Below are 57,143 nucleotides of genomic sequence, written 5' to 3'. Positions count from 1 at the left end.
CCACGGACTCGGCTCTGGCGCGACCGGTAACCCGAGAAGAGGCGATGCGGGCCGCTATTCATCCGGTTGCGAGCGTTGCCGATATGAACGCCTGGCTGGCGCGCGTGCCGGTGACCCGCGACTTTCCGCCCGATTTTGCCGCCGCCCTGCGCGGTCAGGCCCCTGCCTTCCTCATCGAGATCAGCACGGCGCCGGGATGCGTCCCTTGCGCGGATATGTGGAACAAGCTCGGCGCACTGAGTCGCCAATATGGCTGGAAGGTGCGAACCATCGGCAGCGAGGAGGCGATGATCCGCTCGGGTCGGCTCGCCCTGCCATGGGTCGGGCATCCAGTCGCCTGGGTTCGACCGGTGGGCGATCCGAACCGAATTATACCGATCGCGATCGGTACCGATCATGCGCCCAACCTCGCGCGCAATGCCTATTTGGCAAGCAAAATGCTGACCGGCGTGCGCGCGGCCGTTGGCGTGCGCGCTCTGTCCAAATTTACCGGGATCGTCGGCATCGCGCCGCGTCCGGCAACTACCCCCCGAAGGAACTGATCATGGCGGGCCAGTTCCTCCCCCAACCCCAACACATGCAAGGAAGCCCGCCATGGCCAAGTCAGCCACACGCCTGAGCATCTCCGCCCTCGCCCTTCTCGCTGCCTGCGGGACGACCGTTCCAGCCCATGCGCAGAGCTGGGCGGAGAGCTGGTTCGACAATGTCACCTACACCTCGCCCGGCAGCTTCGAGGATCAGACCCGCGGCTATGTGACAGCCGGCGGCATGTCGGGCCGGGTCGATGTCCATAACGATTACCTCATGTCGCTCAGTCTCCCCAAGGTGAAGGCGGGCTGCGGCGGCATCGACATGTTCCTGGGCGGAATGTCGTTCCTCGACCCCGACTATCTCGTCCAGAAACTCGAAAGCATCCTCCAGGCCGCGCCCGCCGTCGCCTTCCAGTATCTCCTCGAAACCCTCGACGAGAAGATGGGCAACATCATCTCGAAGATGGAAGCCGCCACCAATTTCCTGAATTCGATCCAGGTCAATGACTGCCGCCTCGCCAACCGCATGGTCCAGATCGCCAAGGGCGATGACAACATGTCGGGCATCATCGAGGAGATGACCGGCTACAAGTCGGTCAAGGAAGGTTTCGCCAAGAGCTACCAGCAATCCCGCGAGAAGATCCAGGCCAACCAGAACAACCCGACCGAGGATCTGAAGGACGCGCTGGCCAATTGTCCGGCGGAAGTCACCGACATCTTCCGCACCGGCTCGCTGCTCGCCCATGCCGCGACCCGCGTCGGCGCGGGTGACTGGGCGAGCGTCATGCGAGCCCGGGTCGGCGACGTCTACATGCGCTGGGACGCGACCGACAAGGTGCCGCTCTTCTCGGCGATCCCCGCCTGCCCGCGCCAGGATACCGAAAGCCCGGACGATTTCCTGACCGGCAAGGTCCAGCGCCGCGCGCTCAATATCCCGGCAACCGGCGCCGACTGTTCGACCGACACTGGCAAGGGCGCGCTCGAACTGGCACGTATCCGCATGCAGGCGATCACGACCAAGATCCGCACCCGCACGGCGCTGTCCACCGACGAGCGCCAGTTCGTCGCCAACGTCCGCACACTACCCGTTTACCGGATGCTCGAATGGGGCGTGCGTCAGGGCGTGCCCGATTCGGTCATCGCCGATACCGACGAACTGGTCGCACTGACACTAGCCTACCAGATGCTTAACGACCTGACGCGCTCGATCGACTTTGCCATCGGCAATGCCGAGCGCGGCGCGAGCGCGGCGGGGGCAGCGGATGCGGCCAACACCAATGTCTGCCAGACCCGCATCCTGACCAAGGGCATCGAGCAGCTGCGAGAGCTGCGCGAGGAGGTGCTCCGCCAGCGCGCGCAGATGCGCCAAAGCTACATGGCGGCCCTCAATGCCGCCAATCTCTCGGCCAACTATGCCGGGCTCATCCGCCAGCGCGACCGCGACGCGCGCGATGCCAGCGGCACCGCTGCCGCCCCCAACCGCTGACATCGCCGAACTCGGGAAATCATACCATGCGTCTCGCACTTCGCGCCTTCGCCGCCCTGTTGTTCGGCCTCGCCGCCTCGCCGGCGCTGGCGGTCGATACCAGCTTCTATACCTATGACGGTTTCGCCGAGACGGTCGATGCCTTTCGCCTCGTCTCGATGATCTTCGCCGATCCGCGCTACGAGACGCTGGTGATGATCATCGCGGTGGTCGGCATTGCGCTCGGCTCGGTGATCGCCAGCGTGCGCGGACAGGGCATGGGGCTGGTCGCGTTCGGTTTGCAGATCCTGGTCGGCGTTGGCCTGTTCGTCGGGCTTGTCGCCACGACCGGAACGGTCCACGTCTATGACCGCGTACGTAACGCCTATCAGCCGGTCGGTGACGTGCCGAACCTGCTGGTGCTTGTCGCCGGCATCACGAACTTGATGGAACGCTCGCTCGCCGAAGTCATCGACGACAACACGCTCGATCCCAATGCCAAGCTGGAATTTGGCGCAGGCGGCCACAGCTTCGATCTGTTCCTCAATGCTGTCTCTCCGCGCGGACCAATGACCGACAGCTTCCTCGACACCACGATCAAGGACTATGTCCGGCAATGCTATCCGGTCGCGCGCGTATCGCCTGCTTACGGCGTCGATGACGACCAGCTGTTCCGCACCGCGACCGACCTGCCCGCGTCATTCGCCGCGATGGCGGGCCCCGCGACCTTCAGTACCGTCTATACCGCCGCCGACAAAGGCGGCACGACGGTGAGCTGCACCGAGGCCTGGGATCACATCCAGTCACGGCTCTCCGATCCTACACTGTTCGACGCTTACGCGACCCAGGTCTGCCAGCGCACCGGCTACGATGTCGCCAACGCGTCCCAGCTCGCGCGCTGCCGATCGCGGCTTGGCGACATGGGGCAGATGATGATGGGAACGCCATTGTCGCTGCAGGCGTTCATGACCGATATTTTGCTCGGCAATACGGTGGGCGACGTCCTGTTCGAGGACAGCCCCGCCACGGCTGCGCGGGTCATGGCCAACCGCGCCATCGTCTCGAACGGGCTTGCGACCATGTCGGTCGCCAATGAATGGATGCCGACAATCCGTGCGACCGTGTTCGGTATCATGCTGTTCATGATACCGATCGCGCTGCTGTTCATTCTCACCCCGATCAATCTGCGCGTAGCCAGTTTTGCGCTCGGCCTCTTCGTCTTCGTGGCGATGTGGGGCGTGATCGATGCGGGCATCTATCAGCTGACATTGGGCCGCGCGATGGAAGTCCTTGCTGAGATGCGCTCGAACGCGGTTGCCGCCAATGCCTGGATGCTCGCACCTTCCTCGGCGATGAAGGCGCTCGCCATTTTCGGCAGCTTCCGCACGGCGGCGGCCGGCCTTGCCGGCGCATTCGTCTTCACCGTGTTCCGCTTCTCGGGCAATGTGTTCTCGAGCTTCACCGGCGGCGCGCTGCAGGCGCAAGGTCTGGGTAGCGCCGCCGCCGCGCCGCTCACCACACGCGAAGGCTATGCCTCGGCGCTCGAAACCCAGGCTTCGGCTGCGGGCACAATGGCACGGCGGGGCGCGACCTCGAACTTCGGAGATTTTGGCGAGAGGTCATCATTCGGCGCCAATCGCACCTTTGGTGGGGCATCGGGTGTTCTGGGCGAGCATGGCGGCGGGGTGCCCGGCACCCCCGCCTTCGGCATGGGCGGCCTCGATGCGCAACGCGAACTCGGCGGACTGTCCCCTGCCCTCACAGGCCGCAATCTCAATGATCCTGCGACGGCAAGGGCGGTGCGGGCTAATGCGACGACTTCGGCGATCCATAATTTTGCCGAGAAGGATGCACTGCGCAGCCTTGGCACCAGCTATTTTGGCGGAGGCCAAGCTGGAGAGAAGGCCTTCGCATCGTTTGCGCAGAACATGGTGCAGTGGAAGGCGTTCGGGGATGAGCGCGCATACTCGATGATGCTCCAGGGCGCGGCACGACATTTTGAGCGGAGTGGTTATTCTCCCAAGGATGCCGAGCTGAAAGCTTCGGGCGTAATCGGCGAAGCGGGCGCCGACCCGACGTTCGCCAAGCTCATCGCCAACAGCTACGATCAGGAGGCAATGCTGCGCAATGATCTGACCGGCGCGCAGGTTCAGGTCGGCGCGATGGAGGGTCGCCGCGAATATTCGGGCGACCGTGTTGCCGAGACCGAACGCCGCAATGTCGCGACCGAGCAGGCCTGGCGCACCGGCAGCAATCAGGGGCAGCGCAACGCGGCCGGAATGCTTGGGCTATCACTCGACGAAACCAGTCGCCGGGTCTCCTTCATCAACGCACTGTCGGGTGAGGCGCGATCTTCCGCCATCAGCCAGCTCTCCCGTGCAACCGGCCGTAATGAGGCACAGGTCATGCACGCCCTCGAAACCTACAACGCGGCAACCCAGCTCGGCACCGCCGATGGCGCAACCGCCGAAGCCGGGCGCGAAGGCACCAGTGTCTATGGACGGACGCGCGAGGCTGCAGGCTATGACTTCGCCGAACGCTCGGGCAAGCTCGATGCCCAGCGCGAAGTGGGCACGAGCGGCACGCGCAGTGCAGCCCGCATCGGCGAGCAACGCCGCCAGAGTGAGAACTTCGGTTTTGCCGAGGGTGCAGCCGCGGCTGGGGTCTCGACCCGCGAGGCCGCGCGGCTCGACAGCTTCATCCAGGCGCTCAGCCGCACCACCGGCAACCAGGTCGATATGGCCGAGGGCGGTGCCGGCGGGATCGCCGACCGCGCCCGCAATGAGCGCCTGACGCGGATCGTCGAGAATGAACGCCTGACGCGCATGCAAAAGCTGCTCGGCGACCATGGCATCAATCTCAGCAAGCGTCAGATTGCGATGGACCAGAACGGCGACTTTAACCTCAACCTTACCCCCGAAACCGCCGCGCAGATGTGGCGTGGGGGCCTCATCAACGAAAGCCAGCTCGGCGCTGTCGCCAATGGCGGCTCTGCGCGGCTAAGCTTCGCACACAATGATATGCTGGTATCGAGCAGCACCAGTTCGCAGCGTTCTGCGCGAAACGATACCAGTACGCGGTTCGAGGCTGGTAAACAGGCTGGGCCTGACACGGTCGAGCACTTCCTGGGCGGCGGCGCGGAAGGTCAGGCCGCCATGGCCAACTGGCTCCAGGGTGGGTTCGAGATGGATCGGCAGGGCCAATGGCGGCTCAAGCCACAGGTGGCCGACACGCTGCAACGCGATGTCCAGGCGATAATGGCGCAGACCGGATGGACGCGGAATATCGAAAGATCGGCCCAGGATCAAACGTCGATGGGAACTGATGTAGGTCTTTCGGTATCCGCATCCGCCAGTCGCACCGGTTCCGCCAAGACCGGAAACGATAGCCACAAGCCTTCAGGTAGCTCTGTTGCTGGTGGCGCTTCCGGAAACCTCGGCTTCCAGAGCACAGACCGTGGGATCACCACGGAATCTGCCAGTGCCAGCGTTGATATCGTGAACTATGACGTGCGTGGGGCTATTGCTGCAGCCGAGCGCGCGGCCGCTCGGTCGGACACTCCGGCGAGCGCCTTTTCGCAAGAGCTGAGCAAGCAGGTGCTTGGTCCGAATGGACTGCGCAACCGCTACCTCGAGCAGGCAGATTCGGGCCGCGGGACCGCCGACGTCACTGGGCCACTCACCTCGATCGAACAGTCGTCCGTCCTGCGGAGCGGGACTTTTTCAACCGACCTCGAACATGGCCCTCAGGATGGTGATCCGAGCTTCAAGGAACGCCGCGACAAGTGATCGCCGTTAGCGGTGCCGATGAAAATGCTGCCAATGCAAGCCTGAACGGGGATCGAGCGGATCGGAGGCAGGATCGCGCATGCCGCCTACCGAGCGCTTCGGAAACATTTGCTCGTGCGTCGGCTCGACGAACTCCCAGTCGCTCCACTCGAACCATGCGCGCGCAAAGCCGAGGCCGAGCACCATCAATGCCAGCGGCGGAAAGAATGCGACGTTGAGGAAACCAGCCAAGGCACTGGTGTAGAATTCTGCGAGCACCGGAATTTTGAGCGATGCCGCCATGCCCATCCAGTAGACCGGGATCGCGATCCACCAGAGCTTCGCGAACATCGGGCGCCACAACCAATCGGATGCGCGCGGACGTTCATTCGCATGCGCAGCCGCTTCAGACATGGCATCTACTGGGTCGACTGTGGGTTCCACGATCAGCTCCTTTCCGATCGCGAAAGTAGCATATCCAAGGGGCCCGGGGAATCGGCGATTCGACATTTGGGCTGGGATTTGATGGTCCATGTCCAACCTCCATCTGTTTTCATCTCATCGCCTTTGATCCCCTGCCCTCCTTCTCCATTAGTGCGGGAAGTCGGACACTGACCTCCCCCACAGCGTCCAACGCATGGTCTCTATTTCGCTGCTTTCGTGATCTTCGTCACCGTCCCGGCCTTGCCGTCCCAGTCGATCTCGAACGCGACCTTGTCGCCAACGTTGATTCCCGTGAGCAGGTCCGGCTTGATGGCGAAACCCATCTTCATGGCGGGCCATTGAAGCTCGGCGATTGCACCGTGATCGAGCGTCACCACGCCCTTGGCCGCATCGATCTGGGTCACAGTCCCGACACCCCTGCCGTGCTTCATTTCCGTCGCCATCGGCATCTCGGACATGCTGCCAGTATTGGTGGCAACAATCTCAGCGGGTTTCGGTGCTTCGGCTTCCTTCTTGCAGGCGGCGAGCGAGGCCACCAGCACGAGGCTGGACACGATAATCAGGGATTTCTTCACTTCACTTCTCCTTCGGGTTGAACTTGGCGTTGGGATTTGCGGCGCATCAGCAGATAGGCGGCGGGAATGATTAGCATCGACAAGAGCGGTGCGGTGAGCATTCCGCCGACCATCGGCGCGGCAATCCGGCTCATGACTTCCGACCCGGTGCCGCCACCCACCAGGACCGGGAACAGGCCAGCGAGAATCACCGCGACGGTCATCGCCTTGGGCCGCACGCGCAGTAGCGCGCCCTCGCGCACAGCGGCGGCAACATCGCAATCCTCCCGTGCTTCCAGAGCCTGCTTCAGATAGATCAGCATCACCACGCCGAACTCGGCAGCGACGCCGGCAAGCGCGATGAACCCAACCGCACTCGCCACCGACTGATTGTAGCCGAGCAAGTAGAGCAGCCACAGTCCGCCGGTCAGCGCGAAAGGCAAGGTGCCCATGATCAACAGCGCTTCGTCCCAGCGGCGGAAGGTCAAGTACAGCAGTACGAAGATGATCGCGAGCGTCACCGGGATAACGAGCTTCATCCGCTCCTTGGCGCGGACGAAAAACTCGTACTGACCGGTGTACGAAACGCTGACGCCCGGCGGGAGTTTGACATCGCGCACGATAGCCTGCTGGATGTCGCTGACCAGCGTCTGCATATCGCGGTCGCGCCCATCGACATAGATCCAGGTGACCGGTCTGCCGTTTTCGCTTCGCAGCATCGGCGGACCGTCGCTTACCCGGATCGAGGCTACGGTTCCGAGCGTGATCTGCTGACCCGCGGGCGTTAGCACCGGCAGCGCTGCAAGTTTGTCCGGGCTATCGCGGATTTCGCGGGGGTAACGGACTTGGATCGGGTAGCGCGCTAGGCCTTCGACGGTCTGGCCGATGCTCTCGCCGCCGATCGCGCCCGAGACCACCGCTTGGACGTCCGCTACATTGAGGCCGTAGCGGCCTGCCGTGGCGCGGTTGACATCGACATCGATGTAACGTCCGCCAGTCAACCGCTCGGCCAGCGCCGAGGCAACACCGGGCACAGCTTTCACCACCTGCTCGATCTGCTTTGCGGTGCGGTCGATCTCAGAGAGGTTGGAGCCGGCTACCTTGATACCGACCGGGCTCTTGATGCCGGTTGCGAGCATGTCGATACGGTTGCGGATCGGCGGGATCCAGAAATTGGCGAGGCCGGGCACCTTGACCCGCGCGTCCAGCTCATCGACCAGCTTTTCGGGCGTCATGCCGGGGCGCCACTGTTCGCGGGGTTTGAACCGGATCGTCGTCTCGAACATCTCGAGCGGCGCCGGATCGGTCGCGCTATCGGCGCGGCCGGCCTTGCCGAATACACTTTCGACCTCGGGCACGGTCTTGATCATTCGGTCGGTCTGCTGGAGCAGCCGGCCGGCTTCCGCCGGCGAAAGGCCTGGCAGCGCCGAGGGCATGTAGAGCAGGTCGCCCTCGTTCATCTGTGGCAGGAACTCGCCACCGATCCTGGTCATCGGCCAAAGAGTGGTGGCGAAGATCAGCACGGCGATCAGCAGTGTCTGCTTCGGGCGCTTCAGCACCCAGTCGATCGCCGGACGATAGATACGCGCCAACCAGCGGTTGATCGGATTCGCTTCCTCGCTCGGGATGCGTCCCCGGATCAACAGCCCCATCAGCACTGGAATCAGCGTGATCGAGAGGAATGCTGCCGCGGCCATCGCATAAGTCTTGGTGAAGGCGAGGGGCGCGAATAGGCGACCTTCCTGCCCCTGCAGCGTGAAGATTGGCAGGAACGAGAAGGTGATGATCAGCAGACTGAGGAATAGCGCCGGGCCGACTTCCTCGGCGGCGAGGGTGACGATCAACCAGCGCGTCGACTTGTCCGGCTCGCTGGCGGGGTTGGCCTGATGCCAGCGTTCGAGATGCTTGTGGGCATTCTCGATCATCACAACCGCCGCATCGACCATCGCGCCGATGGCAATGGCGATGCCACCCAATGACAGGATGTTCGCGTTGAGCCCCTGCAGGCGCATGACAATGAAGGCGATCAAAATTCCCAGCGGCAGTGTCAGGATCGCCACCAACGCCGAGCGCGCGTGCCATAGGAACAGCGCGCAGACCAGGGCAACGATGATGAATTCCTCGAACAGCTTGCCGGTGAGGTTCTCGATCGCGCGGTCGATCAGGCCAGAGCGGTCATAGGTGGTGACGATCTCGACACCCGGTGGCAGGCTCTTCTTGAGTTCCTCGAGCTTAGCTCTGACGCCGTCGATCACCGCCCGCGCGTTCTGACCCTGACGCATGACGATGACGCCGCCCGCGACTTCGCCCTCGCCATTGAGTTCGGCGATGCCGCGGCGCATCTCCGGGCCGACCTGCACCGTCGCGACGTCGCCCAGCGTCACGGGAATGCCGCCCGCCGCGGTACGCAGCGGCACGGCGCGGAAGTCGTCGAGGGTCTTGAGATAGCCGTTGGCGCGCACAGTATAATCGGCGCCGGCCATCTCGACGCTCGCACCACCGACCTCCTGATTGGCGCGCTTCAGGGCTTCGCCGACTTCACTGGCAGTGACGCCATAGGCCGCGAGCTTCTGCGGATCGACGACCACCTGATACTGCTTGACCATGCCGCCGATGCTGGCGACCTCGGCGACACCTGGAACGGTCTTGAGCTCGAAGCGCAGGAACCAGTCCTGGATCGAGCGCAATTGGGCGAGATCGTGCCCTCCCGTTTTGTCCACCAGCGCATATTCGTAGATCCAGCCAACGCCAGTTGCATCGGGGCCGAGCGATGCCTTGGCTCCTTCGGGCAAACGGCTCTGTACCTGGCTGAGGTATTCGAGCACCCGGCTGCGCGCCCAGTAGAGATCGGTGCCGTCGTCGAACAGGACATAGACGAAGCTGTCGCCGGCGAAAGAATAGCCGCGCACCACCCGCGCGCCCGGCACCGAGAGCATGGTCGAGGTGATCGGATAGGTGACCTGGTTCTCGACGATCTGCGGCGCCTGTCCCGGCCAGGTCGTGCGGATGATGACCTGAACGTCCGAGAGATCGGGCAGCGCATCGACCGGCGTAGTGCGCACCGCCGCCACACCGATCGCGGTGAGCACCAGCGCGGCGGCGAGGACGAGATTGCGCCCCCTGACCGAAGCGCGGATGATCGCGGCGATCACTTACCGCCTCCGATTGGGCGAGCGGTCATTCCGGTGAGGCTAGCTTCGGAATCGAGCAGAAACTGGCCCGACGCCACGATCTTCTCGCCCGCGGCCAGCCCGTCGAGAATTTCGGTCCTGCCGCCACCCTCGCGGCCAGTGCGGATCTCGGCCGGGCGGTAGCGGCCTCCTTCAAGCGCGAGCATGACGAGGGTTCGCGCACCGGTGCGGATCACCGCTTCGCTCGGCACCAGCAGCGCCTGCTTTTGATCGCCGCCCAGTGCGACGCTGGCGAACATACCGGGCCTGAGGCGTCCGCCACGATTGGTAAGTTCAATCCGCACGGTCAGCGTGCGGCTTTCCGCCCGTGTCGTTGGCAGGATCGCAATAACTCTGCCCGTGAAAGGCTCGCCAGGAAAGGCCGCTAGCGTCGCATTGGTGCTCTGCCCGATGCGAACGGTACCAGCCTGCGCCTCGGGCACGGCGGCGTTGAGCCAGACCGTACCGATACCCGTCACCTGCGCAAGCGTCTGGCCCTGCGCCAGTGTTACGCCCGCGCGGGCGTCGAGCGTCTGGATCGCGCCTGCGATCGGTGAGGTGATCGTCACCGCGCCGTTGGTCCGGCCCGTCCGTTCGACCTCAGCGATCAGCCTTTCCGACATACCCATTAGCCGCAACCGCTGACGCGCCGCTGCTGTCAGTTCGGGCTTGCCGAGCCGTCTGACCGCGAGGAATTCACCTTGCGCGCCGCCCCATTCGGGCAGTTGCACGTCGGCAATCGGCGCGCCTGCGCCGATCACATCGCCCGGCGCGCGATCATAGACACGTGTTACGAACCCTCCCGAGCGCGCCTGAACGATTGCCACGTTGCGCTGGTTGAAGTCGATCGTGCCGGTGACAGCGAGCGAGGAAGGCAAGCTTCCCATCTCCGCTGCGGCGATGCGCAGCCCCAGATTCTGCCGCGCGGCGGGATCGATGCTGACCCCCGGCACAGCGTTCGCGGCAGGCGCTCCATCGGCATATTTGGGGATGGTCTTCATTCCCATCGACGAAAGCGAATTGGGATTGTCGTAACGCTCCTGCGGCACCATCGGGTCGTACCAGTAAAGGACCCTGCGCTCTGCTTGAGCCGATCCGGCTTCGTCGGCAGGTCCACCACGCTGGCCGAGCCAATAGCCGCTGCCACCTGCAACCAATGCGACAGCCAATACTCCGGCGCCCCAGCGCGCCGCGTTCTTCGCGTCCATGCTCATGGCCGCATCTCCCCGTAAGTAAAATTGATCCGAATCGCGTCGCGCATGACATCCGACTCGCGCGCCAGCGCATCGACCTCGGCTTCGGCGAGCGCGAGCGTCGAGAGCAGCGCGCTACCGAGGTCGAGCTTGCCGGCAGCATAGCTCGCCATGTCCAGCTCGGCTCGGCGCTTGGCGAGCGGCACCAGCGTATTGCGTGCGTTCATAAGCCGCTGATGATGCATGTCATGGTCGGCAAGATCGCCATCGAGCGCGGCCGAGAGTTCGCGTTCCCCGGCGGTGCGCATCAGCCGCGCCCGTTCAGCTTCGCTCGCTCGCGCGGCGATTTTCGGATCCTGGCGGCGTTTGGCAAAGAGCGGCAGATCGATGCTGACACCGACCGACACCAGATCGCCAAACGCGGGGTCCCGGCGACCATAGGACGTGCTGACCCGCCAGTCGGGATGCTTGTCGGCGCGTGCAAGTTCGGTGTCCGCCTCAGCCGCCTTCGTCTCGGCATCGAGGGCCTGCAAACGCGGCAGCGATGCCAGCCCCGCCGCCAGCCCGGCACGATCCACTTCAAGCACGGGCGGATCGCCCAAGGCGTCGGCTTGGAGATCCCCGGTAAAACGCGCCAGTCTTGCCTGCGCCTTCGTGACTTCGGCGGAAAGTTCGCTGCGACGATCGCCCACTGCCGCGCGCAGCTGATCGGGTTCGAGCGCAGCACTGGGCCGCGCCGAGCCCGACGCCAGCCTCGCGGAAACCGTTTCCTGCAGGTCGCCAAGGCTTGCGTCGAGTAGCTGTAACTGTGCGAGCCGGCGTCTGGCATAGAAGAGATCGACCCAAGCGAGCGCGGTCTCGAGACGGACATTCTGTGTCTCGACCGCAACCCCTGCCTCGGCAATGCCGATCTCCGCCTGCGCGCGGGACCGCTGGGCGCGGCGCTTGGCAGGATTGGGAAACTGCTGGCTGAGACCGACGGTCGTCATGGTGAAATCGTCGCGGTTGAAGCTCCCGGCGTTGGGGCCGGAAACCGGAAATCCCTGAACACCGAGATCAAGCGTGGGATCGGGCAGGCGGCCGGCGGCAATCGCGGCCGAACGCGTGGCCTCGACCCCGGTCGCGCTTGCTTGCAGCGACGGTGCCTCGCGGGCGGCTCGCTGGAGCGCGACATCGAAGGTCAGCGGTTCGGCCAACGCAGCGCCCGGGATCACCGCGAGAAGCGGCGCCAGAACAATTATTCGCATGGGGATCTCCTGATCGGCAGAGCCAAGACCGATGCGCGAGGAAGCCCGGACAAACGGGGCGCCGGCGAAGAGGGGCAAACTCCGCCGGCGCCACGCGCCTGGCTCGCTTCTGTTTATCGGTATCGGCCAGGCAATCGCCTTAGCCGGCCGATGGCTTTGCGGTCTTGCCGCGCATGTCCATCATGCAGCCGGCAGCATCCGCCTTCATCATGGCGCAATCGCAATTGGCCATGCTCGTCTCTCTGTCCTTGACCCAGACGCGGATGCGCGAGGGCCCAGTCGACTTCGGTCCGAACGAAGGCTGGGACTTCCATTCCCAATGGCCGCCCGCGTTATCATGGGCGGAGGCAACGGATGCGGTAGCGAGGGCTGCCGCAAATGCGGCGAGCGCGATAATCGTCTTCATGTGAAATTCCTTGGTTGAACTGGTGTGGAGGCACGCTGCGAACACGAAGGTTCGCGGGCGCGCCGCTAGAGTTCAGCCAAGGCGTGCGGGTGGCTCGGGTTCCGGGCCGACATTGCGGCCGATCAGAGGCGCTGCAAGGGTGAGTCGCGGGATCTCGGCACGGTATTCCCGTGCAGCATCGGATGCGATGGGCGGTAAAAGCGCGAGTGGAACCGCGCAGCCCATCTTGGCGATACAGTCGGGCGTCATGCCCTCGCAAGGCTTTCCGGACTGCGGTTTCTGTTTCGCGAGACCCATCATTTCCGCGCATTCCGGGCTCATCTGCGCGGCAGCAACCAATTGCACAGCCCCATCGACTGGCATGACGTGCGCAAACGCTACTTCCTGTCCCAAGAGGCCAAGCAGTGCACCCAGAAGCATCAACAGGGAAAAGCGACGTTTCACAATATTTCTTTCGGCTTGTGCCTGGCCCTTGTCAATTCCCGCGCGGGACGTTGCCGCGTTTCGGCAAGGCCCGCAAGGATCGGGCAATCCGGCCTTGAATCCCCGTTACACCCTTCGGCCAGTTCCAGCAGTGTGAGCCGCATCGCTTCTAGCGCCTCCGCCTTGCGCGCGAGATCCTCGGCGTGCCCGAGCGCGATCGCCTTGACTTCGCCGCTAGCTCTTTCGCGGTCATCCCACAGGCCTAGTAGCGCTGCTATTTCATTTACCGAAAATCCGAGATCGCGGGCATTGGCAATAAAGCGCAGGCGCTCGACCGAACGCGGGGAATAATCCCGATAGCCGTTGTCGCGCCGGTTTGGCGGCGGCATCAGGCCAATAGCCTCGTAGTGGCGGATCATCCGCTGCGACACGCCCGTCACTTTCGAGAGCTGCCCGCTGTTCATGGACGTTGCTCGCCGGGGGGTGCGTGATGGCCATGATGATGCCCGCCATGGAAGAAGTGCAGCAACGGACAGGCGAACAGGAAAGCGTAGGGGAGCAGGCCGAACAGGTGTTGCCTGTGTTCCGGGTAGAACAGATAGGCTGCGATGAGAGCGGCCGAGACTGCCGCCAGTAACCAGGCCCGCTTGTTGGTCAGATTCACAGCTCGATCCTCCTCAGGCGCAGGGCATTGCCGATTACGCTGACCGAGGACAGCGCCATCGCCGCCGCCGCGAAAATGGGCGAAAGCATGAGCCCGAACAGAGGGTAGAGCGCACCCGCCGCGAGCGGGATGCCAGCGACATTATAGGCAAAGGCGAAAAACAAGTTCTGCCGGATGTTGGCCATGGTCGCGTGGCTCAGGTTGCGGGCGCGGGCGATACCGGTCAGATCGCCCTTGAGCAGCGTGACGCCCGCACTCTCGATCGCGACATCGGTGCCCGAACCCATGGCGATGCCGACATCGGCGGCGGCGAGCGCGGGGGCATCGTTCACGCCGTCGCCGGCCATGGCGACGATACGGCCCTGTTGCCTCAGGTGCTTGACGATCTCGCTCTTCTGGTCGGGCAGAACGTCGGCCTCGATGTCGGTAATGCCCAACCGCCGTGCGATAGCTTCCGCCGTGACGCGATTGTCGCCGGTCAGCATGATGACGTGGATGCCCGCTTCTCCAAGCGTCATGAGCGCGGCGGGCGTGGTCGCCTTCACCGGATCGGCGATGCCGATGGCGCCGGCCACCCTGCCATCGACACCGAGGAATATCGCGGTCGCGCCCTCTGCGCGCAGCCGATCCGCCCGCTCCGCCAATGCCGCGACCTCGATGCCCTGTTCGTCGAGGAAGCGGGCGTTGCCCGCGACAAGCCTGTGTCCGTCCACCAGCCCGGTGATCCCCTTGCCAACCGGCTGGTCGACTTCGCCGGGTTCGCTGATCGTGAGGCCCCTTGTCTCGGCAGCCTTGACCACAGCCACGGCTAGGGGGTGTTCGCTGCTGCGTTCAAGGCTGGCGGCGAGGCGCAGGACCTCGTTCACGTCGAACCCTTCGGCGGTCTCCACAGCTACCACGGCGGGTTTGCCTTCGGTGAGTGTCCCGGTCTTGTCGACGACGAGTGTGTCGACTTTTTCCATACGCTCCAGGCTTTCGGCGTTCTTGATGAGGATACCGGCTTGCGCGCCGCGCCCGACCCCGACCATGATCGACATTGGCGTGGCGAGGCCCAGCGCACAGGGGCAGGCGATGATCAGCACCGCGACCGCCGCGATCAGGCCATAACCCATCGCCGGGGACGGGCCGACCAGCGACCAGGCAACAAAGGCGATCGCCGCGACCGCGATCACCGTCGGCACGAACCATCCCGAAACCGTGTCGGCAAGGCGCTGGATCGGCGCGCGGCTGCGCTGCGCATCGGCGACCATCTGGACGATGCGCGCCAGCATGGTGTCGCGCCCGATCTTCTCGGCGCGCATCACAAGCCCGCCGGTCTGGTTGATGGTTCCGCCGATCAGCTTCGCGCCCGCCTCTTTGGTCACCGGCATGGACTCGCCGGTCACCATCGATTCATCGACCGTGCCGCGCCCATCGAGAACTTGGCCATCGACCGGCACCTTCTCGCCGGGACGGACGCGCAGGGTATCGCCAACCAGCACCTGGTCGAGAGCGATTTCCTCGTCGGATCCGTCGGAACGAACGCGGCGGGCGAGCTTGGGCGAGAGGTCGAGCAGAACGCGGATCGCGCCGCTGGTGGTTTCGCGTGCGCGCAGTTCGAGCAATTGGCCGAGCAGCACCAGCACGGTAATCACCGCTGCAGCCTCGAAATAGGTTGGGACAGCGCCATGTGCGGTCTGAAACGCCTTCGGGAAGACGCCGGGCGATAGTGCGGCCACCATGCTGTAGGCCCAGGCAACGCCGGTCCCCATGGCGATGAGAGTGAACATATTGAGATGACGGCTTTTTAACGAGGCCCAGCCACGCTCGAAGAATGGCCAGCCGGCCCAGAGAACCACAGGCGTCGCCAGCGCCATTTGCAGCCAGTTCGACAACCGAGGGTCGATAAATCGGTCGAGCCCCAACAGATGACCGCCCATTTCAAGCACCACAACGGGCAGCGTCAAAATGAGGCCGATGACGAAGCGCTGCTTCATGTCGGCAAATTCGGCAGACGGACCTTCGCCGAGCGTGGGGGTCATCGGCTCCAGCGCCATGCCGCAGATCGGACAACTGCCCGGACCCGGCCGCTGGATCTCGGGATGCATCGGGCAGGTCCAGATCGCGCCTTCAGGTGCAAGCTTGGCTCGGCGAGGCGCATCGCTCAAATATCGAGCCGGATCGGCATTGAACATGGCCAGGCAACCGGCGCTGCAGAAGTAGTGATGCGTGCCGTCGTGGACCGTGACATGCTCGGTAATCGCCGGATCGACGCTCATCCCGCAGACAGGATCGATTGCCATTCCCGGTGTCGCAGGCCCGGAATGGGCGCAGCAGCTGTGATTATGATGCGACTCGGCCATAGATTGTGCTCCTTCAGTCGCGAGCTTAATCGACCCTGACATCATGTCAGGGTCAAGACCCTTTCAACTTGCCGCTTCGAGCGGGTCGAGAGTGCCAAGCCATGCGACCAATGCGAGGATCGTCACTACTGCCGTGCCCTCTGCCAGCAGACTTCGTTTGAGACCGCTGAGCGTCGGCGCAGGATCACCATTGCCGATCGTGGCACCGAGCGCAGGGGTCAACCGCCAGCGATTGAGCGCGGCCAGCGCCAGCATTGCGGTAAACAGCAGCAGTTTGATGATCAGCAGCTTGCCATAAGGGGTAAGGGGCAACCCCGTGAAATGCGGGAAGCCCACAACTGCGAGGCAATTGATGATCCCGGTGGCCAAGATCAGGCCGACGACGAGCGCGCCAACCCGCGAAAATCGATCGAGCGCGCGGTGCACTACGGTCAGATGCATATTCGATCGGGCCGTTTCGGGCCGAAACAGCATCCACGCGAAGGCAGCGATTCCGCCAATCCAGGCCGAAGCCGCGAGCATATGGACGATGTCACTGAGGCGATGGACCGTCCCGATCCAGCCTTCGGTTGCACCGGCATGCCCGGTCCAGACGAGAGTGGCGATGGCAACCGCAGTTGTAGCCAGCAAGACAAAGTGTGCGGCCGTTGGCCAGCGGCGAAGCGCAATTGCTGCGGCCACGGCAGCCATCATCGCTGTCATCCGGACGATCCATGCCGTGCCGATTGCGGTCCCGCTGACGATCTCACGCATCGTTTCGCGATCGACGGACAGGAGGCTCGAACCCGTCATTGATGCGACAAGTGCAAGCATTCCAAGTCCGGTCAGAACAAGACCTGCAAGAGTTAGAGCGAGTGCGGGACGTGCCAAGGGCAGCAAGCCGAGGCTGCGCCCTTTGCGGTTCAAGGCGTAGAGCGTGAAGGCAGTCAGGCCCGCCAGCACCATCAGGACGGCATAAAGCGCGAACCGGATGACGATGACGGGCAGGTTTTCCATGATGGCTAGCGCACGGTGAAGGTGAAGTTGCCACTCATGCGGTGCGTGTCCGCGCCCGCTGCCGCCCACGTCACGCGGTAGGTGCCGACTGTGAGCCCGCGTCGTAGCTGCAGTGTCATCGACTTGCGGTCCTTGCCCATTTGCGCGGTGAAGCCGGTGATTGGCATCGGCGCGTGGCTGGCCATGCCTGGCATGCCGGTCATCGCGATCTCGGCGCGTGCTGTGGCGCCGATGACGGCTTCGTTGAAGCGAAGTTCGATCCTGGTCGGAGCGGCGACTGTGGCATTGGCGGCGGGGCTCGATGAAACGAGTTGGGTATGAGCGGCAGCGATCTGCGGGGCAGCAAGCCCCAGTGCCGCGGCGGCGAGGGCAAGACTTGGCAGGCGCATCTACAATCTCCTTGGGCTGCGTGTCGTAAGGCAATACGCAGCGCAAATCCTGGCCCCTCGAAATTTGTTGCAGGAATTTCTTTGAGGGATGAGGCGCCCGTCCGCGTATAGGAAGTGAAGACATGAGGAGATTGTCCGTGCCCGACCTTGATCAGGCGCTTCACCGCCTTGGCGCATTGCCGGTTCCGTCCAAGCTGGCCGCGATCGACGATGCCGTGTTCGTCGGCCTTGCGCAGAGCCGCCGGGAAGCAGTAGCTGCCCCTCGCCTGCTAGGGTTTGCCGCTGCGCTTGCATTGGTCCTCGGGGTGGCCGGTGGCGGGCTAGTCGGCGGAGAGCCTGCCGTCGCGCAGCCGATGTCGCCCTTCGTGCCCAACAACCCGCTGGCACCATCGACCCTGCTGGCGGTTCATCCGTGAGCTGGGGCAAGCGTCTGGCGCTGATCGCACTTGTCGCCTTTCTGGCGGCTTTGGGCGGCACTTATGCGGGTCGGGCCATCTTTGCGCCGCAACGGCAGAGCGAGACCGAACTTCATGCGCTCCTGCACAAGGAGTTGAGCCTTGATGCCACCCAGGCAGCGAAGATCGAGGCCATCGAGCAGCGGTTCGCGGTTCGCCGCAGGGCGCTTGAACTCGAGATGCGGGCGGCAAACGCCCATCTCGCCGCCGCGATGCAGGCCGAGCATGGCTATGGACCGGAAGTCACCGCGGCGATCGATCACACCCATCAAGTCATGGGCGAGATGCAGAAGGAGACGCTTCAGCATCTCTTTGCCATGCGTGCCGTCCTCAAACCCGCTCAGGCGGCGAAGTTCGACAGTACCGTGGTCAAGGCCCTTTCGCCTGAAGTTCCGGCTCCCGAAGCGCAGTGAGTCTGCCGCTGTCCGATGGCAGCGATGCGGAACTCGCGGTGCTGGCGCTTGGCGGCAGGCAGGATGCCTATCGCGAGCTGCTGGCGCGACACCGGGAATCAGTATTTCGTCTGGTCCGTGCGACAACCGGCGATCCGCACGAGGCGCTCGACATTACGCAGGACACCTTCATCGCGGCCTTTGCAGCTCTGGGGCGCTACGATCGGGAGCGGCCCTTCGCAGTCTGGCTCAAGAGAATTGCGCTCAACAAATGCCGCGACTGGGTTCGGCGGCGCAGGGTGCGGTCCTTCTTTACACGCGCTGCGCCACTGGATGACTCGTTCAATATCTCCGACGATGCTGTTCCCGCCGATGTTCAAGCTGCGGACAAGGCAGAACTGGCTCGGGTGACCGCCGCCATTTCTCGGCTGCCCGCGCGTTTGCGCGAGGCGCTCGTGTTGCGAACTGTGGATGGGCTGAGCCAGACCGAGACCGCACAAGTGCTCTCCGTCAGCGAGAAGACGGTCGAGACCAGGCTCTATCGAGCCCGCACGAAATTAAAGGCGTTGCTCGGCGAATAATGTCGTCAGGAAAATTTTGAGGGGCCGGACGCGGTGCTGCGTATGGGCTTGTGACAGTTTCACAATCTCATCCGGATTACCCATGCCTGCAATCCCGTTCGATCGTCGCACCCTGATCCGTTCCGCCGCATGGGGTTGTGGTGGTTTCGCCCTCTCGTCGGCTCTGCCCGCATGGGCGCGCAGCGGAACACCCGGTCTCGCCGGACCAATGGCGACAATTTCGGGAGAGGACATCGCCCTTTCGATCGGCCACGCGATGATCGGCATCGGCGGCCGTGAAGGCCATGCCGTCGGGATCAACGGCGCTACCCCCGGCCCCGTCATCCGGCTGAAGGAAGGCCAGAGGGTTCGCCTTGCGGTGACCAATACGCTGGCTGAGGAAAGCTCGATCCACTGGCACGGCCTGCTGGTTCCGTTCCAGATGGACGGCGTTGCGGGGGTGAGCTTCCCGGGAATCAAGGCGGGACAGGCCTTCACTTACGAGTTCCCGGTGCGCCAGTCCGGCACCTACTGGTATCACAGCCATTCGGGCATGCAGGAAGCCATGGGCATGTATGGCGCCATCGTCATCGATCCGGCCGGCCCCGATCCCGCCCGCTATGATCGTGAGCATGTGATCCTGCTCGCTGACTGGAGCTTCACCCATCCACATGAGTTGCTGCGCAAGCTGAAGGCGCAGGGCGGTTATTTCAACATGCAGAAGCAGACCCTGTCCGACCTGCTGGCAGGCAAGGAGCAATCCGCTTCCGAACGGCGCATGTGGGCGAAGATGCGGATGGACCCGACCGACATCTCGGATGTCACGGGCTCGACCTATCACTACCTGGTCAATGGCCACGACTGCACGGCCAACTGGACCGGTCTGTTCACGCCGGGTGAACGCGTGCGCCTGCGGATCATCAATGCTTCGGCGATGACCAACTTCAACGTGCGGATACCGGGCCTGCCGATGACGGTGGTCGCCGCCGACGGGCAGAACGTGCAGCCCGTCGAGACCGACGAGTTCCAGATCGGCATCGCCGAGACCTACGACGTGATCGTCCAGCCTTCGGCGGACATGGCCTATGGCTTCATTGCCGAGGCGATCGACCGTTCAGGCCAGGTCCGCGCGACTCTGGCACCGCGCCTCGGCATGGTCGCGCCGATCCCTGTCATTCGCGAACGCCCGCTGCTCACCATGAAGGACATGGGCATGGGCGAGGTGGACATGTCCGGCGGTGGCCATTCAGGACACGGCGCGGCAGCACCCGCCGCTGACCCGATGCCGGGCATGGATATGTCGGGCAGTGGCGACATGTCCGGAATGGACATGAGTGGCGGTTCCATGAACATGCGAGATCCTTCGGTCGCGCCGCAGGTCAAGCTCGGTCCGGGGGTCGCGACCCTGTCGCCGATGCCGATGGACCGGACCGGCGAGCGCCCTACAGGCCTCGAAAAAGTCGATCACCGCGTCCTGACCTACCACGACCTTAGGTCGCTGGCCCCCAATGCCGACACCCGCACGCCATCGCGCGAGATCGACCTGCATCTTACCGCCAACATGGAGCGCTACATGTGGTCCTTCGACGGCGAAAAGTTCAGCGAGAATACTGAACCGATCCCCTTCCGGCATATGGAACGGGTGCGCGTCAACCTCATCAACGACACGATGATGCCGCACCCGATCCACCTCCACGGGCATTTCTTCGAGCTTGTGACTGGCAATCCAGGCCATCACCCGATGAAGCACACGGTCAACGTGCTGCCCGGTGGCAAGGTCTCGTTCGACTTGACTGCGGACGGGCTCGGCGACTGGGCGTTCCATTGCCACATGCTGCTCCATATGATGTCCGGCATGTTTCGCGTCGTGACCGTGCGCCATGAGGAGGACGCGGCATGAGAACGATCCTGCTCAGCACTGCCGCTGCGCTGCTGACTGTGCCCGGTATCGCCGCGGCACAGTCTTCCATGCCGGGCATGGACATGAAGGGCGTTCCGCAACCGTCAGACTCCGCTCCGCCCAAGGCGCCAGCTGATGCGCACGCCGGACATTCAACGCCTGAGGCGCCTGCACCAGCGCCTAACAAGGCCGATCCGGACGCGGCGCATGATACGACCTCCAAACCCTCCAGTGTAGAGGCGATGGATCATTCGGGTCATGACATGGCCGGAATGGCAGACATGCCCGCTCATGGAACGGAAATCGGCACCGCTCCGGCCCCGGCCCCGCCAGCCGATCATGCTGCCGACGCGGTGTTCGATCCGGCCGAGATGGCCCGATCGCGCGAAGCGTTGCGCCGAGAGAATGGCGCATTCACAGGCTCGATGGTGCTGTTCGACCTTGCCGAATATCAGGCGCGCAAGGGCGGCGATGGCTATCGCTGGGAGGGCGAGGCGTGGTTCGGCGGCGACATCGATCGCCTGCTGATCAAGACCGAAGGCGAAGGCACCTTTGGCAAGCCGATCGAAGACTTCGAGGTCCAGGCGCTCTATTCGCGGGCAATCTCGCCGTTCTGGAATGCGCAGGTCGGCGTGCGCCATGACATTGTCCCCAATCCCTCGCGGACTTATGCCGTCATCGGCGTTGAAGGCATCGCGCCCTATTGGTTCCATGTGACAGGACAGGTGTTCCTGTCCAACAAGGGTGATGTCCGGGCGCGATTGGAAGGCAGCTACGATGAGCGCATTACCCAGCGGCTCATTCTCCAGCCCCGGGTCGAGTTCAATTTCTCCGCACAGGATATTCCCGCAATCGGCATGGGCTCGGGGCTTTCGGACTTAGAGCTGGGTGCCCGGTTGCGCTATGAAATCCGTAAGGAATTCGCGCCCTATGTTGGTGTCGAATGGGTGAAAAAGACCGGCAATAGCGCCCGGTTTGCGAGGGCAGTCGGCGAAGATCCCGATGTCGTCAATTTAGTGGCGGGCATCCGGTTCTGGTTCTGAGAGGCCGTAACCAGCGCCTCTACCTGCTCGCGAGCAGGACACACTGTGGCTGGCTCTCGTGATCGGCGTGCGGACGCGCGCCTGCAAGTCGCCGCGGTTCAGCGCTTTGGAGTTCTTTTTCCAAGCAAGAGCATGGAAAGCGCTGCTGCCGCGAACGCCGCACCGGTAGCAAAAGTCACGCTCATCCCGAATTGATTCCATAGCAACCCGGCCAGGACACTTGCGACGAGCATGGCAATACCCGTTGCCAGATTGAACAGGCCGAACGCCGAGCCTCTCAATTCCGGAGGCGCACGCTCGGCCACGAGCTTTGCCATCAAGCCTTGGGTCAGCGCCATATGCAGACCCCAGAGCGCGATGCCGATGAAAGCGCCCAGCAATCCCGGTACAAGGGCAAGGAGCAGATCGGCGAGGATCAGGCAAGCAAGCCCCCATCCCAGCAAAGTGCGAGCCGAAAGCCGGTCCGAAGCAATGCCGGCCGGATAGGCACCAGCAGCGTAAACGATGTTCATGACGACGAGGACTGCTGGTGCAAATGTCAGGGGAAGTCCTTCAGCTGACGCCTTGAGTATTAGGAATGCTTCGCTGAACCGGGCAAGTGTGAACACAGATCCAAGCGCAGTCACTCGCCAGAACGGGCTCTCGAGTAGCCTCAAGTCGACGAGCGTGATTGGTGGCCGGTTCGGCATAGCCTGTTCATGACCGCACCGGTCCTCAACTCCGAAAATCACAAGCAGGACGGCAAGTATGGCGGGTACCACCGCGATCCAGAAGACAAGCCGAATATCATCGCTCAATGCTGCCATCAGCCCGATGGCGAGAAGCGGACCAGCGAAGGCTCCGACAGTGTCGAGCGACTGGCGCAGGCCGAAGGCCCGCCCGTGAATGGCTTCAGGCGTGACGTCGGCAACCAGCGCATCACGCGGGGCGCCCCGCAGACCCTTGCCGATCCTGTCCGCGAAACGTGAGGCGAGAACCACTGCAGCCGACCCGGCAAGGGCAAAAAGCGGTTTGGAGAGCGCGCCCAGCCCATAGCCCAAAAGGATCAGCGGCTTTCGTCGGCCCATCCGATCCGAGATATAGCCCGAGAACACCTTGCTAATGGAGGCGGTCGCTTCGGCAATTCCATCTATCAGTCCGACCATGACGACGCTCACACCGAGTGTGGTCGTGAGGAACAGCGGCAACAATGCGTGAATGATCTCGGACGACAGGTCCATGAACAGGCTGACAAGGCCGAGCGCCCAGACTGTGCGGGGAACCTTATCCACGTGGGCGCGGCGCCAGGGTTTCGATGATCTTGCAGTCGGCTACCGTCCCGTGGCTGCATGAACCGATTACGCGCGCAAGTTCAGCGCGCAGGGCCGTCAGGTCAGCGATCTTTCGGTCGATCTCAGCCAGGTGGACACGGGCGATACGGTCGACTGCTTCGCAGGATTGATCGACGTCGTCGGCAAGCGTGAGCAACTCGCGTACTGCATCCAGCGGAAAGCCAAGAGTCCGGCTGCGACGAATGAATGCCAACCGCTGTGTATCTGCATCGCGATAGATACGCCGCCCCGAAGCGCTGCGTTCGGCCTGGGGCAACAACCCGCTCTCTTCATAGAAGCGGATCGTATTTACCTTGGTTCCCGTCAGCCGGGCCAGGTCGCCGATTGCTAGATGTGGCGCCTCTGTCACCCTCGATCTCCATGTTGCGATTGATTCGCAAAAATCGCTTGCTCCTACAGTTACTGGAGGTTGTATCGGAAGTCCATGAACCTCGCCGAATCAAGTAAATCCGGGCTAAATCGCGTGATTGCCGCGCGAGGCTTACTGCCGATCCTCTTGGCTTTCCTGACGATAGCGCTTGGCCTGACGCAACCTGCCTACGCCAAGGCAAGCGATGACGATGTGCAAACCGCGTGGCGGTTGCTCGACTATGTGGCGGTCGATTACCGGGGTGCGGTTGCCGCTGGTCAGGTCAAGAGCGCATCCGAATATGCGGAGATGACCGAGTTTTCGGTGACGGTTGAAGCCAAGATTGCGGCCCTTCCGGTTACAACCAATCGCGCCAGCCTGATCGCCGAGGTCAGGGCGTTCCGGGCAATGGTTGCCCGGAAAGCAGCGCCCGATGATGTAGCGAAAGCCGCGCGGGCGCTTGGCAGCCATTTGCTGACTGCATATCCCGTGCCGCTCGCACCGACCAAAACGCCCGATCTTGAGCGTGGCGCGGCGCTCTACGCCGACAATTGCGCGAGTTGCCACGGCCTGAATGGCGATGGCCATGGCCCCGATGCTGCCAAACTGAACCCAGCACCCGTTGCTTTCCGCAATGCAGACCGCGCCCGCGAGCGCAGCCCATTTGCCCTCTATCAGGTGATTGGTCAGGGCCTCGACGGGACAGCGATGCGCAGCTTTTCCGAACTTCCGTCGCAAGATCGCTGGGCGCTCGCCTTCTATGCTGGCCGTTTTGCTTTCGGAGAGAGCGAAAAAGGCGAGCAGCTTTGGAAATCTGATCCTGCCTTGCGTAGCCGCGTTCCAAGCCTTGCGGCTCTCGCCGGATTGACCCCTGCAACGCTTGGGCAGCAAATCGGGCAGGACAAAGCTGACGCGGTATTGGCCTACTTGCGTGCGCATCCAGAAGCGGTGACAGCGGTGAGGGCCGGATCATTGACGGTCGCGCATGAGAAATTACAGGCGAGCGTTAGGGCCTATGAGGCGGGCGACCGGGAAGCGGCCAAGAAACTGGCACTTTCGGCCTATCTCGATGGATTTGAACCTGTGGAACCCGCCCTTGCGGCCCGCGATGCGACACTGATGGGCCGGATCGAAGCCGAGATGGGCAATCTGCGCGCGATGATCGGTCGCGGCGAGCCTGTTGCCGCAGTCAAGGATCAGGTCGCTGTTCTCGATACACTGTTCAGTGATGCCGAAGAGGTGCTGTCGCCTGACGCCGCCAGCACAGCATCCACATTTATCGGTGCCTTCACCATCCTGCTGCGCGAAGGACTGGAGGCATTGCTGATCGTCGTTGCGATGATCGCTTTCTTGCGAAAGGCGGATCGCGGGGAAATGGTCCGCCATGTCCATAGCGGCTGGGTAGCGGCCCTCATTGCCGGCGGCGTCACCTGGGCGATCGCTACCTTCTTCATCGGCATCAGCGGCGCGAGCCGCGAGCTGACCGAGGGCTTCGGCTCCTTGTTCGCGGCCATCGTCCTGGTATCGGTGGGTATCTGGATGCACGGCAAATCTCAGGCAGGCGAATGGCAGCGTTATATCGATGAGACGCTGGGCAAGGCCTTGTCGCGCAGCTCGGCATGGTTTCTGTTCGGCCTCGCCTTCATTGTCGTTTACCGCGAGGTATTCGAGACGATCCTGTTTTATGCGGCCCTCACTGCGCGAGGGAGCGGTGCAGTCATTCTTACTGGTGCAGTCACCGCCATTTCCTTGCTCGGGATCATAGCGTGGGTGATGCTGCGGTTCAGCGCCAAGCTGCCGGTAAGCGAGTTCTTCAAATATAGCTCCGCCCTCATTGCCGTCCTCGCGATCGTGCTGGCGGGCAAGGGTGTGGCCGCGTTGCAGGAGGCCGGGATGATCGACATCGCGCCGCTTGCCCAAATCCCGCGCATACCGGTGCTGGGCTTGTTCCCGACGTGGGAATCCGTGGGCGCGCAGCTTTTGACGGTTGCGATCGTCGTGTTGGGTGGCTGGTACAACGAGCGGCTTGCCAGACGGTCGGGTGCTGCATGACTTGGAGAGCAAATCATGGCTGACGATTGCTGCGCCAGCGCATGCGGAAGCAAGACCACGCTCAACGATCCGCGCTGGCGCAAGATTTTGTGGATCGCGCTGGTCCTGAATGCGGCGATGTTCGCGCTTGAGATCGTGGTGGGCCTGCTCGCCCATTCGCGCTCGCTCCAAGCCGACGCCCTCGATTTTCTCGGCGATGCCGCCAACTATGCAATCAGCCTCGGCGTTGCGGGCCTGGCGCTGCAATGGCGGGCGCGAACGGCCCTGATCAAAGGGGGCACCATCCTGATCTTCGGAATTGGTGTGCTCGGCTCAGCTCTTTGGGGTCTGGTCCACGGAGCAACGCCAGATCCAATTGCGATGGGCGCGGTCGGCTCTCTTGCCCTGCTGGTCAACGCTTCGGTTGCGCTGATGCTCTACCGCTACAGGACAGGCGATGCGAATATGCGCTCGGTATGGATCTGTTCGCGAAACGACGCGATCAATAACCTGCTGGTTATCGGCGCCGGACTTGCGGTGCTTTGGTCAGGCAGCGGGCTACCCGATCTGATCGTCGCTTTCATCATGGCGACGCTCGGGATCAGTGGGGGCTGGCAGATCGTTCGGCAATCGCTGCAAGAGTTGAAAGATCGAAATGTGCCCGAAGCCGTGCGCGGCTGAAGGTGCGTCGGGAATCGTGCTGTCTGAGGCTACATTGCAGGGAGGATCCTTCTATCCTAGACGCCGCGGCGTGAATCGTCGGTTGATTGCATTTCTGGTTCAGATGGCTCACGCGCAAATCTACTGGTAGTCAGAGCAACTGCACGCAACCTCAAGGAAAGCTTCAGTGTCGGCTATACCGTGATCCAGATCCAAACCGAACCGGGGGCGAGTGCGCGCTCGAACCCGACGATGGCGTCCAGGCACCCCTATCCCGATTTTCCGAGCCATCTCCGAGTTTTTCTGCATTGGCTGAACCACCTATTTCAAGCTGATCGGCAAACCCGCCGCGATGAAGATCGCGGAATCAACCGCTCTAGCCACCTCCTGATTGATCTTGCCCGCAACATCGCGAAATCTTCTAGCAAGGGCGTTGTCGGGTACAATGCCCAGACCCACTTCGTTGGCGACCAGAATGACCGGCCCCCGCGCGCTTAAAACCGCATGCACCAGCCCTTCCGTGGCGGCAGCCGTATCGCGTTCCGCCAGCAGCAGGTTGGAAGCCCACAGCGTCAGGCAATCGACCAGCACCACCGTTTCGGGCGTACTATATGACGTGATCGCCTCCGCCAGTTCCAGCGGGGCCTCGACGGTTGACCAGCGCGGACCGCGATCAACGCGGTGCAGCGCGATCCGCTCGCGCATCTCGTCATCGAAGGCCTGAGCGGTCGCCAGATAGACCAGTTCACCTGTCAGGATTTCGGCCCGGCCTTGGGCAAAGCGGCTCTTCCCCGAACGCGCCCCGCCCAGCACCAGCAAGTGACCGATAGCCCCGCTCACGCTCTGCCTCCCGCCATGGAAAGCGCCACCAGCGCGTCAATATCGAGATGCTCCTCCAGCGCGGTTGCGATATCGTCCAGTGCCGCCTCGACAGAGGCGCCATAGTCCACGCCTCCGGCTTCTACGTCTATGCGCGACAACAGTGCCCGGCGCAGCTCCGCATCGGCCAGCAGGCCGTGGACATAGGAACCAAACACCGTTCCGCCCGCATTTATCGCGCCCTCGCGTCGGCCATCAGCGAACACGGCGAAAGGCCGCTCCGTATCCGGTCCGCCGGTTCGCCCCATGTGCATTTCATACCCCTGAAAAGGCGCGCCCATTGCCATCCCGCTGACCGGGCGCAGCGCCTTGTCTGCGTGCAAGGTTGTTTCGACATCCAGCAGGCCGAGGCCGCGGGCGACGCTGGCCGGGCCTTCCAGTCCATCAGGATCGGCGATGCTGTTGCCGAGCATCTGGTAACCACCACAAAGCCCCAGGATCAGCCCGCCACGCCGGTAATGTCCGAGAATATCGATGTCCCAGCCTTCTGCGCGCAGAGCGGCCAAATCAGCAATGGTTGCCTTCGATCCAGGCAGGATGATCAGCGCAGCCTCTGCCGGGATCGGCTGGCCGGGCGGGACCATGCGCAGTTCAAGCGCCTCTTCGAGTTTCAGCGGATCGAGGTCATCAAAATTGGATATGCGCGGCAGGATCGGACAGGCGATCAACTTGCTGCCCCCCGCACGCGCCTTGCCGCGCTCCAGTACCACGGCATCTTCGCTGGGGAGCCGCGCTGTTGCGCTCAACCATGGGACAATGCCGAAGCCGCGCCAGCCTGACAGGCTTTCGATTTGGGCGTAGCCATCGGCGAACAAGGCGGGATCGCCCCGGAACTTGTTGATGATGAAACCCTGGATCATCGCCGCGTCGGCTGGGTGGATAATCGTCTTCGTGCCGACGATGGCGGCAATGACTCCGCCGCGATCGATATCGCCGACCAGGACGACCGGAACACCAGCCGCTCGCGCAAATCCCATGTTGGCGATGTCGCCGGCGCGAAGGTTGATTTCCGCAGGAGAGCCGGCACCCTCGACCACGACGATGTCGCACGCCCGGCGAAGCCGGTCATAGCTGGCCAGAACGTCGCCCAGCAACGCGCCCCGTGCCTGCCGGAAATTGCCCGCGCCCAATGTGCCCCGCACCCGGCCATGCACGATCAGTTGCGATGTGCGGTCGGCCTGCGGTTTCAGCAGCACCGGGTTCATGTCGGTATGCGGTTCAACCTCGCACGCTATCGCCTGCAAGGCCTGCGCCCGCCCGATCTCGCCGCCGTCGCTGGTGACAGCCGCATTGTTCGACATGTTCTGCGGCTTGAACGGCAAGACCCGCAAACCCCGCTGCACCAAGGCGCGGCACAGCCCCGCCACCAGCACGGATTTGCCCACATCAGAGCCGGTGCCCTGAAGCATTATAGCGCCCACGCCATACCTCCTGCAATTCCGGCCGCCATCAACCACAGACACAGACAGGCACGTGCGTAGATGCCCAACCCGCGCCGAATATCCTGTGGCCCAGCTGGACGGTCTCCCTCCCCAATCCAGAGCTTGTCCGAAAGAATCCCGTCATAGGCGATAGGCCCCGCCAGACGCAGCCCCAACACCCCGGCCATTGCCGCCTCGGGCCAGCCCGCATTGGGCGAGGCGTGCTTGGACGCATCGCGCCACAATATCCGCCAGCCACCCCCACCGCACAGGCAGATCAGCAATCCCGACAGGCGCGCTGGCACGAGGTTCATCGCATCGTCGGTGCGGGCCGCAGCCCCGCCATAGGCGCGCCATCGCTCCTCGCGGTGCCCAATCATGCTGTCGGCAGTGTTGATCGCCTTATAGGCCCAGATACCGGGCAAGCCCAGCACCAGCAGCCAGAACAACGGCGCGACCACCCCGTCGCAGAAACTTTCCGCCAGACTCTCGATCGCCGCGCGGGCAACACCCGCTTCATCAAGCGCCGCCGTATCACGGCCAACGATCATGCCGACTGCGGCGCGCGCGGCGGGCAGATCCTGCCGCTCCAGCGCCTCGGCTACGGGTCGGACATGGTCGTACAGGCTGCGCTGCGCCAGACCCGGCCAGGCCAGCACAGCGATCAGGGGCCAGGCCCAAGGCCCGACGATAGCCACGAGCAGACTTTGCAGCACCCAGCCAGCACCGCCCGCCACACCCAGCAGGATCAGGACGGTGACCACCCCGGCCATGCGCCGCTGTCCATCGGAACGCGAGGGGACATTCCAGCGCCGTTCCAGCGCGGCGATAATCCGCGCAAAGATGCCCACCGGATGGCCGATCCGGCGATACAGTGGCTGAGGCCAACCCACCGCTGCATCAAGCGCCAAGGCCAGCAAAGCGACCGGCTCAATCATCAGCCAGCGCCGCATCGAGGCGATCCAGCGCCTCACGGTCGGCGGGCAGGCCCAGGCGCAGCCAGCGTGGATCGTAATCGAACGGCCGCGTCAGGATGGCATGGCGCGCAAGGCGTTCGAACAGCGCGGCGGCATCGGCCGTTTCGATCAGCCGGAACAGCGGGCAATCTCCCACCGCGCTGAAGCCGCGCCGTGCCAGCACCGCGTCCAGCGCGTGCGCCTGTTCGCGCAAGGCAACCCGCATGGCGGCAATCCAGTCCGCATCCCGATAGGCCGCTGGGCCGATGGCCAGCGCCGCCGCCGATAGCGGCCAACTGCCCAGCCGCTGACGATATTGCGCGATCACCCCGCGCGGGCCCAACACAAAGCCGAGCCGTACCCCGGCCAGGCCGAAGAACTTGCCGAATGAGCGGAAGATAATCAGCCGCTGTTCGTCCTGCACATGGGCGGCAAGGCTGCTGTGCGGGGTCGCATCGGCAAAGGCTTCGTCCACGACCAGCCACGCTGCGCTGTCGCGCCGCGCCTCCAGCCACCCAATCAGGGTGGCAGGCGGCATGATCCGGCCATCGGGGTTATTGGGATTGGCAAGGATCAGGGTCGCTTCCTCTGTCCCCGCCAATTCGGTCAGGGCTACGGGGCGGCTGCGGGGAATCATTTCGCCATGGGTGCGATAGCTGGGCTGGGCGTGGATGGCAGCGCCGGACAGGATATCGCCCAGCATGCGCAAGCCGATCTCCGTGCCCGGAACAGCGCAGACATGGGCAGGGTCCGCGCCGAAACAGGCGGCGGCGGCGGCCTCCAGATCGTTCAGCGCGCCTGCATCGGGCAGCGCCTGCCAGTCCACCGCCAGATTGTCCGCGCCGGGCCAGCCATGCGGATTGATGCCGGTGGACAGGTCGATCCACGGCGCATTGGCCATGCCGAACTGCGCCATGGCATCGGCCAATCTGCCGCCGTGAAAACTGAAGCTGTTCATGCCGTGAGTATCCATAGGCCGGTGATCGTCAAGCTGAGCAGCAAGCCGGTTTCGATCAGTTCGATGCCTGCGCCATGGCCATCGCCGGAAATCCCGCCCAACGCGCGGCGCACGTGCCAGCCCCACCACAGAACGAGTAATGGCGTGATGAGCAGCGCCGGCGTGAACCACGCCGCCGCAGCCAGCGCGGCGGCCCAGATTGCAAGATCGATCGGGCCGATGGCGGAACGGAATCGTGCCGCCAGCCCCTGATGCAGCGGCATCAGCCACCACGTCCACGCCAGCGGGCCGATACGCGCGGCAAACGGCACCAGTCCCAGCGCGCCAAACGCCCGTGCATCCACCAGCATATCCAGCAGCACCAACTTGCTCAGCAGTTGCAGCACAATCGCGACCACGCCAAAACTGCCGACGTGGGGATCGGCAAGGACGGCCAGCAGCTTGTCGCGGTCCTTATGCGCCGCGCCGCAGGCATCGGCGAGGTCGGACAGACCATCAAGATGCAGCGCGCCTGTCACGCCCACCCAGACGATCAGCGCGGCCAATGCGCCCAGCCAGTGATCGACCAGCGCGCCTGCCCATGCGGCGCCCGCAACCGCTGCACCAATCACCAGACCCGCAGCGGGAAACCAGCGCATCGACCGGGCAAACGCGGCATCATCCACGACGATTGTCCGCAGTGGAGCTGGCATCGGCAGCCGTGTCAGGAATTGCAGGGCGATGATGAAGCCCCTCACGGATAAAGCCCCGCGATCTGTGCCGTGGGGGTTGCTCCGGGCCAGACGCGCAACGTCAGCAGGCAATTATAGGGCAGGTCAACGGCCCATGACTGGCGCATGTCAAACCCGCATAGCACCGCCAGGGCGGCGCGCATCGCGCCAGCGTGGGTAACGATCAGCGTCGGTCGCGCGGCCAGATCGCCAATCGCGGCGGACACACGGTCCACCAGCGCGGACAAGCGTTCTCCGCCGGGCGGGGTATGGCCATCGGGATCGTCCCAGAACCGCGCCAGCGCCGCGCCTTCGACATCGCCCGGTGCCATCCCGTCCCAAGCGCCAAAGTCCAGCTCGCGCCAGCGGGGATCGATTGACAGCGGCACGCCGGTCGCCAGCCCGATGGCCTCGCCCGCCAACCGCGCGCGGGACAGGTCGGAGGCCATCAGCACTTCGGCCGCCAGATCGCGCGCCTGATCGACGCAGGCCGCGATACCTGTGGCAGTGGGCAGCGCATCGGTGCGACCGATCAGCCGCCCCGCGCCGTCCGGTTCGCCGTGGCGCAGGAGGTAAAGTGGAAAGCTGCTCACAGGCCGTCTGCCACCCCGGCCTCGGCAAATGTCGCCATACCATTGTGCGTGGCCAGCGCTGCCCGGATTACCGACACCGCCAGCGCCGCACCGCTGCCTTCGCCCAATCGCATGCCAAGCGACAGCAGGGGATCAAGGCCCAGATGCCCGAACAAGCGGATATGCCCCGGTTCAGCCGAACAATGGCCCGCCAGGCAATGATCAGTGATCGCCGGAACGGCGGCGGCAAGCGGCGCCAGCGCGGCGCAGCTGATGAACCCGTCCAGCACCACCGGAATACGCAGGCGGCGCGCCTCCAGCACGGCCCCGGCAATCGCTGCGATTTCGCGCCCGCCCAACCGGCGCAGGATTTCAAACGGGGTGTGCGGCGCATCGGCGTGAAGGGCCAGTGCCTGTTCCACCACCGCCACCTTGCGCGCGATTCCGCCCGCATCAACCCCCGTGCCCGGCCCGACCCATAAAGCGGGCGCGCCGCCATAGCTGCGCGCGCAGAGCGCGGCGGCGGCGGTCGAATTGCCAATGCCCATTTCGCCGACGACCAGCAGGTGCAGCCCTGGCTCCACCACTGCTGCTCCGGCGGACAATGCGGCAAGGCACTCCGCCTCGTCCATTGCCGCAGCCGTGGTGAAGTCCGCCGTGGGCCGGTCGAGATCGAGCGCGATGACCTTAAGATCCAACCCGGCCGCCCCGGCCAGTGCGTTGATCGCCGCGCCCCCCGCCGCAAAATTGCCGACCATCGCGGCGGTCACGCTGGCGGGAAAGGCGCTGACCCCGTGGACGACGAAACCATGATTTCCGGCAAAGATCGCCGCGCGGCCCTGTTCGATCACCGGCTGCACCGTGCCCTGCCATCCGGCCATAAACACCGCGATGTCTTCCAGCCGCCCCAGCGATCCGGCCGGTTTGGTCAGGCTGGCCTGCCGCGCACGCGCCGCGGCGATAGCGTCCGCATCGGCCATGGGCAAGCGCCCAAGGGCCGATTCAAATGCGACCAGCGTGGCAAACCGGCTCATTCCGCGACGAAGCCTTGCGGCGGGGTGCGGGTGATGAAATGGCCCTTCACGCCTTGCGGCCATTGCTTGAACGGCACCCGACCATGTTCACTGGCAGCATAGTGGACGGCATAGTCCAGAATGGCCGTGGCGGCGTCCTCGTCCGGCGTGAACCGGCCCAAAACGTAGCCGACCTTGCCCGGCGCGCGCAGGTGGATGGTGCAGAAATCGGTGCAGGCAAACAGGCAGGGCATTTCCTGCACGGCGACCCCGGCATAGCGCGAGTCGCTCTGCTGAACCGAGCGCAGCGCGGCAACAAGTTGCGCGCCGCCGCGCATTCCGGCGGCGTCCTCACGCGCATCGGCACTGTGGCGGCAGGTGTTGCAGGCCACGATAGCGGGGCCGTCCTCCACGGGTATCAGCATGGTTTTCTGGTCCTTTGATTGAAAATCATCGTTCGAACACCCGGTCGGCCCACGGCTCACGCTGCTGCCAGCCGCGCTGTTCCAGTTCGGGGGTATCGGACGTGTCTGCCGGGTAACCGATGCACAGCAGAGCGATCAGCGACCAGGTGGCGGGAACGTCGAGCAGGGCATGGACCGCCGGTGGATCAACGATCGACACCCAGCCAAGGCCAAGCCCGCGCAGCCGCGCCGCCAGCCACAGATTGTGGATCGCCAGCACGCACGAATAGCGCAACATTTCGGGCATGGTGGCAATGCCAAGGCCGTGCCCCGCCTCGGGCTGTTCGTCACAGAACACCGCGATCAGTTCGGGCGCCTCACGCAAGCCGTGCAGCTTGAGCGACAGGTAGTGATCGTACCGCGCCTGCCCGGCATAGCGCTCTGCCGCATGGGCGCTTTGCCCATCGGCATGCGCGGCCAGCGCCTCCCGTATGTCCGGCGTCCGCACGCGCACAAAGCGCCACGGCTGGGCATTGCCGACCGACGGCGCCATCGCGGCGCAGGCCAGCAGCGCACACATGTCTGCTTCGCCAACGGCGCGGCGGTCGAAATGCCGCACATCGCGCCGCCAGCGCAGCAATTGCGTGAATTGCTCCGCAAATTCCGCGTAGAACAGAGGCGGGGCGTCGCTCAGAACTCAATCCCCGCCTGCGCCTTCACACCTGAACGGAAGGGGTGCTTGACCATGGTCATCTCGGTGACGAGGTCGGCCACCTCGATAAGCGCGTCGGGGGCATTGCGGCCCGTGACGATAACATGCTTCATCGCGTCGCGCGCGGTCAGCACCGCTACCACTTCATCGACCGGCAGATAGTCATACCGCAGCACGATGTTCAGTTCGTCGGCCAGCACCATGTGATAGCTGGGGTCAGCGATCATGCGCTTGACCTCGTCCCAACCGGCGCGGGCGGCTGCGATGTCGCGGGTGCGGTCCTGTGTGTCCCACGTAAAACCTTCGCCCATCGGCTTGAATTCGACATTGTCGGGAAAGGCGTCGAACACGGCCTTTTCACCCGTTTTCATCGCCCCTTTGACGAACTGGACCACGCCCACTTTCATGCCGTGGCCAATGGCGCGGACCACCATGCCCAGCGCCGCGCTGGTCTTGCCCTTGCCCTTGCCGGTGTGGACGATCAGCAGGCCCTTCTCGCGGGTCTTATTGGCCATGATCTTGGCCTGCGCGGTCTGCTTCTTGCGCATCTTTTCAGCATGGCGCGCGTCTCCGTCTGCAATACCCTCTCGCGCGACCTGATTGTTATCGGCTTCCATCGGCCAGTTCCTTTCGCATCAGATAAACGTCCATGATCCAGCCGTGGCGCGCGCGAAGATCAGCGCGGCGCGCGGCGATGCCGGGCGCGGCCTGAGTCAGAGTCCCCCGTTCGAGCGCTTGTTGCGGCATGCCGAGATAGGCGCCCCACCAAATTTCGATTCCGGCGGACTCGATCGCCTCGAAGGCACAGCCGCTGTCGAGCATCACCACGACCGTGTCCGCCCCCGCAGGCCAGCCGTGCTTGCGCAGCATCCGGCCAGTGGTGATCGTGACGCTTCCCGCCAACGGGTTGAGGGGAATGGCATGGGCCGCGGTCAGTGCATGGATGCTGGTAATTCCGGGGACCACATGAACCGTCGTCTCGACGCCGGCGGCCTTGAGCCGATCAGAGATCCGCAAGCTGCTGTCATAAAGCGAGGGGTCGCCCCAGACCAGCAAGGCGAGGCTCCCGCCATTCGGCAAATGCGTTGCAATCCGTTCGCGCCACGCCGCCGCGATGGCGTCATGCCATTCGTCGACCGCCTGCATATATGGCACGCTCGCGTCCCGCACCGGCATGTCGAATTCGATGATCCGCACGGGCCGGTGCAGGACCTGCGCACAGATCGTGCGGCGCAAATCGACCAGATCGGATTTCGCGCTCCCCTTGCGCGGCAGCAGGATGAGATCGGCCTCGTTCATCACGCGAACAGCCTCGGCGGTAAGGTGATCCGGATTGCCAGTGCCGATACCGATGAGATGGAGGTCGATCATGCTTCTTCCGCCAGCGGGCCGTAGAGGACGATGGCCGGGGCAGACGGCCCCCCCTCGGCCAGCACGCGCGCCAGGCCTGTGATATTGCTTTTGGTGATGCGCTGATCCTGGTGCCCGACATTCTCGGCAAGGATGGCGGGCGTTTCGGGCGCCATCCCGCTCTCCAGCAGCCGTTCGACCAGCGCGGGAAAGGTTCGCCGCGCCATGTACACAACCGTTGTCGCGCGCGGATCGGCCAGCGCAGCCATGTTGAGGTCGTCCGGTAACTGGCCATTGACGCCGTGGCCGGTCACAAACTGTACCCGTCGTGCTTGTTCACGCCGGGTGAGCGGAATGCCGATCGCTGCCGCCGCCGCGCTTGCCGCACTGACGCCAGGAACGATTTCGAAGGCGATCCCGGCCTTGCGCAGCGCGTCTATCTCTTCCTCCAGTCGTCCGAATATGCCGGCGTCCCCCGATTTGAGCCGCACCACGTGCAAGCCGGCCTGGGCATGTTCCACCAGCAGCCGGTTGACTTCGGCCTGCGAGGGCGACGGGCGTCCTGCCCGTTTGCCGACCGGGACCAGTTTCACGTCCCGGCGCGCGCGATCGAGGATCGTCCGCGATGCCAGGTCGTCGAAAAGGATGGCATCGGCAGTATCGAGACGTGCGGCGGCTTTTATCGTCAGGAGGTCAGGATCGCCCGGCCCCGCTCCGACAAACGACACGAAACCGCTCATGCCGCACCCCGGCTATTGAGGGGTGCGATCATGTGGAAGAACGTCCCGGTCACATGCCCCCGCCGCGATCCGGTTTCGGCCACCGCATCGCCATTGGCGTCGGTGACCCGGGCCAGCGGGGCATCGCGCTGTTCGACAATGGTGGAGTAATGGAACTCGTGCCCGCACAGTCGTGTGCCAACAGGAATGCCCGATATGGGAGACAGCAATTCTGCAAGGCGATAGCCCAGATGCATCTTGCGCTCGGCATGGCTGGTGACCAGCCCCAGCAGACCGGCCATGCGGTGGGCGACGCCCGCCTTGTCAATCAGAGCCTCGCCAAGCACCATGTAGCCACCACATTCGCCATGGACTGCGCGCGTTTCGGCATGGTTGCGCAGGCCGGACAGGAAGGTGCCCGCCGCCGCAAGCTTGCCGGCATGCAGTTCGGGATAGCCGCCCGGCAGCCAGACGCAGTCGGCATGGGATGCTGGCGCTTCATTGGCCAGCGGAGAAAACGGCAGGATTTCCGCCCCGGCCCGTCGCCAGCCCTCCACCAGGTGCGGATAGATGAAGGAAAAGGCTGCGTCGCGCGCGATGGCGATGCGCTGTGCCGGGGGCACCGGAAGGCGGCTCTCGACCCGATCCGCTGGCACCGGAATCCGCCTCGCCGCGCGGCGAATGGCGTCGAGATCGGCATGGGCGCGCAAGAATGCGGCGTAGTCAGCGATCGCCCGGTCCAGGTCGGGATGCTCGACAGCCTGCACCAGCCCCAGATGGCGCTCAGGCAAGGTCAGGTCGCCGCGCCGGGGCAACGCCCCCAGGACAGGTATCCCGACCGCCTCCATCCCCTTGCGCACCAGTCGTTCATGGCGCGGACTGGCGACACGATTGAGGATCACGCCCGCGAACGGCAAATGCGGATCGAGGCTCTTGAAGCCCAGCGCAGTGGCTGCTGCTGACTGTGCCTGCCCCGAAACGTCCAGCACGAGCACCACGGGCCAGCCCATGCGGCGCGCCATTTCGGCGCTGGCGCCGTTACCTGAGGCACCGTTGCTGGCAACGCCATCGTAAAGCCCCATCGACCCTTCGGCGAGCACCATGTCCGCCCCTGCCGCCTCGGCCGCGATAGCGTCGAGCAGCTCGCCGTCCATCGCCCAACTGTCGAGGTTGAACGACGACCTGCCGCAAGCCGCCCGGTGAAACGCCGGGTCGATATAGTCCGGTCCGCTCTTGAACGGCTGCACCGTCAGTCCGTCCTCGCTCAGCGCGCGAAGCAAGCCCAGCATCACGGTAGTCTTGCCTGTCCCCGATGCCGGGGCGGCAATGATCAAGCCCGGCACGCTCATTCGGATGCCTCCGAGAAGCGCGAAGAGGCATCCTGGGGCCGGAAGCGGCGGTCATAGCCGGGCGCATAAAGGCTGCTTTCGGCAAAATTCTCAGCCGCCAGCACGCGCCCGACCAGGATCAGGGCGGTGCGCTCCATGCTTCCCGCCACGGCCTGCTCGATCGTGTCGAGCGTGGCGCGCACGATCCGTTGATCAGGCCAGCTGGCGCGCCAGACCACGGCGACGGGGCAATCCGCGCCATAGGCTGGCGTCAGGTCGGCCACCACTTGCGCCAGATTGTGGACCGACAGGTGAATGGCCAGCGTCGCGCCGGTCACGGCAAAATTGGTCAGGCTTTCGGCGGGTGGCATCGTGCTGGCGCGGCCCGGCGTGCGAGTCAGCACCAGCGATTGCGACAGCGCGGGCAGCGTCAGCTCTGCCTCCAGCGCAGCAGCGGCGGCGGCGAACGCCGGGACACCGGGCGTCACGGTAAAAGGAATGTCCAGCGCGCGCAGGCGGCGCAATTGCTCGCCCATCGCCGACCACACCGACAGGTCGCCCGAATGCAATCGCGCCACATCGTGCCCGGCGGCATGAGCAACAGCGATCTCGGCCATGATCTGGTCCAGTTCCAGCGGCGCGGTATTCACGATCCGGGCGTCCGGCGGGCAATGATCGAGCACGGCGACCGGGATCAGCGACCCGGCGTAAAGGCACACCGGGCTGCGCGCGATCAGATCGCGTCCGCGCAAGGTGAGCAGGTCGGGCGCGCCGGGACCGGCGCCGATGAAGTGGACGGTCATGTCGTAGGTTCCTGAAGGTTGACACTGGCGGCAATGGCGCATGTCGCCATGCGATCGGGAGAGATTCGGCGCGGTGCCAACAGGCACGCGCCAGCGCCAGCGGCGGCCAGTGCCGATGCCTCTGCCACGCTGCCGACGTGACGAGCATTCAGGCTGGCGATGGAGCGCGTGGGGGTGGAAACGGCGGCCAATGCATCGGAAGCGACGCCCATCAGCGGCAGGCCCAGCGCTTTGGCCAACGGAAGCAGCACCGCGAGCTTGTCGTGCGCTGTGGCCAGATGCGTCACCGGCGGTTGCCCCTGCCCTGCCAGCGCGAACGCCGCGCGCAGCGAAGGCAAGGCCGCGCCCGACCGAAAGCCGAAGCCTGCGACAATCATAGCGTCACGCTCCACTGCACCACGGGATAGCGGGCGCGCCAGCCGTGACGGTTGCCCAGTGGAGCGGCATCTGCCAGTTCGATCCGCAGCAAACTCCCGCCTTTTTGGCCATGCCAGCGCGTCAGCAGTGCTTCTGATTCCAGCGTCACCGCATTGGCCACCAGCCTTGTTCCGGCGGGCAAACCTGCCCATAGTGTGTCCAGCAAGGCTTCCGACAATCCGCCGCCGATAAACACCGCATCGGGTGCCGGACCATCCGGCAAGGCATCCGGCGCGCGTCCGATAAACACTTTCAGTTGATCAACGCCCAGCGCGACTGCATTGGCTCGCGCACGGTCCGCGCGCACCGGATCAGCTTCTATCGCACAGGCCCGGTTGGCCGGGTGGGCCAGCAGCCATTCGATCCCGATCGATCCCGATCCTGCGCCAATATCCCACAGCAATTCACCGCCGCGCGGGGCCAGCGCCGACAGCGTCAGCGCACGCACCGGGCGCTTGGTGATCTGCCCGTCGGATGCAAACCAGTGGTCCGGTCGGCCCGCCGTCAGCGGCAAGGCATCACCGTGCCCGGCACAGTCGATCCCGACCGCAACCGGATGGGCGATGTCGGTAAAGGACAGCGCCTCGGCGGTTACGCCGCGCATCCGTTCGCGTGGGCCGCCCAATGCTTCCATCACATGCAGCATCGAAGGGCCGAACCCCTGCCCGGACAGACAGTCCGCCAACGCGGTCACCGCCTCGCCATCGCGCAACAGTGCAATCACGCGCTGCCCCGGCGCCAAGTGGGGCTTAAGTCGCTCTAACGGGGCAGCGTGCAGGCCAAGGCAGGCCACATCCTCAAGCGGCCAGCCCAACCGCGCGGTGGCCAGCGTGAACGTGGAGGGCGCGGGGATCGCCACCCATTCGCCCGGTTCGAGGTGGCGGGTTACGCTAGTTCCCGCGCCGAACCAGAACGGATCGCCCGACGCCAGCATCACCACGCGCCGTCCGCGATGTTGCATCAAAAGGGCAATACCGTCGGCAAACGGCACTGGCCATTCCATCACCGGGCAGCTAATCGCGGGCAGCAGCGCAAGATGCCGGGCCGGTCCCATGACCAGTTCAGCCTGCGCCAGCGCCGCGCGGCCAGCGGCGGACAGGCCATCCGGCCCGTCCTCACCGATGCCGATGATCGTCAACCACGCTTCAGGAGAGGACTCAACCATGCCCAATGTCCTCCTGCTGGGCGGCACAACCGAGGCCAGCGCGCTTGCCCGATTGCTCGCGAAGCGCGGCATTGCGGCGACGCTCAGCTATGCCGGACGGACCGCAAACCCCCGTGCTCAGCCGGTTCCGGTGCGGGTTGGCGGGTTCGGCGGAGTTGCGGGGCTGGCCGATTATCTGCGCCACCATCGCGTGACTCATCTGGTCGATGCCACCCACCCCTTCGCCGCGACGATGAGCCGTCATGCGGTGGAGGCGGCCCGTCTGGCCGGGGTGCCTCATGTGGCGTTGACCCGTCGTGCGTGGGAGCCGGTCGCTGGTGACCGCTGGACCCACGTTACGGACATCGACGGCGCGGTCGCCGCGCTGGCCGGGCCAGCCCGCCGCGTCATGCTGGCGTTGGGACGAATGCATGTGGAAGCCTTCGCCGCCCAGCCACAGCACCACTATCTGCTGCGTTTCGTGGACGCGCCGGAACAGCCGCCGGGCTTGCCCCATCACACCCTGATCGTTGATCGCGGGCCGTTCACTGCCGCTGGAGACAGCGCATTGTTGCAGACCCACGCCATCGATCTGGTGGTTTGCAAGAATGCGGGCGGCAGCGGCGCCAATGCCAAGCTGATCGCGGCGCGCAATCTGGGCTTGCCGATCCTGATGATTGACCGTCCCGCCATTCCCAACCGGGCCGAGGTTTATGATACCCAAGATGTGCTTTCCTGGTTGGGTCATCATGCTGAAACCGTGACCGACCGGGGGGTGTAAAGGATCGGGCGCGCGGGCCCATCGATGATCCGCGTCATGCTTGATCCGACGATCACCATCGTGCGCATATCGGCCATGTCCGCGCGCGCCTCAGCCAGCGGTACGATCCGCAATTGCTCGTCAGGCGTCGAAACCGCACGGGCGAACAGGATCGGGCGATCAGGGCCGCACACCTCGCGCAGCAGTTCCAGCACGCGCTTGAACCCTTCGGGCCGGGCCTTCGACCTCGGGTTGTAAAAGGCCATGGCGAAATCTGCTTCCGCCGCCAATCGCAGCCGCTTTTCGATCAGCGGCCAGGGTTTGAGATTGTCCGACAGGTTAATGGCGCAAAAGTCATGCCCCAGCGGCGCCCCCGCCCGCGCGCTGGCGGCCAGCATGGCGGTGATGCCGGGCAGCACCCGAATGTCGAGATTGCGCCAATGGGCCGGGCCAGCCTCCAGCGCCTCGAACACGGCAGCGGCCATCGCGAACACGCCCGGATCGCCAGACGACACCACCACCACGCGCCGGCCCTGCGCCGCCAGCTCCAGCGCATGGGCCGCGCGATCCAGCTCCACCCGGTTGTCGGACGGGTGCAGCGTCAGCCCCGCGCGGGGGGCGATGCGGGCGACATAGGGAATATAGCCGATAACATCGCTCGCCCCGGCCAGAGCAGCGGTGACTTCGGGCGTAATCAGCGCCTCATCCCCCGGCCCCAGACCGGCGATGGCCAGCCAGCCGCTCATGGCCCCGGCACTCATGGCCGCCTTCCCTGTCCATGAATCAGCAGGATCGAGAAATAGGGTGTGACGCTGGTCGCCTCGATCAACCGCGTGACGCGCTGGCCGGGCATGGCGGCATGTTCGACCAGCCAGGCGGCGTCCTCGCGCCCGGCCGCCGCCACCGCGCGGCGCAATTTGGGCAGGTTGCGCCCGATCTTCATCACCACCAGCGCATCAGTATCGCGGATGCGCCGGGCCAGTTCGTCCTCGGGCAGGGTTGCCATGGCTACCGTCAGTACGTCGTCGCCCCAGGTGATGGGAATGTCAGTCGCGTTCCATGCCCCGGCCATGCCGGTGATGCCCGGCACCACCGTCACCGGGACCAAGCCTGCCAAACGGCCATGAAGATGCATGAACGAGCCGTAGAAGAACGGATCGCCCTCACACAGCACAACCACATCCTCGCCCGCCTGTGCCAGTACGAGCAGCCGCTGCGTGCATTCGGCATAGAAGGCGGAAAGACAGTCGTTGTAGCGCGGGTCGGACAGCGGAATTTCGGTGGTCACCGGATATTCCATCGGGATTTCGATCACGTCGGCGCGCAGCATGCCATCGACAATCCGCCGCGCCCGTCCCGGCCGCCCGGCCTTGCGGAAATAGGCAACGTGGCGCGCCCCGCGCACCAGACGGTCGGCGCGCACGCTCAGCAGATCGGCCGCGCCGGGACCAAGCCCGACGCCGTGGATCGTTCCGCAAGCTATGGTCACACTCATTCGGCGCGACTCGCGAGAGCGTTGATCGCGGCCACCGTGATCGCGCTGCCGCCCAGCCGCCCATCGACGATGCAGCACGGCACCGGCGGCGCGGCCCACAACGCGGCCTTGGATTCGGCTGCGCCGACAAAGCCCACCGGACAGCCGATGATCGCCGCCGGGCGCGGGCAATCGGGATCTTCCAGCATATTCAGCAGATGGAACAGCGCGGTCGGCGCGTTGCCGATGGCCACTACCGCGCCTGCCAGATGCGGTCGCCACAGTTCCAGCGCGGCGGCGGAACGGGTGTTGCCCATGGCCCGCGCCATGTCCGGCACTTGCGGCGCATTCAGCGTACAGATGATCGGATTGGCGGCGGGCAGCCGTGCGCGGGTGATCCCCTCGGACACCATCCGTGCATCGCACAGCACCGGCGCGCCAGCGGCCAGCGCTGCCCGCGCAACACTCGCAAAGCCGGATGAAAAGCGGATATGCGCGGCAAGATCCACCATCCCGGCGGCATGGATCATGCGCACCGCCACCTGTTCCTCATCGGCTGAAAAGCGCAGCAGATCGGCTTCGGCGCGAATCATTGCGAAGGACTGGCGATAGATGGCAGCGCCATCGGTTTCATAGACATGAGGCATCAGGAGGTTCCGAAATGGGCAAGAGTGTCGGCCGGGCCAAGCGCGGAGCGAATCGCAGGCCCTCCGGCGCGCGCGTTCAGGGAAAGATCGAACAGTCCATCGCGGCCCGTCAGCGTGACATCGGCTGCGCGCGGGCGGGCACAGCCCTTGGCACAGCCCGAAACATGCAGCCGTCCGGCGACATGCGGGGCAAGGCGGCGGGCAAGATCGCGGGTTTCGACCGAGGCCTGAGGGCAGCAGGGCACGCCCGGGCAGGCATCGACATGCAGCAGCGGATCGGCAGGGTCGGTGATCAGGCCATCCACCTGCATGGCAGGCGCGCCTTCCACGACCAGCACCCGCCACGGGGTGATCATCACCGCTCCGGCAGACGATGCCTCCATCACACCAGCCAGTATCGGCGCCTCAATCCGGCCGAACGGCAGGCCATAAGCCCAGCCCAGATCATGGATGCCCGGCACGACGCGGGCAGCCGACGGCGCAGGCCGAATGTCGCCACAGGCCCATTCGGGCAAGGCAACCGTGTGCCGGGCCATGCGCCCCGCATCCGCGCCGCCGGTTGCCACAAACCAATGGGCCAGCGCGATCAGGGCGTCCACTTCCTGACCCGCAGCAACCGCAACACCGCCCCGATAGCCGTAGGCGCGCAGGATCAAGCTGCCATCTCCGCCGCGTTCAATGCGGAAATCTCCAACCTCGCCACGCAGGACGCAGGCCTGACCCGCATCGATGGCAAAGCCCACCTTGTCCGGCAGATCGGGTAGTTCACCCAGCCGGTCCAGCAATTCGCCCGCAATGCGGTGGCTGTCATCGCCGGCGCGCCAATCCGGCGCGACCAGAATGTTGCGCCGCTGTTCGATGACGGGGTCGCCGTCCACCAAATCGAGCGCCAGCAACCGGTCGAGCAGCGCCTGCCAGCCGGTTTCGCGCATCCCGCGAAGCTGGAGATTGGCGCGGGCGGTGATGTCGATCAGGCCATTGCCATGCAACACGGCGGCATCGCACAGGCCCAGCACTTGCGCGCGGGTCAGCCAGCCAAGCCGGGGCTTGACCCGCACCAGCAACCCGTCGCCTGCCATCATCGGGTGCCACGCATCGGGGCACCAGCCCTTCACCGCAAAGCTGCTCATGCCCTGTCCTCAAGACCGACCGAGATGGGCAGGCTGGCGATGATGGAATTGCGCCGGGTCTGCCACAGCCCGGCGGCATGGAGCGCGGCGAAGCGGGCTTCCATCGCCGCCAGCGCGCCGGGGTTTTCGCGCTCAAGAAAGGCGCGAACATCGGCCTGGCCCAACGTCGCATCGTGATAGAGGTCGAACAGATGCGGCGGCACGCTGCCCGAAAGATGGGCAAAAGCGCCCATATGATCCAGCGTCGCGGCCAGCTCCGCGCCTCCGCGAAAACCATGCCGCATCATGCCTGCGATCCAGCCCGGATGCGCGGCACGGGCGCGGACGACGCGGGCGATTTCTTCGGTCAGGCTGCGCGCGACCGGATTCAGCGGGTCGCGATTGTCGAGATGATAGAGCGCCGACACCCCGCCCGATAGCGCCTTGGCAGCGGCAAAGCCTGCCTCGTGTGCGACATAGTCGGCGGCCAGCAACAAGTCGGTTTCGGGCAAGTCCTGAAGATGGACAAAGGCGTCTGCACCTTCAACGCGCCGACGCAGGCCGTCTGGATCAGGGACGGCCCCGGTCGCATCGCAGGTCGCGTCGAACGCATGGTCCGATGCCGCCAGCCACGCCTCTCCGGCAGCGCGCCGGGCCGCATCGGTATAGACCTCGGCCGCATCGCCGAGACCCAGTCCATAGCGGCCCGGAGCCGGGCCATAGACACGCGGGGCCGCTGCCTGCCCCGCAAACGGGTTCCAGTCCGCTGGTTCATCCCGCAAACACAGCGCGCGCACCGCCTGGCCAAACAGCATGGGCAACGCCGGGAAGGCATCACGGAACAGTCCGGAAACCCGCAGGGTCACGTCAATGCGCGGGCGATCTAGCAGCGCCAGCGGCAGGATCTCGACACCCGTTACCCGTTCGGATGTCATGTCCCACACCGGTTTTGCGCCGAGCAGGTGCAGCGCCATGACGAATTCCTCGCCCGCCGTGCGCATCGTGGCCGATCCCCACAGATCGACCACCAGCCCACGCGGATAATCGCCATGATCCTGCAAATGCCGCCGGATCAGTTCCTCTGCCAGTGTCACGCCTTGCGCATGGGCGGCGCGCGAGGGCACCACGCGCGGGTCTATCGCATAAAGGTTGCGCCCGGTTGGCAGCACATCGCTTCGCCCGCGAAAGGGGGAGCCGGAGGGACCGGGAGGAACGCGTCGTCCGTCCAGCGCCGCCAGCAATCCGGCCCGCTCGGCTGCGCCCTGATCGCCGCACCCGAACACGTGCAGGCCGTCGCCGAACTGGCTTTCCTTGACGTCGCAAACGAAGCGGTCGATCCGGGTGATCGCCTCGACCAGAGTGGCCGCGCTATCAAGGCCCAGCTCGGCCTCAAGCCCCAGCGTTCGCGCTTCCTCCCGGATGGCTGCTTGCAGGCGGTCGCGGCGGGCCGGGTCGAGCCCGTCGGCATTGGAGAATTCATCCAGCAGCGCCTCGATCCGGGCCAGCCCCGCGCCGCTTTCGGTTTGCGCCAGCGGCGGCGGAACGTGTCCGATGGTAACCGCACCGATGCGCCGCTTGGCCTGTGCCGCCTCTCCGGGATCGTTGACGATGAACGGATAAATCACCGGCATCGCGCCGGTCAGCGCCTCGGGCCAGCAAGTATCCGAAAGGGCAACAGACTTGCCCGGCAACCACTCCAGCGTGCCATGCGCGCCGATATGGACCAGTGCGTCCACAGCCCTTGCGCGGAGCCAGAGATAGAAGGCGACATAGCCATGGCGCGGACAGCGGGAGAGATCGTGATAGTCCTCGTCGCGACTGGTGCTGCCACCGCGTTCGGGCTGCAAGGCGACCAGCGCGTTGCCGACAGCCAGCGCGGCAAAACAGAACGCGCCATCGACGACTGCCACATCGGCTTCCGGCTCGCCCCACACGGCGGAAAGATCAGCGCGCAAGGCGTCGGGCAGTGCCGTCAACGCCTTGCGATACTCGGCCAGCGGCCATTGCAGATGCCCACTTTCAAGGCGCATCGCCAGATCGGTCTGGGCCGCCGTGGCATATCCCGCTTGCGCCAGGTCGGCCAGGATCGCCTCGGCTGAGGCGAGCGCATCCAGCCCTACGGCATGGGCCATCTGGTATACCTTGCCGGGATAGGTCGACAGGACCAGAGCAACGCGCCGCTCGGCAACCGGCCTTTGGGCGAGGGCGATCCAGCCCGCCACCCGCGCAGCGATCGCCTCGACCCGGTCGGGATCGGCGCGATGGACGTTGCGGGCGAATGCAAGGTCGGGATCGCGCGTCCCCGCCTCCTTGAAGCTGGCGACTCCCGCAAAGACCCGCCCGTCAATCTCCGGCAGAACGACATGCATGGCGAGGTCTGCCGGGGACAGCCCGCGCGATGTCGTCGCCCAGGCCGCGCGGCCGGACGTAGCGAGCGCCAGTTGAAACACCGGAACGCCCGCGCCATCGAGCGAGGTAGAGCCGTCCTCGCCGCGCGCGGAAAAGGCGGTGGCGTTGATGATCGCCGCCGGGCCAAGGCCGCGCACCCACTGGTCCACCTGATCGCGTACCTGCGGAGCTTTCAGCGAGGGAACGAAAATCGACAACGCGTCAAAGCCGCGCCGCTCGAATACGGCATGGAGGGCGGCAAACGGGTCCAGATCGTGCGCGGTCAGATAAGAGCGATAGAATATGATCAGGACCAGGGGCCGTCCGGGATTGTGCGCGAAGGCATCGGGATCGACCACGCCATGGTCGGGATGCCAACCTCCCGCCACAGCCAAAGGCTCGCAACCTTGGGCAGGCGTATCGGTCAGTCCTGCCAGCCGTGCCAATCCGGCAAGCGCCGCATGCGCCGCCCCTGCGCCCCCCGCATCACACAACTGCGCAAGTTCTCGCAATGCGGACACCGGGACGGTCGAAGCCGCATCCAGCCGCGCGTCTTCCCAGCCGTCGCCGGGCAGCACGGCCAGCGCGATGCCGCGCGAGCGAGCCAAAGCCTCGACCTGTTGCAGCCCGTAACTCCAATAGGGCGTACCGCCGATGAGCCGAATCAGGATCGCCTTCGCGCGGAACAGCGTCCGCTCGACATAAGTATCGACCGATAGCGGATGCATAAGCGCGGCCAGATTGGCGATCCTTAAGGACGGAAATGCCGCATCGGCCGCGCGGGCCATATGCCATGCCGCCGCAAAGGCCCCCAGGTCGCTGTCCGAAAAGGACAGGACCACCAGGTCCGCAGGCTCTTGCCCCAGATCCTGCGGGACGGCGGTTTCCTCCATCCCATGGGTTTCGCGGAAGATGACGTGCATGGCGTGCGCCTACCCCAGCAGCACCGCGCGAATGGCGTCGGCATCGATATGATCATGCTCGGCAATGGCGACGAGCGTGGTGCGCCGCGTCTCGTCAGAGCGCCACGGGCGGTCGTACTGATGACGCACCCGCGCGCCCACCGCCTGCACCAGCAACCGCATGGGCTTGCCGGCAACGGCGGCATAGCCCTTCACCCGCAGGATATTGTGATCGCTGGCCAGCGTTTCGATCCGCGCGACAAGGGCCGCCGGATCGGCGATCTCGCCCCATGCGATGACGGTGCTGTCGAAATCATCATGCTCGTGGTCGTCATTACCGTCATGGTGCGATGGGCGGGCTGCAATGTCGTCCTCGGCTGCGGCGCCAAGGCCCAGGATCACCCGCGGATCGACCACGCCTTCGGTGAGTTCGATAACCGGCACAGGGCGCGGCGCCTCAGCCGCGATGATGGCGCGCGCGGCGGCGACGCCCTTGGGTCCGGCCAGATCGACCTTGGTGAGCAGAACCATATCGGCGCAGGCGAGTTGATCTTCGAACACCTCCGACAGCGGTGTTTCATGGTCGATGCTCGGATCGGCGGCGCGCTGAATATCCAGCGCTGCCACATCGGGCGCAAACCGCCCTGCCGCAACCGCCTCGGCATCGGCCAGCGCCAGTACGCCGTCCACGGTGATCCGGCTGCGGATCGCAGGCCAGTCGAACGCCTTGAGCAACGGCTTGGGCAGCGCCAGACCCGATGTCTCGATCAGGATGTGATCGGGGCGCGGATCAAGCGCCAGCAGCTTTTCCACCGTCGGGATGAAATCGTCCGCCACGGTGCAGCAGATGCATCCATTGGCCAGTTCGACGATGTTTTCCGCCGGGCAATCGGGAATGGCGCAGGATTGCAGAATGTCGCCATCCACCCCCAGCGTGCCGAATTCGTTGACCACCACCGCCAGCCTGCGCCCACCGGCATTGCGGATCAGATGGCTGATGAGCGTGGTTTTCCCTGCGCCCAGAAAGCCCGTAATGATCGTGACCGGCACCTTTGACAGGGAGACCTTGGACAGGTCTGGCATGGCAACTTCTCCGCGCGCCAGAGCGAGACACGGCGGGGCTTGCCGGACAAGTCCGGTCGGCGCGCGGCGACGGGCGGGCGCGATGAAGCACCCGTTACCACACGGCCGTGCAGCCCCAGCCACACAGCTTCGTCGCTCAGACGGAGAGTTACCGTGCCGTGACCATCCCCTGGATCAGGCAAGAGCGACCGGTGCGCCGGCAGGTCTCCTGGCTCGCGGGTCACAGCTTGATGCACGCCTTCCCAGACTTGGCGCAATGCGCCGTCCAGTGGCTGCTCCTGACTTCAGGAGCATGTGCATCGCGCTATCCGCTTACAGTTGCAGGGACAGCCACGGATTTGGGAGCAAGCTCCCGCACCGCATTCCCGATTAAGCCCCTTGCGGGGCACCGGCGCGATCATCGAAGGATGGAATCAACCAGTCCTTCGATGATCGCCCTAGACGAAGATGGAAGCCAAGCCAATTGCTGTTGTCACACTATCTGCTTCGCGCCACCCCTGTATCTCGCCTAGGTTGGCGGCCAGCCGTTCGATCGCATCGCAGGGATAGGTCCAGAGCGATATCTCTGTTGCGCCTTTTCTGATCCGGCACGTCCCCGATCGGGGCAGGCGGCCGTCCTTGCCCCACCGTATCCGCTCGCGGGACGTGATACCGAGAATATCCTCGACCTGCCGTTGGCTGACAGGCTTGCACGCTATCCCGAAAAGCCGTTTCCGTATGGCATCGACGAGATCCTCCGCAGACTGTATCGAGTCTGGCTCAAAGACACAGCTTCGGCTGGATTTTACGAATGTTCCGGTCGAACGCGCCATCAGCATCCGGATCGCGGCGTCACGCTCACCGCGATGCACACGAAGTCCGAGCGGCATACGGACATCAAGATCGATTGAGACGGTGCAGGACTTGTCGTCGTGCCGGAGCAAGACACAACGATCGACACGGGACCGGTCAGGCAACGACCGAGACCTCGATTTCATCGAAACGCTTCCAGCGGTAGATCGCGAAACTCGCCAGCCAACAGAACACGAAAAGTCCGATGATGGCGAAGCCCAGGCCATTGAAATTTTCGCCCAGTTCAACGGCGACCCGCCATGGCGCACCCTCAAGGCCCAGCTTGTCACCGATCAGGGCCAGCGTTTCGATTCCGCCAATGACAATCGCCACGATGGCCGAGATCAGGGTGATGGTGATATTGTAATAGAGCTTGCGGATCGGCTTCACGAAGGCCCATTCATAAGCGCCCAGCATCACCACGCCGTCCACCGTATCGATCAAGGCCATGCCGACGGCGAACAGGGCGGGCAGGACCAGAATCGTGCCGATCGACAGGCCATCGGCAGCCTGACTGGCCGACATGCCCAGAATGGCGACTTCGGTTGCGGTATCGAACCCAAGCCCGAACAGAAAACCCAGCGGGGCCATATGCCAGCTCTTGTTCACCAGGCGGAACATCGGCCTGAATAGCCTGGAGAGCAGCCCGCGCCCACCCAATAGCAGATCAAGATCGTCGTCAACATAGTGGCCGCCCGCGCGAACATGGGCAAAAGTCCGCCAGACGGAGCGCAAGATAACAAGGTTCATGCCGGCGATCGTGAACAGGAAAATCGCGGAAATCACGGTTGCAACCACGCCGCCGATTTCCTTGAAGGCGCCAAACCCTGACAGTGCACTGGTCGTCACCGCAATGATGATCGATGCTATGGCAATGATTCCGGAATGCCCGATTGCAAACCAGAATCCCACGGCGATGGGCCGCTTCCCGTCCTGCATCAGCTTGCGGGTCACATTGTCGATGGCGGCAATATGATCGGCGTCGACCGCATGGCGCAGACCCAGTCCCCAGGCAAGCAAGGCGGTGCCCAGCATCAATGGCTGCGTATGGAACAGGCTGAATGCCCAGACCCAGACGGCGATATTTGCCGCGATCAAACCGGCGAACAATATGCCGATCCGGCGGCGCAACGACAGGACGGGCGGTGTTACAATCTGGGTCATGGCGATCTCGGCTGATGCTTGGGGACACAGGAAGCGCGGCGCCGGATTCAGCGCCGCGCAGAGTAAGAGCGGCTAGAAAGTTACCTTCGCGCCAATTCTTACGGTTCGCGGCTCCACCACGCGGCTGAGCCGTCCCTCCACCGGGCCGCCGAGGTCATAGGCGGGCAAGTAGGACTCGTAGAAGTAGGCAATGTCCTTTTCGCGGCTCCCCAGAAGATTCAGCATCTCACCGTAGATCTCGACCCTTTTTCCCTTCCATGCGGCCCGGGCGTTGACGACAGTGCTGCCCGGATCGCGCAGGCTATTATCCTCAACCAGCGGAGACGGTCCGAGGTGGCGCATCCGAAGGCTCGCGACCCAAGGATCGAGAATCAGCGATGCACCTGCCGATGCCGCGTTCTCGAAGGCATTGGGAATATGATCGCCATTTTCATAGCGGGCGTAGCTCGCGGTGTAATTCCCGTCGAGTGCCAGCCAGGGGAACGGTCGCCAGAATGCGACAATCTCGTAACCGCGCCGCCGACTGGCACCGGAAGGCTCGACAGCATTGGAATCCCCGACGAAGCGCAACTCACTGTCAACATCCAGCCACCAATAGGTCGTGGTCAGCGTGACACCCTTGAATTGCACGCGCGCGCCCAATTCCTTGCCCGTGCCGCGCACCAGCACCGGGACCGGCGTATCGACATTCACCGCGCCACGCACATCGTTGGAATGAAAACCGCGCCCCCAATTGGCATAGGCTTCCAGATGCGGCGTGATCTCATAAGCGAAAGACGCCTTGGGTGAGACCAGGGAGGCAGAGCCTCGGCCCTCGCCCAACCCGGCGGCAACGGCATCGCGCGCGCGAACCGAGTAGCGATAATGGTCGCCGCGCAGGCCCGTTATCACCCGCAGCCCTGCCAACGGCTTCCAACTGGCCTCGCCATAAAGCGCGGATGACAGCTCCTTGACCCGGTAGTGCCCAAGCGAGGCCAGAAATGCGCGGTTGCTCGTCCTGTCAACGCCGACATTGCCGATGGCGTCATAGCGGTTCTCGGTCCCGACGGTCAGCGTCAGCGCTGGACTGACGTCCCATTGCTTTTGGGCGTTCAGCCCCATCACCCAGCGCCGATCAAACTGATCGATCTGCGCACCTGTGCCATCCGGGTCGGTATACGTGGGGTTGGAGAACATCGACCAGTCGTAAAATTGGGCATAGGCATTGGCGTGCCAGGTGGGTTGTTTGACCGCAACATTGCCGATCAGGCGCGTTGTCTCCCCCCGTGCGGAGGGATCGGGCGAGCAAAATACATCGGCGCACAATGCAGTTCCCACGATCCGCTCAGGGATCTGCTCGGTCGGCCGCCATGTCGCCCGGTAACCGTGAAGCGACGCCTCGATCGTACCCGCGCCCATCGGCAAGTGGTATTTGGCAAAGCCCGAATAGTGGCGCAGGCGCTCTGGTTCCTGCCACGGCCCGTCGTAGGTTTTTGCCTGGGCGACCAGCGTAAGATCGCCCGCCCCCAGATCATGCAATGTCCCGCCTGCCGCAGCGCGGCGCCAGCCGTAGGAGCCGCCCTCGGCCGATACCCAGGGCCGGTCATAGCCGTCAATCGTGGTCATATAGGCCGCGCCGGCCAGCGCGAAATCGCCGCCGTCCGCGCGATATGGACCCTTGCGGAAATCCTCGCGCGCGACGATCTCAGGAATAAGACCGTTGAGATCGAGATAGCCATGGCCATGCCCATGGGTGCGAAAGTTCATCTGCACCCCATCGATATAGGTAGTGAAATCCGAGCCATGGTCGAGGTTGAAACCACGCAGGAAATATTGGTTCGCCTTACCGCTGCCCGAATGCTGGGCCGCGACCATGCCTGGAACCGCTTCCAGCAGTTCGGCCACGCGCAGCAAAGGGCGTACCAGCAGATCGGCGCCGCTAACGCTGCCCTCGCTTGCGGCCTGGGCCGTACCGATTTTGGTTTCTCCGCGCCCAAAAACTACGATTTCGCTACTGGCCTCATCGGCGATTTCACCGGCATCGGCTTCGGAAGCTGCCGTTTCGGCATAGCAAGGCATGGCGGTAAAGGTCAGCGCGAGCGCGCTGGTCATGATGGTCTTGATCACAAATAGTCCCCCGGCGTCTTGCGACGTGGCCGGGGCAAACCCGCGCGAACGGGCGACACGCGCGGCGGCCGGACGCCACGGGCTGCCGACGCACGTCTCCGATGCGGCCCCAGCCGCTCGTTCGTCGCTCAGACGGAGTTCACCGTGCCGCAGCCATCCCCTGGACCAGGCAAGAGCGACCACACGCCGGCAGGTCTCCTGGCTCACGGGTCAAAGCTTGATGCACGCCTTCCCAGGCCTCGCATGATTTAGCGTCCGGCCCAGTGGCTGCCCCTACAAAGAGGAGCGATGTGCATCGCGCTATCCGCTTACAGTTGCAGGGACAGCCGCGGATTTGGAAGCAAGCTTCCGCACCGCATTCCCGATTAAGCCCCTTTCGGGGGCACCGGCGCGATCAATGAAAGCCACAGAATCGCTTTCGCAGCTCGCATAGGGGAAAAGAGTGAAGAATCCAATTGCCGTGCAGGACATCCTGAAAACACATTGTCGCGGATGAGGCAGTCGGGATAATGATAGAGGTATAGCAGCGGATTTCGCTTGCGACAGTCGCCTCCGGCATCAGCTGGCCCAGGTTTCGGTGCCGATTTGGCAATTGTTGTCATCTGCTCCGGCTTTGGTCATAGACCTGCTGCTGGTAAATCCGGTTTCAAGCGTGGCCGGCCTACGGGCGCATCCGGGTTGGAGGAGGACTGATAGCTCACAAACTGCGAATCGGATTTCTTCCGCTGGTCGATGCAGCCTTGCCGATCCTTGCCCGCGAACTTGGTTATGCGGAGGATGAACGGCTCGATATCGAATTGGTACGGGATGTCAGTTGGGCGGCAGTTTGCGACAGGCTGGTCTATGGGCATACCGACGCAGCGCATTTGATTGCTCCCCTGGCAATTGCCGTCACCCTCGGTGTCGGGCGCCCGGCTACTCCTTTGTCGGTGCCCTTCGTGCTCGGCCTGAACGGAAATGCCGTGACAGTGCGACCTGAAATCGCTGATCGCATCACTCATCCCGGCAAGCCCGGCGATGCGGCCGCGATCGGCAAGAAGCTGGCTGAAGTCGCGCGTGAACGACGAGACCAGGGTTCGCACCTTCGCTTTGGCGTGGTGCATCGCCATTCCAGCCACAACTACATGCTCCGCTACTGGCTGCGAGGCTGCGGCATTGACCCGGACCGGGACGTTAAGATCACCGTCGTATCTCCTCCTTTCGCCGCTGACGCACTTGGGCAGGGTGAAGTAGACGGGATATGCGTCGGAGAGCCTTGGAACAGTGTTGCGGTCGATCGCGGGCACGGCACAATCGCGGTCATGACATCGCAAATCTGGCGTCGCGGCGTTGAAAAGGTGCTGGCCATGCCAACACAGCGTATGAGCGAAAATCCGCAGATCACTGACCAGCTTGTTCGCGCCCTTTATCGTGCTGGAATTGCCTTTATCGATCATGAGCGAACCGACGAAATCGTCGGCATTCTTGCCCGGGAAAATTATATCGGTGCGGCAGCCGATGCAATTCGGCGAGCCATGACCGACAGGATACTCTTCGCCAAAGGATGCGAGCCGGTTCATGTTCCGGACTTCATGTTCCAGCACCGCGAGGCGGCCAATTTCCCCTGGTCCAGCCAGGCTGCCTGGCTCTATGCGCAGATGTGTTTGGCCGGCCATGCCCAGCCAAATGCCGAAGCCTACGAAAGCGCCCAACGAGTCTTCAGGCCCGATGTCTACCGGCGGGCTTTACGCGTTGTCGATGCCGCACTTCCGGGAGCTGGTGCCAAGCTTGAAGGCGCAATCGCCGGAACCATGGCGGTTGGAACAACCCAGGGGCGGCTCATCCTTGGCGCCGACCGCTTTTTTGATGGCAGACTGTTCGATCCGAACCGGCTTCGGGACTATCTCGATTCAACCCAAGCGTCGGAAAAATGATCGAGACCAGTTGCGACAACTGAATGGCTGCCTGTAAATTGGGCAGCGACTACTGCAAGCGCCCAATAATTGTGCAATGCAATATTTCACTTGAAATCTGCGTGCAATTTGGACAGTTGCGCCAAGCTTGAGAGCAACGGCGCTCTCATTGGTTACACCCGCCGCGTCCATTCTGGCGCGAGGGACATTGCAGATTCTGGCGAGGCAACGAAGCCGCGCAGCCTGGGAACGCGATTCCCGGGCCGCGCGGATTTTTGCGTTTCGCCAGGGAAACCGGGAGTGGGCTTGAGTGCTGGAAAACGCGTCTGGACAAGAGAAGCACGAGGTTCGCGTTGCCGCGATCCTTTGGTTACCTTGCGCCGCGTTACCGCATCGCCAGGGCCGCGATCAACGCCGCCAGCAGCATCAACGAAACCATCTGCCAGAAGCGCGCGGGATTGCGCTCGATCAAGGGCACGAAATTCTGTTTGACCCTTGCCACAGCCGCGCCGCCCTCGAGAGCACGCAGCAGTTCGATAGCGTCGCCATAGCGTTCCTCCGGCTCGATAGAGACCGATCGCATCAGCACCGCGTCGAGCCAGGCCGGAAGCTGCGTGCGGTGGACGCTGGGCATATCGGGCTTGCGAAAACGCGGGCGGGTGAACGGCTCGATCTCGCCGTAGGGGTAGCGGCCCGCGAACAGGCGCCACAGCGTGACCCCCAGCGCGAACATATCTGTCTGCTGATCGCCGCGATTGCCGGTGAACATCTCGGGAGCGAGATAACTGGGCGTTCCGGGTATCTCGTTCTCTGCGAATTCGTCGATCCGGGGCAGCCGCGCGACGCCCAGATCCACCAGCTTCAGTCCGCCATCCTGGGTCAAGATGACGTTATCGGGTTTGATGTCGCGATGAATGATATCGAGCTTGTGCAGGGCCGCAACCGCGCGGGTCAGGCGGACGGCGATGGCCAGCCCCTCTTCCAGACTGACCTGGCTGCCCAGACGCTGCTCCAATGTTTGCCCTTCATAATAGGGCTGGACGCCGTAAAGCTGGCTCTGCCGGTCCTGCGGCACGGGGATCGCGCCCCCCACGAAGGGGCTGGATATCCGGCTGCCGACCAGAATTTCGCGCATGAACGCCAGTTTTGCGCCACCTTCGGACAGCAGGGCCGGCTTGGGGAACTTGACGACAACCACCTGTCCGCTCACCGAATCAACAGCACGAAACAGGCGGGTGTAGCGTCCATCGGACAGCAGCCGGTCAAGCTTGAAGCCATCCACGCTGCCCCCTGTTTCGGGCGGCGGCAGGATGGGCAGCTTGTCGATGTCTCCGGCCACGCTGTCATGGCCGACGCCCGGCAACGACACGACATCGAGAACGACAGCGCTCGCATTGTCCTGGCTTCCCCCGGCAAGCGCCGCATCGACGATGGCCATGGCATCCGCTTCGGCAGAATTGCGCGCGCCAAGCAGTTTCTCGATGCGCCTGGCGGAAAGCGTCCCATGCACGCCGTCGCTGGTCAGCAGGATGCGATCATGTTCGGCCAGGGCGATCTCGTGGTGATCGAGCCGCAGCCGCTCCTCGATACCGAGCGCGCGGTAAAGGATGTGGCGCTGGTCTGGATGCGAACGGGTGTGATCCTCGGTCAGCAGGGTCAGCCGGCCGTCGCGGAAATGCCATGCGCGGCTGTCACCGACGTGCAGGACATGCCCCTTACGTCCCTTGAGCACACAGGCGGTGAACGTGGTTGCCGCATGGGCCATCGTATCGCTGCGGCCCATGGCACAGAGCCAGCGGTTGAAGGGTGCCATCACTCGCTGGACGGCAGCGGCGACGCCGATGGTATCCGGCTGGCAATAGAACCCGTCGATCGCTTCGCGCACGGCCAGTTCGGCGGCGATCCGGCCGCCCCGATGGTCGCCGCCGATGCCGCCCCCCACGCCATCGGCCACCACGGCGATCATGCCGCGGCGCATCCGTTCCAGTTCACTGGCGGTGTAGATGCCGACAAAATCCTGATTTTCAGGCCTTGCGCCCGTCTGGGACGAATGGCCCCCGGCCACCAGCAGTCGTCCCTCCGGTATCATCAATCCCGATCCTTCCCTTGTGCGCGTACTCGCACACGCACGAGAGGACATTCGGGCAAGCCCCTTCGTCAAGCCCTAATCGCTCCTGAAAGGAACTGCGCCGCATGAGCGGGAAATCATTCTGGGAATCCGGCCATCGGCCGACGCTGATCATGGCGTTCCTCTATTTCGATATCGCCTTCATGGTGTGGAACATGCTCGGCCCCTTGGCACCGATCATCGCCAAGGAACTGATCCTGACCCCCGCCGAAAAGGGTTTCATGGTCGCGGTGCCGACACTCGCGGGCGCAGTGCTGCGCCTCGTCAACGGCTTCCTTGTCGATCGCATCGGCCAGAAGGTGACCGGCGCAATCGGGCAGGTCGTGGTAATCGCCGGGCTGTTCGCGGCATGGTTCTTCGGGGTGAACAGCCTGAATGGCACGATTGCGGTGGGCGTGGTGCTCGGTTTCGCTGGCGCAGCCTTTGCCGTCGCCTTGCCGCTCGCCTCACGCTGGTATCCGCCAGAGCATCAGGGCAAGGCCATGGGTATCGCCGGCATGGGCAATTCGGGCACGGTGTTCGCCGCGCTGTTCGCACCGCTGCTGGCCAAAGCCTTCGGCTGGAACAACGTGCTGGGCCTCGCGCTCATTCCTCTGGTCATCGTCTTCATCGCCTACATGGTGCTGGTCAAGGACAGCCCGGACCAGCCACCGGCGAAGTCGATGGGCGAATATGTCGCCAGCTATTTCGGGATGCTGCGCGAAGGCGATGCATGGTGGTTCATGCTGTTCTACGGCGTTACCTTCGGCGGTTTCGTCGGCCTTGGCGGGTCGCTGCCGCTGTGGTTCACCGGCGAACTGGCGATGAGCCCGATCCAGGCCGGTTATGCGACGGCGGCCTGCGTTTTCGCCGGATCGCTGGTGCGCCCGTTCGGCGGCGCGCTGGCGGATCGCATCGGTGGCATCCGCACGCTTTCGATTGTTTACATGGTCGCTTCCGTATTGCTGGTTGGCATCGCTTTT

53 protein-coding genes and 2 riboswitches (2 of these 55 only partly in view) are annotated in these 57,143 nt (G+C 64.2%); of the genes, 13 read left to right on the top strand and 40 right to left on the bottom strand.

Translation table 11 applies throughout. The features are described from left to right. The 3 genes in view from KFK14_RS09910 to KFK14_RS09900 are tightly spaced (at most 52 nt apart) and all read left to right on the top strand, a layout consistent with a single transcriptional unit that may run on beyond the window. Positions 1-542, top strand: partial view of a hypothetical protein gene (locus KFK14_RS09910; RefSeq protein WP_066768202.1) — the 3' portion only. 55 nt of this gene lie to the left of the window's left edge; 542 of the gene's 597 nt are visible here — the last part of the coding sequence; the start codon falls outside the window, past its left edge; it ends in the stop codon at positions 540-542. Positions 543-594: 52 nt separating this feature from the next. Then, entirely contained in the window at positions 595-2,016 is a 1,422-nt protein-coding gene (locus tag KFK14_RS09905) for a conjugal transfer protein TraH (RefSeq protein ID WP_066768200.1), read from the top strand. 26 nt (positions 2,017-2,042) lie between these two features. After that, positions 2,043-5,783: a conjugal transfer protein TraG N-terminal domain-containing protein gene (locus tag KFK14_RS09900; RefSeq protein WP_066768199.1), complete on the top strand. Its 3,741-nt coding sequence runs from the start codon at positions 2,043-2,045 to the stop codon at positions 5,781-5,783. 6 nt (positions 5,784-5,789) lie between these two features. On the opposite strand, the gene KFK14_RS09895 is transcribed toward KFK14_RS09900, so the two are convergent. The 12 genes from KFK14_RS09895 to copC form a co-directional block, all read right to left on the bottom strand. Beyond that, complete coding sequence (locus KFK14_RS09895; protein ID WP_156448116.1) at positions 5,790-6,206, bottom strand: hypothetical protein; 417 nt, start codon at positions 6,204-6,206, stop codon at positions 5,790-5,792. Between the two features lie 200 nt (positions 6,207-6,406). Then, the gene (locus KFK14_RS09890) at positions 6,407-6,781 is read right to left on the bottom strand and encodes a copper-binding protein (RefSeq protein ID WP_066768196.1); all 375 of its coding nucleotides are present in this window, start codon (positions 6,779-6,781) and stop codon (positions 6,407-6,409) included. Next, positions 6,778-9,912, bottom strand: coding sequence for an efflux RND transporter permease subunit (locus KFK14_RS09885; protein WP_066768195.1), 3,135 nt, complete (start codon positions 9,910-9,912; stop codon positions 6,778-6,780). Before KFK14_RS09885 ends, KFK14_RS09890 begins: the two co-directional genes overlap by 4 nt. Beyond that, on the bottom strand, positions 9,909-11,144 hold the full coding sequence (locus KFK14_RS09880) for an efflux RND transporter periplasmic adaptor subunit (RefSeq protein WP_066768194.1): 1,236 nt from the start codon (positions 11,142-11,144) through the stop codon (positions 9,909-9,911). Before KFK14_RS09880 ends, KFK14_RS09885 begins: the two co-directional genes overlap by 4 nt. Then, positions 11,141-12,370 (bottom strand): TolC family protein, encoded by a 1,230-nt coding sequence (locus tag KFK14_RS09875; protein WP_066768193.1) that lies wholly within the window; start codon positions 12,368-12,370, stop codon positions 11,141-11,143. Before KFK14_RS09875 ends, KFK14_RS09880 begins: the two co-directional genes overlap by 4 nt. A gap of 139 nt (positions 12,371-12,509) precedes the next feature. Continuing rightward, on the bottom strand, positions 12,510-12,776 hold the full coding sequence (locus KFK14_RS09870; RefSeq protein WP_066768191.1) for a hypothetical protein: 267 nt from the start codon (positions 12,774-12,776) through the stop codon (positions 12,510-12,512). Between the two features lie 72 nt (positions 12,777-12,848). Then, complete coding sequence (locus tag KFK14_RS09865) at positions 12,849-13,220, bottom strand: hypothetical protein (protein ID WP_231736718.1); 372 nt, start codon at positions 13,218-13,220, stop codon at positions 12,849-12,851. Then, positions 13,217-13,663, bottom strand: coding sequence for a Cu(I)-responsive transcriptional regulator (cueR, locus tag KFK14_RS09860; protein ID WP_066768189.1), 447 nt, complete (start codon positions 13,661-13,663; stop codon positions 13,217-13,219). The genes KFK14_RS09865 and cueR overlap by 4 nt, the downstream gene beginning before the upstream one ends. Continuing rightward, positions 13,660-13,863, bottom strand: coding sequence for a DUF2933 domain-containing protein (locus tag KFK14_RS09855; protein WP_197421607.1), 204 nt, complete (start codon positions 13,861-13,863; stop codon positions 13,660-13,662). Before KFK14_RS09855 ends, cueR begins: the two co-directional genes overlap by 4 nt. Then, a complete protein-coding gene (locus KFK14_RS09850) occupies positions 13,860-16,205 on the bottom strand; it encodes a heavy metal translocating P-type ATPase (protein ID WP_212610684.1) in 2,346 nt (781 codons plus the stop codon). The genes KFK14_RS09855 and KFK14_RS09850 overlap by 4 nt, the downstream gene beginning before the upstream one ends. Before the next feature lie 63 nt (positions 16,206-16,268). Beyond that, a complete protein-coding gene (gene copD, locus KFK14_RS09845; RefSeq protein WP_212610683.1) occupies positions 16,269-17,270 on the bottom strand; it encodes a copper homeostasis membrane protein CopD in 1,002 nt (333 codons plus the stop codon). After that, on the bottom strand, positions 17,207-17,590 hold the full coding sequence (gene copC / locus KFK14_RS09840) for a copper homeostasis periplasmic binding protein CopC (RefSeq protein ID WP_066764497.1): 384 nt from the start codon (positions 17,588-17,590) through the stop codon (positions 17,207-17,209). Before copC ends, copD begins: the two co-directional genes overlap by 64 nt. Positions 17,591-17,727: 137 nt before the next feature. Between copC and KFK14_RS09835 the strand changes: the two genes are divergently transcribed. The 5 genes from KFK14_RS09835 to KFK14_RS09815 all read left to right on the top strand — a co-directional run bounded on the left by KFK14_RS09835 (position 17,728) and on the right by KFK14_RS09815 (position 21,940). Beyond that, positions 17,728-18,006, top strand: a complete 279-nt coding sequence (locus KFK14_RS09835) for a hypothetical protein (protein WP_231736521.1) — start codon at positions 17,728-17,730, stop codon at positions 18,004-18,006. Beyond that, entirely contained in the window at positions 18,003-18,458 is a 456-nt protein-coding gene (locus tag KFK14_RS09830; protein ID WP_066764492.1) for a periplasmic heavy metal sensor, read from the top strand. The genes KFK14_RS09835 and KFK14_RS09830 overlap by 4 nt, the downstream gene beginning before the upstream one ends. After that, a complete protein-coding gene (locus KFK14_RS09825) occupies positions 18,455-19,018 on the top strand; it encodes an RNA polymerase sigma factor (protein WP_066764488.1) in 564 nt (187 codons plus the stop codon). Before KFK14_RS09830 ends, KFK14_RS09825 begins: the two co-directional genes overlap by 4 nt. Positions 19,019-19,100: 82 nt before the next feature. Next, positions 19,101-20,897 (top strand): copper resistance system multicopper oxidase, encoded by a 1,797-nt coding sequence (locus tag KFK14_RS09820; protein ID WP_066764486.1) that lies wholly within the window; start codon positions 19,101-19,103, stop codon positions 20,895-20,897. Beyond that, on the top strand, positions 20,894-21,940 hold the full coding sequence (locus KFK14_RS09815) for a copper resistance protein B (RefSeq protein WP_066764484.1): 1,047 nt from the start codon (positions 20,894-20,896) through the stop codon (positions 21,938-21,940). The genes KFK14_RS09820 and KFK14_RS09815 overlap by 4 nt, the downstream gene beginning before the upstream one ends. Before the next feature lie 98 nt (positions 21,941-22,038). Here the strand turns inward: KFK14_RS09815 and KFK14_RS09810 are convergent, their stop codons facing one another. Beyond that, a complete protein-coding gene (locus KFK14_RS09810; protein ID WP_066764482.1) occupies positions 22,039-23,211 on the bottom strand; it encodes an MFS transporter in 1,173 nt (390 codons plus the stop codon). Then, positions 23,204-23,620, bottom strand: a complete 417-nt coding sequence (locus tag KFK14_RS09805) for a MerR family transcriptional regulator (RefSeq protein WP_066764479.1) — start codon at positions 23,618-23,620, stop codon at positions 23,204-23,206. The genes KFK14_RS09810 and KFK14_RS09805 overlap by 8 nt, the downstream gene beginning before the upstream one ends. A 75-nt stretch (positions 23,621-23,695) precedes the next feature. Here KFK14_RS09805 and KFK14_RS09800 point away from each other — a divergent pair, with 75 nt between their 5' ends. Both KFK14_RS09800 and KFK14_RS09795 read left to right on the top strand, forming a co-directional pair. Continuing rightward, the gene (locus KFK14_RS09800; RefSeq protein WP_066764478.1) at positions 23,696-25,672 is read left to right on the top strand and encodes an FTR1 family protein; all 1,977 of its coding nucleotides are present in this window, start codon (positions 23,696-23,698) and stop codon (positions 25,670-25,672) included. A gap of 15 nt (positions 25,673-25,687) precedes the next feature. Further along, a complete protein-coding gene (locus KFK14_RS09795; protein ID WP_066764475.1) occupies positions 25,688-26,332 on the top strand; it encodes a cation efflux transmembrane domain-containing protein in 645 nt (214 codons plus the stop codon). A 300-nt stretch (positions 26,333-26,632) separates the two neighbouring features. Here KFK14_RS09795 and cobU read toward each other — a convergent pair whose 3' ends face one another. From cobU to KFK14_RS09715, 16 genes are read right to left on the bottom strand one after another with little or no spacing between them, the layout of a single operon-like run. After that, entirely contained in the window at positions 26,633-27,151 is a 519-nt protein-coding gene (gene cobU / locus KFK14_RS09790; RefSeq protein ID WP_197421494.1) for a bifunctional adenosylcobinamide kinase/adenosylcobinamide-phosphate guanylyltransferase, read from the bottom strand. Continuing rightward, positions 27,148-28,611 (bottom strand): cobyric acid synthase, encoded by a 1,464-nt coding sequence (locus KFK14_RS09785; protein WP_066764473.1) that lies wholly within the window; start codon positions 28,609-28,611, stop codon positions 27,148-27,150. The genes cobU and KFK14_RS09785 overlap by 4 nt, the downstream gene beginning before the upstream one ends. Further along, entirely contained in the window at positions 28,599-29,549 is a 951-nt protein-coding gene (gene cbiB, locus KFK14_RS09780) for an adenosylcobinamide-phosphate synthase CbiB (RefSeq protein WP_212611106.1), read from the bottom strand. The genes KFK14_RS09785 and cbiB overlap by 13 nt, the downstream gene beginning before the upstream one ends. After that, entirely contained in the window at positions 29,542-30,525 is a 984-nt protein-coding gene (gene cobD, locus KFK14_RS09775) for a threonine-phosphate decarboxylase CobD (protein WP_066764471.1), read from the bottom strand. Before cobD ends, cbiB begins: the two co-directional genes overlap by 8 nt. Beyond that, positions 30,522-31,262, bottom strand: coding sequence for an adenosylcobinamide-GDP ribazoletransferase (locus KFK14_RS09770; protein WP_066764469.1), 741 nt, complete (start codon positions 31,260-31,262; stop codon positions 30,522-30,524). The genes cobD and KFK14_RS09770 overlap by 4 nt, the downstream gene beginning before the upstream one ends. Beyond that, positions 31,259-31,828, bottom strand: a complete 570-nt coding sequence (locus KFK14_RS09765; protein WP_066764467.1) for a histidine phosphatase family protein — start codon at positions 31,826-31,828, stop codon at positions 31,259-31,261. Before KFK14_RS09765 ends, KFK14_RS09770 begins: the two co-directional genes overlap by 4 nt. Further along, positions 31,825-32,841 carry a nicotinate-nucleotide--dimethylbenzimidazole phosphoribosyltransferase gene (gene cobT / locus KFK14_RS09760; RefSeq protein ID WP_066764465.1) on the bottom strand — a complete coding sequence of 339 codons (1,017 nt, stop codon included), beginning with the start codon at positions 32,839-32,841 and terminating at the stop codon, positions 31,825-31,827. Before cobT ends, KFK14_RS09765 begins: the two co-directional genes overlap by 4 nt. After that, positions 32,838-33,245: a DUF1636 domain-containing protein gene (locus KFK14_RS09755; protein WP_212610682.1), complete on the bottom strand. Its 408-nt coding sequence runs from the start codon at positions 33,243-33,245 to the stop codon at positions 32,838-32,840. Before KFK14_RS09755 ends, cobT begins: the two co-directional genes overlap by 4 nt. 25 nt (positions 33,246-33,270) lie before the next feature. Next, a complete protein-coding gene (bluB, locus tag KFK14_RS09750) occupies positions 33,271-33,918 on the bottom strand; it encodes a 5,6-dimethylbenzimidazole synthase (RefSeq protein ID WP_197421495.1) in 648 nt (215 codons plus the stop codon). After that, positions 33,915-34,553, bottom strand: coding sequence for a cob(I)yrinic acid a,c-diamide adenosyltransferase (gene cobO, locus KFK14_RS09745; RefSeq protein ID WP_066764461.1), 639 nt, complete (start codon positions 34,551-34,553; stop codon positions 33,915-33,917). The genes bluB and cobO overlap by 4 nt, the downstream gene beginning before the upstream one ends. Next, positions 34,540-35,307, bottom strand: a complete 768-nt coding sequence (gene cobF, locus KFK14_RS09740; protein ID WP_066764460.1) for a precorrin-6A synthase (deacetylating) — start codon at positions 35,305-35,307, stop codon at positions 34,540-34,542. The genes cobO and cobF overlap by 14 nt, the downstream gene beginning before the upstream one ends. Beyond that, on the bottom strand, positions 35,304-36,026 hold the full coding sequence (gene cobA / locus KFK14_RS09735; RefSeq protein WP_066764459.1) for a uroporphyrinogen-III C-methyltransferase: 723 nt from the start codon (positions 36,024-36,026) through the stop codon (positions 35,304-35,306). The genes cobF and cobA overlap by 4 nt, the downstream gene beginning before the upstream one ends. Next, the gene (locus KFK14_RS09730) at positions 36,023-37,354 is read right to left on the bottom strand and encodes a cobyrinic acid a,c-diamide synthase CobB (protein ID WP_066764457.1); all 1,332 of its coding nucleotides are present in this window, start codon (positions 37,352-37,354) and stop codon (positions 36,023-36,025) included. Before KFK14_RS09730 ends, cobA begins: the two co-directional genes overlap by 4 nt. Further along, entirely contained in the window at positions 37,351-38,136 is a 786-nt protein-coding gene (gene cobM / locus KFK14_RS09725) for a precorrin-4 C(11)-methyltransferase (RefSeq protein ID WP_066764455.1), read from the bottom strand. Before cobM ends, KFK14_RS09730 begins: the two co-directional genes overlap by 4 nt. After that, positions 38,133-38,513, bottom strand: coding sequence for a cobalamin biosynthesis protein (locus KFK14_RS09720; RefSeq protein WP_066764453.1), 381 nt, complete (start codon positions 38,511-38,513; stop codon positions 38,133-38,135). Before KFK14_RS09720 ends, cobM begins: the two co-directional genes overlap by 4 nt. After that, on the bottom strand, positions 38,510-39,718 hold the full coding sequence (locus KFK14_RS09715; RefSeq protein WP_066764451.1) for a bifunctional cobalt-precorrin-7 (C(5))-methyltransferase/cobalt-precorrin-6B (C(15))-methyltransferase: 1,209 nt from the start codon (positions 39,716-39,718) through the stop codon (positions 38,510-38,512). The genes KFK14_RS09720 and KFK14_RS09715 overlap by 4 nt, the downstream gene beginning before the upstream one ends. Here KFK14_RS09715 and KFK14_RS09710 point away from each other — a divergent pair. Beyond that, positions 39,717-40,478, top strand: a complete 762-nt coding sequence (locus KFK14_RS09710; RefSeq protein ID WP_066764449.1) for a cobalt-precorrin-6A reductase — start codon at positions 39,717-39,719, stop codon at positions 40,476-40,478. The two genes, KFK14_RS09715 and KFK14_RS09710, sit on opposite strands and share 2 nt — an antisense overlap. Here KFK14_RS09710 and cobJ read toward each other — a convergent pair. The 9 genes from cobJ to KFK14_RS09665 all read right to left on the bottom strand — a co-directional run bounded on the left by cobJ (position 40,445) and on the right by KFK14_RS09665 (position 52,113). After that, on the bottom strand, positions 40,445-41,203 hold the full coding sequence (gene cobJ, locus KFK14_RS09705; protein WP_066764447.1) for a precorrin-3B C(17)-methyltransferase: 759 nt from the start codon (positions 41,201-41,203) through the stop codon (positions 40,445-40,447). The genes KFK14_RS09710 and cobJ overlap by 34 nt on opposite strands. An 11-nt stretch (positions 41,204-41,214) precedes the next feature. Continuing rightward, a complete protein-coding gene (gene cobI / locus KFK14_RS09700; protein ID WP_066764443.1) occupies positions 41,215-41,952 on the bottom strand; it encodes a precorrin-2 C(20)-methyltransferase in 738 nt (245 codons plus the stop codon). Beyond that, positions 41,949-42,578 carry a precorrin-8X methylmutase gene (locus KFK14_RS09695; RefSeq protein ID WP_066764441.1) on the bottom strand — a complete coding sequence of 210 codons (630 nt, stop codon included), beginning with the start codon at positions 42,576-42,578 and terminating at the stop codon, positions 41,949-41,951. Before KFK14_RS09695 ends, cobI begins: the two co-directional genes overlap by 4 nt. After that, positions 42,578-43,708, bottom strand: a complete 1,131-nt coding sequence (locus KFK14_RS09690) for a cobalamin biosynthesis protein CobG (RefSeq protein WP_066764439.1) — start codon at positions 43,706-43,708, stop codon at positions 42,578-42,580. Before KFK14_RS09690 ends, KFK14_RS09695 begins: the two co-directional genes overlap by 1 nt. Continuing rightward, on the bottom strand, positions 43,705-46,998 hold the full coding sequence (gene cobN / locus KFK14_RS09685) for a cobaltochelatase subunit CobN (protein WP_066764438.1): 3,294 nt from the start codon (positions 46,996-46,998) through the stop codon (positions 43,705-43,707). The genes KFK14_RS09690 and cobN overlap by 4 nt, the downstream gene beginning before the upstream one ends. Before the next feature lie 9 nt (positions 46,999-47,007). Continuing rightward, the gene (gene cobW / locus KFK14_RS09680) at positions 47,008-48,060 is read right to left on the bottom strand and encodes a cobalamin biosynthesis protein CobW (RefSeq protein WP_066764436.1); all 1,053 of its coding nucleotides are present in this window, start codon (positions 48,058-48,060) and stop codon (positions 47,008-47,010) included. Between the two features lie 181 nt (positions 48,061-48,241). Then, a riboswitch (cobalamin riboswitch) is annotated at positions 48,242-48,468 on the bottom strand. A gap of 29 nt (positions 48,469-48,497) precedes the next feature. Beyond that, positions 48,498-49,037, bottom strand: coding sequence for a hypothetical protein (locus KFK14_RS09675; RefSeq protein WP_212610681.1), 540 nt, complete (start codon positions 49,035-49,037; stop codon positions 48,498-48,500). Further along, positions 49,009-50,055 carry a HoxN/HupN/NixA family nickel/cobalt transporter gene (locus KFK14_RS09670; RefSeq protein ID WP_066764432.1) on the bottom strand — a complete coding sequence of 349 codons (1,047 nt, stop codon included), beginning with the start codon at positions 50,053-50,055 and terminating at the stop codon, positions 49,009-49,011. Before KFK14_RS09670 ends, KFK14_RS09675 begins: the two co-directional genes overlap by 29 nt. A gap of 72 nt (positions 50,056-50,127) precedes the next feature. Beyond that, positions 50,128-52,113, bottom strand: coding sequence for a TonB-dependent receptor (locus tag KFK14_RS09665; RefSeq protein WP_425516684.1), 1,986 nt, complete (start codon positions 52,111-52,113; stop codon positions 50,128-50,130). 219 nt (positions 52,114-52,332) lie between these two features. Next, positions 52,333-52,566: riboswitch (cobalamin riboswitch) on the bottom strand. 233 nt (positions 52,567-52,799) lie between these two features. On the opposite strand from KFK14_RS09665, the gene KFK14_RS09660 reads away from it, so the two are divergent. Further along, positions 52,800-54,074, top strand: coding sequence for an ABC transporter substrate-binding protein (locus tag KFK14_RS09660; protein ID WP_331711429.1), 1,275 nt, complete (start codon positions 52,800-52,802; stop codon positions 54,072-54,074). Between the two features lie 364 nt (positions 54,075-54,438). Here KFK14_RS09660 and KFK14_RS09655 read toward each other — a convergent pair whose 3' ends face one another. Next, a complete protein-coding gene (locus KFK14_RS09655) occupies positions 54,439-56,142 on the bottom strand; it encodes a bifunctional protein-serine/threonine kinase/phosphatase (protein WP_066764426.1) in 1,704 nt (567 codons plus the stop codon). A gap of 104 nt (positions 56,143-56,246) precedes the next feature. Here KFK14_RS09655 and KFK14_RS09650 point away from each other — a divergent pair, with 104 nt between their 5' ends. Beyond that, positions 56,247-57,143: the 5' portion of an MFS transporter gene (locus KFK14_RS09650; RefSeq protein ID WP_066764424.1), read on the top strand. Its footprint extends 327 nt past the window's final position; 897 of the gene's 1,224 nt are visible here — the first part of the coding sequence; it begins with the start codon at positions 56,247-56,249; its stop codon lies beyond the right edge, outside the window.

Origin of the sequence: Sphingobium phenoxybenzoativorans, assembly GCF_018286635.1 — a bacterium.
In the GTDB taxonomy this organism is placed as follows: domain Bacteria; phylum Pseudomonadota; class Alphaproteobacteria; order Sphingomonadales; family Sphingomonadaceae; genus Sphingobium; species Sphingobium phenoxybenzoativorans.
The sequence above is the reverse complement of the archived record's forward strand: the minus strand, read 5'-3'. Positions and strand labels throughout refer to the sequence as shown.

Excerpts from the sequence above, each read along its gene's own strand:
- cobA (WP_066764459.1), bottom strand. The coding sequence starts at position 36,026 with ATGAGCGGTTTCGTGTCGTTTGTCGGAGCGGGGCCGGGCGATCCTGAC.
- cobF (WP_066764460.1), bottom strand. The coding sequence starts at position 35,307 with ATGATCGACCTCCATCTCATCGGTATCGGCACTGGCAATCCGGATCAC.
- KFK14_RS09800 (WP_066764478.1), top strand. The coding sequence starts at position 23,696 with ATGAACCTCGCCGAATCAAGTAAATCCGGGCTAAATCGCGTGATTGCC.
- cobW (WP_066764436.1), bottom strand. The coding sequence starts at position 48,060 with ATGCCAGACCTGTCCAAGGTCTCCCTGTCAAAGGTGCCGGTCACGATC.
- KFK14_RS09655 (WP_066764426.1), bottom strand. The coding sequence starts at position 56,142 with ATGATACCGGAGGGACGACTGCTGGTGGCCGGGGGCCATTCGTCCCAG.
- KFK14_RS09690 (WP_066764439.1), bottom strand. The coding sequence starts at position 43,708 with ATGAGCAGCTTTGCGGTGAAGGGCTGGTGCCCCGATGCGTGGCACCCG.
- cobM (WP_066764455.1), bottom strand. The coding sequence starts at position 38,136 with ATGACCGTCCACTTCATCGGCGCCGGTCCCGGCGCGCCCGACCTGCTC.
- KFK14_RS09710 (WP_066764449.1), top strand. The coding sequence starts at position 39,717 with ATGCCCAATGTCCTCCTGCTGGGCGGCACAACCGAGGCCAGCGCGCTT.
- KFK14_RS09665 (WP_425516684.1), bottom strand. The coding sequence starts at position 52,113 with ATGCCTTGCTATGCCGAAACGGCAGCTTCCGAAGCCGATGCCGGTGAA.
- copC (WP_066764497.1), bottom strand. The coding sequence starts at position 17,590 with ATGCGCCTGCCAAGTCTTGCCCTCGCCGCCGCGGCACTGGGGCTTGCT.
- KFK14_RS09820 (WP_066764486.1), top strand. The coding sequence starts at position 19,101 with ATGCCTGCAATCCCGTTCGATCGTCGCACCCTGATCCGTTCCGCCGCA.
- cobJ (WP_066764447.1), bottom strand. The coding sequence starts at position 41,203 with ATGAGCGGCTGGCTGGCCATCGCCGGTCTGGGGCCGGGGGATGAGGCG.
- KFK14_RS09755 (WP_212610682.1), bottom strand. The coding sequence starts at position 33,245 with ATGCTGATACCCGTGGAGGACGGCCCCGCTATCGTGGCCTGCAACACC.
- KFK14_RS09670 (WP_066764432.1), bottom strand. The coding sequence starts at position 50,055 with ATGACCCAGATTGTAACACCGCCCGTCCTGTCGTTGCGCCGCCGGATC.
- KFK14_RS09675 (WP_212610681.1), bottom strand. The coding sequence starts at position 49,037 with ATGAAATCGAGGTCTCGGTCGTTGCCTGACCGGTCCCGTGTCGATCGT.
- KFK14_RS09730 (WP_066764457.1), bottom strand. The coding sequence starts at position 37,354 with ATGAGCGTGCCGGGCTTGATCATTGCCGCCCCGGCATCGGGGACAGGC.
- KFK14_RS09815 (WP_066764484.1), top strand. The coding sequence starts at position 20,894 with ATGAGAACGATCCTGCTCAGCACTGCCGCTGCGCTGCTGACTGTGCCC.
- KFK14_RS09715 (WP_066764451.1), bottom strand. The coding sequence starts at position 39,718 with ATGGTTGAGTCCTCTCCTGAAGCGTGGTTGACGATCATCGGCATCGGT.
- cobO (WP_066764461.1), bottom strand. The coding sequence starts at position 34,553 with ATGGAAGCCGATAACAATCAGGTCGCGCGAGAGGGTATTGCAGACGGA.
- cobI (WP_066764443.1), bottom strand. The coding sequence starts at position 41,952 with ATGAGTGTGACCATAGCTTGCGGAACGATCCACGGCGTCGGGCTTGGT.
- cobD (WP_066764471.1), bottom strand. The coding sequence starts at position 30,525 with ATGAACAGCTTCAGTTTTCACGGCGGCAGATTGGCCGATGCCATGGCG.
- KFK14_RS09875 (WP_066768193.1), bottom strand. The coding sequence starts at position 12,370 with ATGCGAATAATTGTTCTGGCGCCGCTTCTCGCGGTGATCCCGGGCGCT.
- KFK14_RS09850 (WP_212610684.1), bottom strand. The coding sequence starts at position 16,205 with ATGGCCGAGTCGCATCATAATCACAGCTGCTGCGCCCATTCCGGGCCT.
- KFK14_RS09900 (WP_066768199.1), top strand. The coding sequence starts at position 2,043 with ATGCGTCTCGCACTTCGCGCCTTCGCCGCCCTGTTGTTCGGCCTCGCC.
- KFK14_RS09795 (WP_066764475.1), top strand. The coding sequence starts at position 25,688 with ATGGCTGACGATTGCTGCGCCAGCGCATGCGGAAGCAAGACCACGCTC.
- cobT (WP_066764465.1), bottom strand. The coding sequence starts at position 32,841 with ATGAGCCGGTTTGCCACGCTGGTCGCATTTGAATCGGCCCTTGGGCGC.
- KFK14_RS09695 (WP_066764441.1), bottom strand. The coding sequence starts at position 42,578 with ATGCCTCATGTCTATGAAACCGATGGCGCTGCCATCTATCGCCAGTCC.
- KFK14_RS09720 (WP_066764453.1), bottom strand. The coding sequence starts at position 38,513 with ATGATTGTCGCAGGCTTCGGCTTTCGGTCGGGCGCGGCCTTGCCTTCG.
- KFK14_RS09870 (WP_066768191.1), bottom strand. The coding sequence starts at position 12,776 with ATGAAGACGATTATCGCGCTCGCCGCATTTGCGGCAGCCCTCGCTACC.
- cueR (WP_066768189.1), bottom strand. The coding sequence starts at position 13,663 with ATGAACAGCGGGCAGCTCTCGAAAGTGACGGGCGTGTCGCAGCGGATG.
- cbiB (WP_212611106.1), bottom strand. The coding sequence starts at position 29,549 with ATGATTGAGCCGGTCGCTTTGCTGGCCTTGGCGCTTGATGCAGCGGTG.
- cobN (WP_066764438.1), bottom strand. The coding sequence starts at position 46,998 with ATGCACGTCATCTTCCGCGAAACCCATGGGATGGAGGAAACCGCCGTC.
- KFK14_RS09880 (WP_066768194.1), bottom strand. The coding sequence starts at position 11,144 with ATGAGCATGGACGCGAAGAACGCGGCGCGCTGGGGCGCCGGAGTATTG.
- KFK14_RS09905 (WP_066768200.1), top strand. The coding sequence starts at position 595 with ATGGCCAAGTCAGCCACACGCCTGAGCATCTCCGCCCTCGCCCTTCTC.